This window comes from Stenotrophomonas sp. KH_036_B (assembly GCF_057839485.1).
Window position 1 is genome coordinate 397,664 of the sequence record NZ_CM174491.1, and the last position, 54,837, is coordinate 452,500.

Genomic DNA, 54,837 nt, shown 5'->3' on the forward strand with positions numbered 1-54,837 from the left:
GAGCGTGCGCTACCAGCACACTGATGCGCTGGGCAGCCCGGTGGCCGAGACCAATGAGCAGGCGGGGGTGGTGCAGCGGACGGCGTATACGCCGTATGGCGCGAGCATCGGAGCCCAGAAGGATGGTGTGGGCTACACCGGACACGTGATGGATGGCAGTACCTTGCTGGCGTATATGCAGCAGCGGTATATGGATCCGACGGTGGGGGTGTTCCTGTCGGTGGATCCGGTGACGGCCCTTACCAATCCAGTCGGAATGTTTCACCGATATATGTATGCAAACGGAAATCCATCTAGATTTATCGATCCAGATGGTCGCGCAGCCTGTGGAAAGGACTGGGACTGTCGCATGGAGCAAAGGGCAGGCGGGGGTGGCTTAACCGGCGGGCAACTGGCTGCGATCTGGAAGAACCCGCAGGCATACATAGATAGGGTAAATGGCACCCCAAACAGACAGCAATCTGAATCGAGTTCAGCGCGCTACTTCGCAGAGGTGGCTCGCCCCGTCACAATCGCAACCCGGCTCGAGGTGGGCGCAGACATCGCAAAACTTGGTATCAAGTCCTTTTCAGTAGTGAACTTTGAGTTAGGGGACCTCACGTCTGGGCAGGGTGCAGGGAGTCTGATGCAGGGTCAGAGCAACTACAATGACCCGGGCATAAGGGTCGCGATCGCACATACGCACCCCGTAAATACGGCATTTAGCTACTGGCGAGGGTCATGCTATTGCGGTGGGCGATGGGAGGGAAGTTTGTATCGTGGAGACCTTGAGCGGGCTCGGTCTGCTGGAGTGAATAGTTACGTTGCCGCGCCAAGTGGGGCAGTTATGGGCTTCGACTTCAGGAGCATGAGCCACGCAGTGGAATCCCAAAGATCAAATCCGAACGCATACATATCAGCCGAAGGCTACTTCTTTGAGGTCAAGTGATGAACGTACATCGTTACTCCTCTGCAATGGCACTCATTCTTCTCGCACTCGCAGGTTGCGCTAATTCGTCGAGCGACAGTCAAAAGAATTCGGTCCCCGCGGCGTGTAAGATTCGTGGAAATAGTGCCGATTCAGTCATCTGTATGACGTCTTTCACCAGCGTTCTCGCGGATCCTCGCCATTTTGACGGAATGACAATCTCCATGGGTGCGTGGGTCGAAAGTGTGAATGATGTGGTGATAGCATTTCCTTCCCAGGACTCACTGCAGTTGCGGGACTCATTTAGCTCTGTCGTTGTCTATCATGCGGACAACCCCAAGGTCGTAAAGTTCCTTGCCGGTCTGCCTTCATCCGATCCGAAGTTCGTTCGGATAACTGGTGTTTTCCACTGGATTGCAGATGATGCTAAGGATTCGCGTGCCAATCCAATTGATGCGAATCGCGTCGGTGTTATGGAGAGGGTTGACGTCTCCCTTTAGTCTCGGTGCAAATCGCCTTCCCGCACAGTCATCATGCGCCACGCCTCTTAGTGGTATGTGGGGTACCACGCCTGGCTCTGAAGAGCATTCGCTGGAGGTGGAGAATGACATCAGGAAGGAAAACGGAATTCAAGGCAGAGAGACCTACTATCGTGAATCCGTCGAACCGTAATCGTCACGCCTGGGGTGTGCTGACGCTCTCTGCCGCTCTGATCTCGCTTCCGGCGAGGTCCGACGAGCAGGAGGTCAAGTGGTCCTTGGATGATGATCATTCCTACTACGCACGTCTGGCAGAGGGTCGTGGTGGGAGTGAGTACTCGGTCTTGCCGGCCTACTTGGCATCGGCCATGCAGTCGGCTCGCTACCTCAAGGGTGCGCAGGGTGCGGCGACCCTAACCTGTCGCCGGTGGATTGCATTCCAGAGCATTGAGGCAAACTCCTCTCGTTACAGTCTTTCGTTCTTGTGCGATTCGAAGCGGGGATGGGTGGAGCTTGGGGCCGGATGGAGGTCGTCGGATGCACTTCAGCGCAAGGGACTTGCTAGCGCGGCGAAGCTAGATGAAATTATGGCTCGAGCTAAAGTCGCCGAAGGCGAGTTCGTTAAACCTAGCGTTTATGGCTTGCCAGCAAAATACTTGACTTCCTTCGACGGTGTGCGCGTACGACGGCTCGCTGTCTACTGGCTTACAGGTAGCGAGATCGAGGATGAGCAGTTATCTGCGGCAATGAGGGTTATTCGCGACCTGGAGGATGTGGTAGCTCACGACGATGCCGAATGAAGGCCGAAGGAGGCGGATCTTGCTCGGCGCGCCGCATATCACCGTTACAACATGCACCGCTTGCTTACCCGCGAAACCCTCAGCCCTGCGTGGCTCGATAGATCTGAGCCTAGGCCAGGGCTGCAGCAACAACGGCCACCTGGCCGCACAGACCTGCAGTGCCTGCAGGTCACCTACGCCCCCAATGCGTTGGGCCAGCCCACCCAGGTCGGCACCTTCGCCACGGGCGTGCAGTACTACCCCAACGGCGCGGTGCAGCAGTTCGTGCACGGCAACGGCATCGTCCACCAGATGCAGCAGAACGCCCGGCTGCTGCCGGCGCGGAGCACCGACTCCGGAACGCTGGACCTGCTCACCAGCTTTGATGTCAACGGCGCTGTGGCAGGGAGAGCTAATGCTCCAGGTCTTACAAACTCTAGAGAAAGGGATCATATCGATCCTGCCTCTCGAGGCGGAGACAATAGTCCAGAGAACGGAAGAGATGCGTGTCGCACGTGCAACCGAAGCAAGAGTGCAAAAACCCCAGATGAGTGGAGTCCGGACTAATGCCGACGTCTCTTGAAAAGATCAGGTTCGTTACTGAGAACAACGAAGTTGAGGTGATGCATGCTCAGCGGCGCGACGACGGACTCTTTGTGCTTGATAATTCTCCATTCCACGCATACGGCATCAGCCTTGGTGACGTCTTCGCAGTTGTGGACGCGGATGATGGCTTGAGATTCTCAAAAGTCGTTGAGCGAGGAGGGCACTCGACGTATAGAGTTCGCTTGCCTAGCGGGGATGGTCATGATCGCTTTCTAGAACTAGGGGAAGAGCTTGAGCAGCTCGGCTGCAGCTATGAGGGCTCTGGTCTGAGCAGTCAGCGACTCTACTCCCTAGACGTTCCTCCGGCGGCGCCTCTTGATTCGGTCTATGAAATCCTTGAGAGAGGAGAACAGAACGGCATATGGGAATTCGAAGAACCTCATTGCTCCAAAGGCTCTTAACAGCTCGATAGGGTGAAGCTCCGTCATACCAAGTAGAGTGGCCTGATAAAGCGCATTAGCGCGTTTCGCAGCGCCAAGTAGGGCTGATTACTGACGTGCGTGCACTGGTCGAGCCTGTTCGGGTCGATCAGCTCACCTTTCTCAAGTTGTTTCACTGTATGAAGCGATCAAAAGCACAGAAGAATTCAGCACCCGAGCTGCATCAGCAAGGAGCCTGCATGCTATACAGGGATTCCAATTCCAACTCCGTTGATTGAAGGGGGCTGAAATGCTTCATAAGATTATGCTTCTGCTGTCTCTTGCGGCGAGTGATGAGTCGAGCGGGTGCAAGGGTGGCGAGTGGGGACCGGTTGTCGCCGAGAGCGAGTCAATGATTCGGCACCGAGAGCCGTTTAACGTGCCAAGAGATCCTCTTGGGGCTGAGTACGATAGATCTTGCGTAAGAATCGCATTTCAGATAAACGAACGCGGTGACCCGATCAATGTAAAAATCGCAGAGAGCTCTGGGAGTAGGGCGATTGATATGGTGGCCAGGGAGACGATTAAGAAATTCAAGCTGATGGTTCCGGATGACCGCCGCAAAAACTTTGCGCTAGTCTTTGAATATCCCGCTGATGCGGGTGAGTCACCCTAGCCGTCTGGCATCAAGAACCCAGCCGGGAGAAAGCCAGCGCCGGTACGATTACCACGGCAGCAACCGCCTGACCCTGGTGCGCAATGCGGGCAGTGCGGCGATCGTCGGCCTGGGCTGCGACGTGTGGGGCAACCTGTCGATCAAGAACGGGCAGGCGTATCGGTTCGACTTGGAAACCGGCTGCGCCAAGCCACCACCCGCGAACGCTATCGATACGACGGCCATGGCCGATGCAGCTCGGTGATCGATGCGGGTAGTGGCAAGAACCGGCACTACCTGTCCAGCCAGAGTGGCGCGCATGCGTATCTGTGGGATCAGGGTGCCGGTGAGCGCACGCAGTACATCCCGTTGTCAACTTCGGCCGGGCGCGACACATATCTAGAGCCGCAGACGGACACGTCAATCCCGCAGCCTTGGCCTCTCATGTAAGATTTGTGCGTCTGTTTCAGTCTGTCGGATCGAACACATCAAACATTAGGCGGGACGCTGTCTCTGCTGGCCTAATAACGCAAGACGGAGCCGCATCGAGGGTTGGCGCGTATACTCAGACCATGCCAGGGGTCAAATAGGTGCGGGTAACAGTGAGGAATGCTCAGAATCAGAATGCAGATATAAATGCAGTGGGTCGTGCGATATGAGTACGTTTTCTCAAGAGCCCCGCGATGTTGAAGCGGCGTTAGCGTACTACGCCGGCGCTGGTCCCGAATGCACAAGTGAAAAGCTTGTCGCAGACTTTATGGTTTTTTGCTGGCAGTCGATCGATCCTGGGCGCTCGGCTGCATTGGGTTTGAGTTCAAGCCTTGTCTCTGAGCTAGCTGAAAAACTGTCAGCATTGATGGCGACATCAATGCGGGAATTCTCTAGGTCGAGCGCCCCGGTCTTCTGGTGTCGATATATCAAATGGGCAGACTATGGAGATGACTTGACGGTGCAGGATTGCATGAAGTTCATCATGGGCAATCCTGGATACCTGGAGCCCTGTTTCCACATCTATTCATCTACAAGTGGGGCGAAGATGAAGAGTGAGGCATTGCAACTTCTTGCTGAAGAATCGGACTCGAACAGTATGCGAGCCCGCTACGTAAGGTCAGTGATCGAAAGTACATTGAATGCCCATCGATGAATCTTCGTCATTTGTGGCTTTGTCATCTGAGCCTGGGCCTCGTCTACAGAAGCAATGGCCACCTCGCCGTACAGACCTGGCCCGAGGTCCTGCAGGTTGCCGGCGCACCGAACGCGCTAGGCCAGTCCATCCAGGCTTGAACCTTTGCCCCGGGCGTGCAGTACTACCTCAACCCGCGGTGAGGCAGTTCGTAGACGGCAGCAGCATCAAGGTTTGTGCTGAGAACATCATTAGGTATATTCAGGTGAGCGCGGCGGAGCAATTGCCGGTTGAGACATTGGGTCATGACGGTAGTGAGCGCGCATGGGCTCTCTATGGGTGGTCGAAGCTGATTGGTGAAGATGTATGTTCTGTCGACATCTCTCGTGTTGGTGTGCTCACCCTTACCTTAGGGGTCGTTGCGGTTGATATTTCATCAGATTCATTAGGTTCTGAAGAGATCTGGTCGATCACAAGTGATGCGCCAAATTCATTCGGCGAACGCCAGTGGAGTGTCTCCTTGGATGACGCTGATGTGGTGACATCGACGTATCCGGAGGGATACTGCCCCGCATGATTCGGAGTGCCATCCATGAGCAAAGAGTTCAAGCTGAAGGCGGACGAGATAAGGCCTATTGCGCACGGCTACGGGAGCTGCCTGGCTACTGATCGAATTACCGTACGAGCGAACCCAAGCGGGATTTGTCTTGGTGTCGGAGTAGGGAGCGGTGCATGCTCATGCTCAAGAGTGGAGCCGGAGGGCCTAAGAGTAGAAGCCACCGTTGCGAAGATGGACTCGAACCGCATAGCGCTTGAGATGCCCAGGCCGGTGACGAGAGAAACAGCAGGCAGAATGCAACAGGGCGTTCGGACTTGAGGAGAGATGCAGTGAACAGCAGGCTGCCGAAGGTGATCGCCCTTGGCTACTACGACGGTCCAACCGAGGGCATTGTGACGTGTCCCAATGGAGCTGAGTCGTACTTCTATCTTGTTGCATGGGATTCAGACCAGGATCAGCGCTTGTACGCCGTGCTGGACGCTCCGTCTTCAGAGTTGGGGTGCCTTGTCTCTGCACTGAAGCCGCCATCAGCAGCAGATGCCTGGCTGCCCGATTGGAAGGCAATCAGCGATACATCGAAGTGGGAGATCGAAGGCCTGATCGGGACATGGAGGCGGCGCGTTGTGGATGTCGGCTATCTGGTGCTTTCAAGGGATGTGAGTGGACCAGAACGGCGCCAGGTGGGCATATGCAGCGAGCACAGGGGTCGATTGGAGCTTTGCCTAAGAATGGACTCTCCCGGCGACCTGGCAGATTGGCAGGGACTACTTTAGGGCCATTCGAGTGTTGGATGGTTGCATGGTAGGCGCTTCCATCCGAGCTGACGATCGAGGCCGTCCAGCGTATATGCTGTGCCAGTTGCCGGGCGTCGCAATGAAGAGATGTGCGGGGTGAGGTGTCATTGGAGGAATGCCTGTGAGAACGGTGGCGCTGGCTGCCAGGGGGTATGAGCCGTGAATAGGGTGGCACTTGCTCTACTGTCCACATTGATCTCTGGCTGCTCGCAATCTCCAGTCGCAGGATCATTCTGTCAGGCGGTCGCCTCTAGTTCGCCGACTTATGAGTTGGCCGTGCGCGATGTATACATATATGGAACCATGGAGCACGGCTCAATCCTGATTTCACCGTCATGCTTGCAGCCTGCCTATACGTTCTACAGCTTTCAGGATTCTGTATCGTAGGAACATGGGGCGGCAGACAGGATTCATAAATTCAATCACGCGGTCTACCACTCACCAGCAAAAGCTGGTGGTCTGTTCAAGGTCAACGCGGTTCTAAACATCGATCCCGAATCGCGACTTGCTGAGCTTTATGACATCAACGATTTCCAAGAGGTTGATGATGCGGAGGCCAGGCAAATCATCGGGATGCTGCGAGAAAGCAGAAGATGACTCCCCTGTCCGATTGGGGGAGTGGCTGTCTCGTGCGCCGCACCTGCGCCGCCTTCTGTCGCGCCAGTGGGCGTGTGGGAGTAGTGCGGCTGACGGCGCACGAGCAATGGTCAACAGGTGGCGGAAGGAAGGTTCCCGCAACCACGACTCGGACACTCAGGAGTGTGATGCGATGGAAGAGGATCTAATGAATCTGCTCGGGGTCTTTGTTTCGGATGCTCGACCGCCCGACAGTCCTGTCATGGACGAGTACTGGGCCGCACTTGCCTTCGACAGGAACCTATACGAGGATCTTGCGCCCTCTGACGTCTGGGAGGCTTGGCTTGCGACACACCGAGAACTGACCGATCCTGATTGCCGGGTATGGATCATGTCCGTTGCGCAGCTCAGTAGTGGCGGTAGCCCATTGGGTGTTGTTCCCATCATGGATTCACTGAGGGAATATTGGTTGAAGGACGCGAACTTCCTCAGTGACCACTACGTGTTTTCGGTGTCCTCCAGGTCGCTGGTGCGCCTTGATCAGGACGTGACCCTCTTTGCAGCCACGAGCGCCTTCGTATCCAGGTGCGTAGAGGGTCTTGGGGGACTGGATCTGATGATGTCCAGGATGAATGATGACTTCGGTTCCGGGGATGACGATTCTGAGGGGCTGCGAGCCTTTCTACGTGAGAACACCAAGGCGCTGAATGCCCGCGATGCCGGAGGAGCTTCCTGCGTCCCATGATGCACTTCACTACCAGCGTTCCCATTGCCGACGGCAGGATTCTCCTTCCAATGCAGGTTGAGGGGATCAAGAGAGAGAGCCTTGCATCGGCATTGGCCGGAGATCGCCTGCTGTCGATCTCGGTTCCACGTTCGCAATCTCTTGAGAAGGCGTGGTATGCGCAGGCCAAGCTGTCGTCCGGTAGGGTCTTGGAGTTCTCTGGGTCCAGTACGGAGGTTGGAAACTGGGAGGAGTACGGCACGATCAATGTGGCGGTCTCGGACGCTCCCATTGAAGTTGGTGCAGCGTTGTCAGTTCTCTGTGTTGGAGGCTTCCTGATTGAGTCGGTTCAGCTGATGGTGATCGATGAGGGTCGATATCACATTGAGGCGGGAATGATCATCAAGGCAGCGGATGATCGCGTGCTGGTTGTTGTCGCCGGAGAGATTCCTGGTGCATTCTCACTTGTATTGCCAGACGGCCAGGGCAGGCTGGATCCGCAGTTCCCTTGGCAGCGCTATGGGGCCGAGCCAGTCGATTGACCCGGCGCATTCGCGAGTTCATTCAAGGCCGCTCGTGCTAGGCCTTGGTGCAGATCACTTTTGATCAGGTGAGGCGGTTCAAATGAGGAGGTCGATAGCTTTAGTGCTCGGCTGTATCATCGCTACCGGCCTTGTTCGGGTCGATTTTCCAACGTCGATTGGCGCAACTCTGCTCACCTTCGAGCCGCTGCCTCCGCCACACCGACCTTGGCGTCGCGCTGGTGTGTCGCTCAGCTCAGCGCTTTCAGTTCCGCGCTGGAGTCCATCAACCCTGCGATCGAATAGTGAAATCGGAGATGTCATACGATGAACCGAATCTTCGGGGTGCTGTTCGTCTCGGTCGTGGTCGCCGTTGGCGTTTGGATGCTCTTCTTTCTACCGGGGTGGGTAGGGTCGTGATCTGCGGTGGTCTCCTGCTCTGTGCGACAGCTGTCACCGTCCTTGCGAACTTGGGCGCTGTGGGTAGACGTAAGGTCGCCAGACTCTGGAAGAAGTTCTTCGATTCTTTGTACGGTGTGTGATATGGAGCAGGGTGGACGTACCACGCATCGACCAACTGGAACTCTAGTGGGGATTCACATTCATGCTTGCCAAGCTGCTCTTGCCGTCCAGCCTACTGTTGATCTCAAGCTTCTGCGCTTCTGCGGATGAGCGGGTATCCGTCGGACGCTGCTACGCGATTCCGGATACGGACGCTGGGCGCTCGCCGACCCTGGTCTGCAAGGCGATGTTTCCAGAGCTGTGGAGTGAGCCGAGCGCCGCTGAGCGAAATGTGGAGCTGACAGGCTATGTGGCTGTCGTCGACGATCGGCCCTACCTCTTCGCATCAAGGGACCTCTACTTCTATTCTGGCGGCGCAGGTGGCGTTGCGCTGGACCTGCCGGCGCCTGAGAGGGATAGGTTCACTCGTATGATCCAGAAGGACGGCATCGTTACCGTCGCCGGACGCTACTACGCAGGCAGTCGCTGGGGTGGAGCTGATTCGATTGGAACGCTTGAGGTGATTGGACGACACTACTGGATGCAGGAGCGGCCTGGCGGCCCACCTCTCTTGCCTGAGTAGTTACCTTTCCACACCCAGCACGAATGGAGGGCAATGATCAGTGTGCAAGGCAGAAGGAAAGCCCGTGGATGCAATTGCACGTGAGATATGCCTGCTTGCCCGCAGCGCGACATTGGTTGAGGCGCTGGAGGCTCAGTCCTTGTTGCGGAAGGTTGCGGGCATCCATGGAGCGGATTGGGTTGCCTATCGATGGTGGGAGTATTTATCGGTCAGCAGTAGCCTTGCCTACGGTCAGGACTTGGAGGTCTGGAAGCAAGGGATTACCGATCTTCTCGATGGCATGGGGCAGGGAGCGGTGTATGTCGCTGTAACCGACGATGAAGGTGCGCCTTGGCCGGTCGTCCGGATTGAGGAGCCAGCGTGCATAGTGGGGGTGCTGCAGGACATGCAGTTCTTTGAGTACTTCGTCTTCTCTGTGGATTGCTCGAGGATCTTCTTCGACACCCACCACAATGCCCTTGTAGCCTCCTTTCGATGAAGTGGCCAACTGATCCGGTCGTCCGTGAGACCGTCGTCGTGCGTAGCATTCGCGGCAAAACGCTCCGTTGTTGTTTGGACTGCATAACCTCTGGCTTGGTTGCGGTCGCGGTTGTAGATAGAAACGCAGGTGTCTTGTGGTAAAGCCAATGAATCCCCAAAAGTGGGGAGTCGGCAGCGTATTCGTCATTCCGCTGATGGACGGGTAGGGCTCCATCGCCAAGGTTGTTGTGCGGGAGCGCCAGATCCTCAACAGTGTCACTGTTGCGATCTTCGATGCCCGGCAGGATTGTTCGGTAGACGAGGTTCCGGCGTTGCGTGCCGAAGATATTTTTTTCGTTGCTTCTGGTGACAAAGGATTTGCTCGACTCCGGTCGATGGAAGGTGATTCCCGGGCCGGGTCGCAATCAAGTTGGTGAGGCGAATCCATATGAGAATTTGCGATCAAAAGGATTCATCGGTGCCAAGGTTCGTGGATAGGCGCTTGTTGAAGAGTTCATCAATGCTTTCTACGGCTTGGCCTATTGGGACGATAGGTATGTTGCTGACTATCTCGATGGATACTTGATTGGGCCAGAGAAAAAGCCATCCGCGCGCTTGAAGTTCTGCGGACGGTATGAGACTTCGTGATGAAGGAGCCCAACTAGGACAGAAGGATGAGCGGCTTTCGCTTGGTTCCGGCGGCCTGCAAGATGTCGACGTCACCCTCTAGGTCCGCGCCATCTGCCGCTGTCCGGTGATAATGCACCCGTCCCAGGAGAACCCCATGAGCTCAACCACCCCCCAACAGCAGCCCCGCCTGGGCTGTGGTGGCGTCATCCAGCGCGCCGACGGCGCCGTGCTGCTGGTCAAGCGCGGCCGTCAGCCCGAGCAGGGCCACTGGGGCCTGCCCGGCGGCAAGGTCGACTTCATGGAGAAGGTCGAAGACGCGGTGGTGCGGGAGGTGCTGGAAGAGACCGGGCTGCAGGTAAGCATTGAACGCCTGCTCTGCGTGGTGGATCACTTCGAGCCCGCCTTGCAGCAGCACTGGGTGGCGCCGGTCTATCTGGTGCACGCACCGGACGACGCACAGGCGACGCTGCTGGAGCCGGAAGCCATCCTCGCGCTGGACTGGTTCCTGCCAGACGCGCTGCCCGCACCGCTCACTGTCTCCGCCACCAAGGGACTGGCGCGGCTTTCAGCCCCGCGCTGATCCACACCCGTCAGCGGCGCGCCGCCGCGCCGTCGCCACGCGCCACCGCTTCCACTTCCTCGCGGCTGGTGCACGCCGCATCGCCGGGCGTGGACATGGCCAACGCGCCATGCGCCGCGCCCAGCTCCACGGCGGCCTGTTCGCCCAGGCCTTCCAGCAGCGCATGCACCACGCCGGCCACGAACGCATCGCCACCACCCACGCGGTCCAGCAGGTCCACTTCGCGCGCGGCGGAAACGAACAGCGCGTCGCGGTTGCGCAGCGCACCGGCCCAGCCGTTGCGTGCCGCGTTGCTGGCATCGCGCAGGGTGAAGGCCACCGCCTGCAGGTTCGGGAAGCGCTCCAACGCGCGAAGCGCGGCGGCATCGGCCGGGCCCACATCCATCGGCGTTTCGCGACGGCCCAGGTCGGCCAGGTCCATGCCCAGGCACGCGGCAAAGGAATACTCATCGCCAATGAGCAGGTCGCACTCGGCGGCGATCGCGCAGTTCGCGTGCCGCGCCGCGTCCGGGTCCGGGTGGCTGTTCCACAGGCTGGCGCGGTAATTGAGGTCGTAGGACACCGCCACGCCGTGGCGGCGGGCGGCCTGCACGGCAGCAATGGCGGTCTCCGCGCTGTGTTCGGACAACGCCGCGAAGATGCCGCCGGTGTGCAGCCAGCGCACCCCGTGCACCCCGAACAACGCCTCCCAGTCGTACTCATTGGCCCGTAGCTGCGACGCGGCCGAGTACGCCCGGTCGGACACCCCCAACGGCGCACGAACCCCGAAGCCACGCTCGGTGAAGTTCAACCCCATGCGCGTGTTGCGGCCGATGCCGTCGTAGTCGCGCCACACGATCTGGCCGGTATCCACGCCACCGGCCTGGATCAGCTGCTGGGCCAGCAGGCCCAGCTCGTTGCGCGGCAGCGCCGTCAGCACCGCCGTGGCATGGCCGAACGTGCTGCTCAGCCCGCGCGCCACGTTGTACTCGCCGCCGCCTTCCCAGACCTGGAACTGGCGCGCGTTGCGCACGCGGCCTTCGCCGGGGTCGAAGCGCAGCATCACTTCACCGAGCGCCATCGCCGCCCAGCGCGGGTTTGCGTGCGCGGCCAACTGGAAGTGCTGCGTGCTCATCGTGCGCTGCAGCCGAGCAGGGCGAGGTCCACGCCGTCGGCCATGCGCCGGTAACCTTCGTCGTTGGGGTGCAGGAAATCGCGGGTGATCACCTCGGGCAGGAACTCCGGCTTGGCCGGGTCACGCAGGATCTGGTCGAAGTCGATCAGCGCATCGAAGCCGCTGCGACCGCCGCGCATCCAGGTATTGAGGGTGGTGCGGGTCGCGGCGGACACCGGCTCGTAGCGGTCCGAGCCACCGAACGGGGTGATCGTCGCGGCAATCGCGCGGATGCCGTTGCTGTGCAGTCGCTCGGCCACCTGGCGGTAGCCCAGCACCATGTCGTCGGCGTTGCGGCCCGCCACCGGCGGCGTACCTCCGTCGTGGCGGATATCGTTGATGCCTTCAAACAGAATGACGCGGCTGACATTCGGCAATGCGATCACGTCGCGGTCCAGCCGCGCCAGCGCGCTGTGGCTGCGGCCATGATCCATTACCTTGTTGCCGCTGATGCCGGCGTTGACCAGCACCACCTGGTCCGGGCAGGCCTGCTGCAGGCGGGCCGACAACAGCGCAGGCCAGTCGCCATTGCTGCCGCGGGTGGCGGTGGCGCCTTCGGTGATCGAGTCGCCCAGGGCAACCACCACGACCGGCTTGCTGCTGCGCTCGGCCAGCACCGCCGACACCACGTTCTGCCGGTAGGCCAGCTTGACCTTGTCGCCCACCTCGGCCTGGCGGCCGTCGGCGATGCGCAGCGCGGTGCGCCGCACGGCCGGCTGGGTGGGTTCGGGGAAATATACGGTGAGCGAAACATCGGCCAGCGCCGGCACCGTCATCGGCACCGGGTCGCTGAGCAGCGCGGCGCCCACCGGCACCACGACCTCGCTGCGGCCATTGAAGGTCACCAGCTTGGCCGGTGTGGCCGTGCCGGTGCGCTGTGCGGTGGCGCCGCCGATATGCAGCGGCGCAACCCCGAGTTCATTGCTGATGCGGAAGCGCAGCGCCGTGGCCGAGCTGGCCAGGCGCATGTCCTGGCGCACCGTCTGGTGCGCGAACTGCACCGGGGCCTCGGGCGTGCCGTCCTGGCGGTCCGGCGCGGGTGACGCCGTCCAGGCCGGCACCCAGACCTGGGCCTGGGCGGGCAGCGCCGCGGCGCTGGTGGCAAGTGCAATCGAAAGTGCAGTGATCCAGCGCAGCATGGCAGCCCTCCCAGGCGGTCAGCGGGTCAATCAGGAGAAGTAGGTGCCGCCGTTGACGTCGACGTTGGCACCGGTGATGAAGCCGGCGGCGTCCGAGGCCAGGTACACCGCTGTATCGGCGGCTTCCTGCGGGCGGCCCTGGCGGCGCAGCGGCGTATTGCCAGCTACGGCGGTACGCACTTCGGGCTTGGTGAACTCGTCATGGAAGCGGGTGGCGATCATGCCGCAGCACAGCGCGTTGACGCGGATGCCGCGTGGGCCCAGTTCCTTGGCCATGGCACGGGTGAAGGTCATCACGGCCGCCTTGGCGGTGGCGTAGATCGATGCGCCCGGGCCACCGCCATCGCGGCCGGCCTGCGAGGCGAAGTTCACGATCGCGCCGCCTTCGGGCATGTGCGGCACCACCGCATGCGTGGTCAGGTAGACCGAGCTCATGTTGAGGTCCATGACCTGGTGGAAGAACGCCGGGTCGATATCGGCCAGCGGGCGGCGCTGCACCATGCCGCCGGCCACGTTCACCAGCACGTCGATCTGCGGGCCGAACGCGGCCTGGGTGGCGGCGACCATGCCGGCCACGGCCTGCGCATCGGTCACGTCGGCGCGGTGCACGATGGCGGTGCCGCCGGCGGCCTGCACCTGCTGCAGGGTGTCCTGCGCGCTGGCTTCGTCGTTGGCGTAGTTGATGCACACCTTGGCGCCGGCCGCGGCCAGCTTGAGCGAGATCTCACGGCCGATATCGCGGCCGCCACCGGTGACGATCGCCACCTTGTCCTTGAACTGATTCATTTGGTACTCCAGTGATGCGAGGGGGAAAAAGAAAACGTCAGCGGGAAGGCGGCGCGTCGACCTTCTCGACACGTCCGGTCACCAGCCACAGGGCGAGCAGGGAGGCGGGCACCAGCGCCGCCACCAGGATGAAAATGGGTGCGTAGGAGTCGCGGGTCATCACCGGCACCAGCCACGTGGTGATCAGCGTGCCGGCCACCGCGGCCATGCCGCCCAGGCCGGCCAGCGAACCGACGGACTTGCCGTTGAAGATGTCGCCGGGCAGGGTCTGGATGTTGCCGATGGCGATCTGGAAGCCGAACAGCACGAACGCAATCGTCACCACCGCCCACACCGGGTCGGTGGCCAGCACCGCGCCCAGCAGCGCCGGCGCCATGATCGCGCCGCCCAGGGTGATCACCCATTTGCGGGCGCGGTCCACGCTCCAGCCCGCGCCGATCAGCCGGCCGGACAACCAGCCGCCACCCAGGCTGCCGATCATCGCGCCTACATACGGCACCCAGGCGAAGATGCCGATCTGCTTGATGTCGAAACCGAAGGTGTCGGCCAGGTAGATCGGCAGCCACGACACGAACAGCCACCAGATCGGGTCGATGAAGAAGCGTGTCGCCAGGATGCCCCACGTCTGCCGGTGGCCCAGCAGTTGGCGCACGTTGGGTGCGTATTCGACCTTGGGCACCGCAGGCTGTTCGGTGGGCGCGTCGAGGATCAACGCGCGCTCGGCGGCGCTCACCCACGGGTGCTTGTCCGGTCCGGCGCGGTAGATGATCAGCCAGGGCAGCAGCCACACGAAGCCGATCGCACCAATCAGGATGAAGGTGCCACGCCAGCCCAGCCACAGGAACAGCACCGCGATCAGCGGCGCCGAGATGATCGCGCCGATGGAGGCGCCGGCATTGAACACGCCCTGCGCCAGCGCCCGCTCACGCGCGGGGAACCATTCGGCATTGGCCTTCACCGCGCCGGGCCACGCGCCCGCCTCGCTGATGCCCAGCATCGCGCGCACGATGCTGAAGGACAGGATCGAGTGGGTGACCGAATGCAGCGCGATGGAGATCGACCACACCGCAATGGAGAGCGCGAAGCCGAGCCGGGTGCCGATGATGTCGAACAGCCGGCCGAACACGAACTGGCCGGCGGCGTAGAACAGCATGAACACCGTCACCAGCAGTGCGTAGTCTTCCTTGGTGGCGCCCACGTCCTTGGAGATCTCCGGCCACATCACCGCCAGTGCGTTGCGGTCGATGTAGTTGATCACCGTGGCCACTGCGATCAGGGCCACGATCAGCCAGCGAACGTAGGAACGGGTACGGGTGGACACGTTCATTTGCCGCCCTTGCCGCTGGCGGTATCGAAGCGCTTCCAGCCGCCGGTCCAGTTCCAGCGCTGGCCGTCGGCGCTGACCTCATGGCTGCCGCCCCTGGACGGGTCATCGGCAATGCCCAGCGCCACGCGCTGGCCGCCGGCCAGGTTCAGCACCAGCACGCTGGCGTCCTTGCCGCGGTAGTGCGCGATGCGGTCGATGCGGCTGTTGGCCCCGCGCACGGTTTCAGCGGTGCCGTCGTACTGGCCATGCGGCTCCAGCACGCCGTAGAAGGTGGTGCTGGCCTGCCCGTCCACGCGCTGCAGCAGCATCGGCTCGCGGCGCAGGTTGAACGAGGGATCGTTCGCGCCGCTCTCACCGATCAGGGCCCGCGACGGTGCGGTACTGGCGAAGCGGTAGGTGTAGAAGCGCCCATCCAGCAACCAGGTCAGGCTGCGCGCTTCGGTGCCCGGTTCGCTCGATGCATCCACCCACACATGCTGGTAGCCGTTGGCCTTGCCCAGCACCGGGCGGGTGGTCACCGCGGACTGCGCCTTGAAGCCCACATCCATGATGTGGCCGCTGAAGTGTAGCGGCAGGTCGTAGCGCGCCGGCTTGCTGCCGTCCACGCGCAGCAGGTCCAGCACCACCGGCTGGCCCAGCGACGGGTGCGAGAGCAGCGCCTGGGTGCGGGTGAAGGTCACCCCGTCGTACGCACCGTCCATGCGCGCCGAGGCGATCTGGGTGTCGTCGGTGACCGCGAACAGCAGCGGGGCCGGCGCCAGCGGCTGGCCCTTCTTCCAGTCGCCGCCGAAGTGGCTCTGCTCGTTCACCACCAGCGTGTTGTGCGCCAGCGTCTGCCGCGCCCAGCTGTTGTTCTCGGGCAGGTAGATGCCGCCGGCCTTCGCCTCGATGTTGAGGAAGCGGGCCGCGCCGTAATCGGTCACCACGCGCTGGCCGTTGTCGTAGAACAGCCAGTTGAGCTTGTCGAAGTGGCCGTGGCCCATGCCCTGCTTGGTGTTCTTCATCACCAGTGCCTGGCCGTCCTCGCCGCCCATGCGCAGGATCGCCAGCGCCCCTTCAGTGCCGTCCGGACCGTCGCGCAGCACCGTGGGCACGAAGGCGAACGGCTTGGCCTTGCCGTCGGCCAGTGCCTTGGCCACCTGCAGGCCTTCGGGCGAGAGCAGCACGCGTTTCTGCTGCTTGGCGACCGAGAGCAGGCGCGCGTCGCCGGTGCTGGCGTAGGCGATATCGATGCCCGCCACCAGCTCTTCGGTATCCAGGCCCTTGTCCAGGATCGCGTCGTTGATGGGAATGAAGTAGCCGCCGTAGCTGCTCTGCACCAGTGCATCCACCGCCTTGAGCAGCACCCCGTCGCGGCGCTTGAAGATGCCGCGCTGCGGGTCGTTGCGCTCCACCGCGTTGGCGAACAGGATGAACGGCGCCAGCGCGTAGCGCTGGTAGTAGGGGCCCTCTTCGTAATAGCCGTCCGGCGAGAACAGCTGGTCCACCTGCTTGAGGAAGCCGGCGCTGCCATCGCGCTTGCTGCCCATCAACGCCTGTTCCACCAGTACCGGGTCGCGCAGCACGTACCCGGTCATGCCGGTGGCCGCGACCGCCCAGGTGGCGTGGTTGTGGATCTTGTCGAAGTTCTCCGGCGTGCCGCTCAGGAACTGCGCCATGGGCCGGAACACGTTGTCGTCGATGGTGCGGCGCTCGTCGGCAGTGAGACTGTCGCGGATCGCGTCGTAGCCCTGCACCGCATTGACCAGCCACACCGAATCATTGAGCGTCTGCCAGAACAGGCGGCCGGGAATCTGCCCGCGGCCCTGCGGGTGCGCGCCCAGCCCCGGGTAGAGTTTGGCGTAGCCGAGCAGCAGGTCGCGGGCGAAGGTGGCGTAGGCCTTGTCGCCGGTGAGGCGGTACAGCGCGCCGGCGGCCTGGATGGCCTGGTAATTGCGCTTGTGCTGTTCATGGGTGTAACCACCCCCCTTGTCCTTGGGCACCGGCACGTCGATGCCGGCCTTCATCATCGCGCGCACCATCTTTTCGGCGCGCGCCTGTTCCTTGGCAAACATCGGGTAGGTCGCGCCATCGCGGCGCATCTGTTCCCACTGCGCGGCGGTGACCAGCACCGGTGCGCTGCCCGCTTCGCTGCTGCGCGCTGCCGCGCTCGGTGCCTGGGCGTGGGCGGCGGGAAGCGCGGCGGCGCTGAAGGTGGCCGCCAGCAGCAGCATCAGGGGCGTGGAACGCGTCATGGCAGGGTCTCGGCTGGGGTATCGGACTGCAGTGCCGCAGTAGCGGTGAAGGTGTTGCCGCGCAGGTGCAGCTGCGGCTCGCCGGTTTCATGGCTGAAGCGCACGCGGCCACTGCGGTTCCAGTGGGTGCGCTCCAGGCTGGCCAGCTGCACGCCGTGCAGGCGCAGGCTGGCATCGCCCTTCGCGCCCACCTCGTCCAGGGTGCTGCCGCGCAGGTGCAGCGCGGGCCCGAACGTGCTCTCGTCGGTGCCACCCCGGTACAGGTCCACCACTGCGCCGCCAATGCGGCTGAAGCGCGAATCCAGGATGTCCACCACTTCCGCGTTGTAGGTGCCCAGGTCGTCGGTCTCGGCGGACGCGTTGATCACGCTGCCGCTGATGTCGCTCACCTGCACCTGTTGCAGGCGGATCGACCGCGCGAAGGTGCCCTTGCCGGTGTTGATCACATCGAAGGCCTTGTTGCTGGTCAACCCGTGAATGTGGCTGTGGGTGATGTCCAATGTGTAGTTGAATGCCTGACTGCCGGGCGGTACGCGCACCACGGCATTGCCCGCCATATCCGGCGCCAAGCTGCCATCGATGTCCAGCCGGGTAAGCCGCAGTGCACCGCCGGCGCGCAGCTCGAACAGCGACGGGCCGCTGAAGCGCACACGGGCGGTGCCGTGCATCGGGCCCTCCACGCTGAGCGGGTGGGCGAGGGCGAGCACCTGGTTGACGCGGTAGTCGCCTGCCTTGAGCTGCAGGATGTCCCCCGGCGCGGTGTCGGCCACGGCGCGGGTGAGGGTGTCTTCGCCCGCCGCGACGGTGTGGCGGGCGCCGCTGTCCACGGCCACCTGTGTGTGCTGCTTGGGATACCAGTCCACGCCCACCTGTTCGCGTGGGATCGGCGCCAGGTCACGCGGCGCGCCGACCTCGGTACCGGCCGGCGGATACAGCAGGCCGTTGGCCGCACGCTGCAGGGTGAGGGCACGGCTGCTGACCCCGCCCGGGAAGCCCGGCGATGCCGTGGGGCTCTGCACGTTGCCGCCGAAGGTGATGCCGGACAGGTCGCCCTGCACGCGCAGCGGGTCGTCGCTGCCATCGCCCACGAACAGGTTGCGGCTGATCCTGCTGCGCACCGGCATGGCATTGCGTTCGTCGTCCAGCCCGGCACCGAGGAACAGGTGGCCCACCTGCACGAAGCTGTTGCTGCGGATCTGTGCGTTGTCCACCTGCTCGTAGCGGTTCAACGGTGCGTCGCGGGTGCCGGCCATGACCGCCAGCGCCGAGGCGAAGCCATCGCCCACCACGCCCTCGAAATAATTGTCTCGCACGATCTGGTCGCGGTTGATCACGCGTACGCCGCCGGTATGCGCCTTGCCGTCACCCAGGAACACGTTGCGCTCCACTATGTTGCCGTGGCCGTGGCGCAGCACCAGCGAGCCGCGCGACTGCTTGAACACGTTGCCGCGGTAAAGGTTGCCGCCGGACTTGTTGGAAACGATCTCCACTTCGCCGTCGCAGTGTTCGAACCAGTTGTTCTCCACCACCGTGTTGGACGCCGACTGCGAGTCGTGGCTGGTGCCGACGCGGATCGTCTCGCCGCCATTGCTGCCCAGGTTGGGGCGCGGCCCGAACCAGTTGTGGTCGATGCGGTGGCGGTTGTCCAGCCCGCTGGTGGCGTTGCGCACCACCACCAGGGTGGTGCCGGCGTTGGTCTTGCCCACCAGCTGGTTGTGGTCGAAGCGGTTGTACGCGCCGTACATCCCTACCCAGTTGTCGGACTGGGCGCGGTCGGGCTTGTTGTAGCCGTCGATGACAATGCCGGTCACCCGGCTGTGCTCGGCCCACTCGCTGGAGGAGCGGCGGAAGCTCACCACCTCCCCGCCCGGCGCCCAGCCGTCCCGGAACACCAGGTTGGACACCTCGAGGTAGGCCCCGGCCAGCCGCAGCTGCGACTGCCCGCTCAGGATCACCTTGCCCGGGGTCTGGGCCGTCAGTCGAATTGGTTGACCAATTTTGCCGGTCCCCGTCAGCAGCAGATCCACATCGCGCCAGGTCCCGTCGGCCAGGATGACCGTGTCACCCGGTTTCAGCGCGTTGGCAGCCGCAGCGTACCCGGCCGCGTCATGCACCAGGTACTCGGCCGACCACGCAACCCCCGGCGCGGGCAGCAGTGCGAGAATGGCAGCGACGGTTCCGAAGCGTCCGCCCGTACGGCCCATCGGCGCCTCAACGCATGGACCCCACCAACGCCGCCGGTTCACCGCCCCACAAACACCAACATCTTGTTGCTGTGCCACAGGCTAACCCTCCCAGATCACCGTAGACCTCAACGCGAGCCCGGATGGTAACAGCCCCAACCGCAACGACGTCAACCACAATCGCATACCACTTTCGGTGTAGGTGGTCTGCCGTTTGCGCATATATCTGCTGCATCCGCACATAAAAGTGGTCCTGAGTGGGCTGGGTGGATCACCGGGGTAGACTTTAGTACCAATTCATTGACATTGGTCTTTGAACCGTGAATCTTCCGGATCGAATCCGTGTAGTCGGACGATCCATCCTGGGAGGGAGATCACGATGTTGCATGACCGCCGTACGGCCTCGCCACGAGGCTTTCGCCACACCGCGCTGCACAGCGCGCTGTTCTACGCCCTGTGTGCCACTGCCGCCGTTCCGCTGGCCCACGCACAGGACGCCGATGTTCCGGCCAGCGCACCCGCGCAGGCCACCACGCTCGACCAGGTCCAGGTGACCGGGACGCGCGGCACCATCCAGACCTCGATCGACAAGAAGCGCGAGGAGACCGTGGTCTCCGATGTGTTGTCGGCCGAAGACATCGGCGACCTGCCGGCGCTGTCGATCGGCGAAGCCATCGAAACCATCACCGGCGCGTCCACCCATCGCGAGAAGGGCGGTGCGTCGGAAATCTCGATCCGCGGCCTGGGCCCGTTCCTGGGCTCGTCCACCTTCAACGGGCGCGAGGCCACCAACGGCAGCGGCGACCGCTCGGTCAACTTCAACCAGTTCCCGTCGGAACTGATCAACACCGTGGCGATCTACAAGACCCAGCGCGCCGACTTCGTCGAAGGCGGCGTGGCCGGTACGGTCAACATGGAAACCGTCAAACCGCTGGAGTACGGCAAGCGCACCATCCAGCTGGACGGGCGTGGCACCTGGCAGGAATACGACGATCGCCTGAAGGATGGCGACGGCGTGGGCTGGCGCGGTACCGCCAGCTACATCGACCAGTTCGAGTTCAGCAACGGCGGCAAGCTCGGCGTTTCCGTCGGCCTGCAGGCGCTCGAGGGCAGCAACCCGGAAGAGATGTTCTCCAGCAGTACCACCTGGGCGGCCTGCGACGGTCGCGAAGTGGTCGGCGCCACCCGCAACTGCACCCCGGTCAACGGCAACGACGTGGCCAACGGCGTGCCGTACTACCTGGCACCGGGCAGCCGGCTGTACCGCCAGTTCATTGAACACGACAAGCGCGATTCGCAGTTCGGCGCGCTGCAGTGGCGGCCCAACGACGCGGTGGAAGTGAACCTGGACTACCAGCACTCCAAGCGTGATTACACCGAAGACCGCTCGGACCTGACGTTGTCGTCGATGATGCGCAACCTCAACAACCGCGTGGTCACCGACGACGGCGCGCTGATCAGCCACACCGGCAGCAGCACCATCGATTCCACCGGCAACTTCCTGGAGCGCAACGAGGAATACACCGGCGGCGGGTTGAACCTGATCGTGCGGCCCAGCCCGGCGTGGATGCTCTCCACGGACCTGTCCTACTCCAACACCCAGCGTTCGCAGATCGAACGCTCCACCCGCCTGCGCGCCGGCCGTACCGACGTCAACGGCAGGCCGGTGGCGGGCATCAAGAACACCCGCTATGTCGACTACACCTACGACTACAGCGGTGATGTGCCCAGCATCTACCTGGATCCGGCGTTCGATGTGAACAACCCGGACAACTTCACCGACTCGGCGCTGATCCGCCGACGCCAGCAGGACCGCGAGCACACCATCCGTGCCGGTCGCTTCGACGCGGCATTCACCCCGGAAAGTGGCTTCTTCACCGCACTGAAGGGCGGCCTGCGCCGTTCCGAGGCAACCTACACCGACTTCACCGACACCGTGGACGTCACCACCACGAACGTTGCCGCGATCCGCGCCGCCAACCAGGCCTGCCGCCAGGCGTTCCCGCAGGACGATTTCCTGGCCAATGCCAGCGGCAACACCATCGACCAGTGGGCCACCTTCGACAGCCGTTGCCTGTTCAAGGCCTTCACCGGCGCGGACGACACCGGCCTGAGCGCGGACCTGCGCGACCCGGCCAACAACGATGTGACCGAGAAAACCAGCGCCATCTACCTGATGGGTGACTACAGCAGCGAATGGTTCGGCGTGCCGGTCACCGGCAACATCGGCGTGCGCTGGGTGCACACCGACGTGCGCTCGATGGGCCTGCGCAGCGGGCTGGATGTGGTCAACAACCCCGACGGCACCGTCACCTTGCGGCCCAATGGAGATTTCACCCAGCAGGTGCTCAAGTCCAGCAACAACGAATGGCTGCCCAGCTTCAATGCCGCCTTCGAACTGCGCCCGGACCTGCTCCTGCGCGTGGCCGCTTACCGCGCCATGTCGCGCCCGGACCTGGCCGCGCTCGGCTACGGCCGCAGCTTCAACCTGGATGAAGTGGACACCGAGTTCGACAGCGTTGCCGACGCGCTGGGCAACATCACCGCCACCGGCAACCCGCGCGCCACCCCGCTGATGTCCTGGAACGCCGACGTGTCGCTGGAGTGGTACGCCAACGCCGATTCCATGCTCTCCACCGCGGTGTACTACAAACAGTTCAACGGCGGCTCGGTGCCGGTGGTGGTAGGTGAAAACTTCGACATCGACGGTGAGAGCGTCACCGTACCGGTGGAGCAGCTGGCCACCAGCGACCAGAAAAGCGACCTGATCGGTTTCGAGCTGACCGGCTCGCACAGCTTCTCCTACCTGCCCGGCATCTTCTCCGGGCTGGGCGTGAAGGCCAGCTACAACTACGCCCATTCCAACTTCAAGACCGAAGATCTGCGCCTGGGCGAGTCCACCGACCCGGCCACCGGCATCGTCACCCCCGGCATCGTGGAGCCGGCCAACATCTTCGGCCTGTCCAAACACGTGGCCTCGGCGCAGGTGTACTGGGGCCTGGGCAAGCTGGACCTGCAGGCCATCTACAAGTACCGCTCCGACTACTACCAGCAGTTTGTCGGCGACCCGGCGCAGAACCGCTATGTCCGCGACAATGGCTCGCTGGACTTCCGCGCCACCTACAAGGTGAACAACCACCTGTCGGTGTCGCTGTCGGCCAGCAACCTCACCGACGAGCCGCGGGTGTCGGATATGCCCATCCTGGGCAGCTTCCGCGAGTACACCACCTACGGGCGGCGCTATTATCTGGGGGTGCGCTACCGCTTCTGAGGCAGGCGGCGCGGCTTCCGGGCCGCGCCGCGCCGTACTCCCCCGGCGCGGGTCGCGTGTCGGTTCCCAGCCACCGTACAGCCAGGCCTTGATGATGTCCGAACCCCGCCTCTACCAGTCCATTGCCGCTGAAATCGTCGCGCTGATCGAGAAGGGCGAATTCCCGCCCGGCTCGCGCCTGCCCGGCGAACGCGACCTGGCCGAACGGCTGGGGGTGAGCCGGGTCACCGTGCGCGAAGCGGAAATCGCCCTGGAGGCGCAGGGCCTGATCACCATCAAGACCGGCTCAGGCGTCTACGTGAAGGCGCGGCCCGCGGCGGCACCCGGCGCATTGCCGGATGTCTCGGCGTTCGACCTCACTGCCGCGCGCGCGGTGATCGAGGCCGAAGCGGCGGCCATGGCGGCCAGCCGCATCACCGACGCCGAAGTGAAGACGCTGGAAGGCCTGATCGCGGCGATGACCGACCCGGCATCGCCCGAGGCAGCCGCCAGCGAGGCCGACCGCCAGTTCCACCTGGCCATTGCGCGCATTGCCGGCAACCCGGTGGTGGAGCACTGCGTGCAATTGATCTGGCGCATGCGCAACGAGCTGCCACGGGTGCGCCAGGTGTACGCCAACGTGTGCCACAACGACAACGACACCCGCAACGACGAACACACCGCGATCCTGGACGCCCTGCGCCAGCGCGACCCGGGCGCGGCCCGCGCGGCCATGCGCAATCATTTCCAGCGGCTGTTCGAATCGATGCTGGAAGCCACCGAGAACGAGGCGCTGGCGGAGATCCGCCGGCGCACCCAGCAGGACCGCGAACGGTTCCTGGCCGCTACCGCGCGCTGACCTCATTCCCCCTGGTACTGCTTCTCTTCCACCAGCTGCGACCCGGCGATCCGGTTGATCTCGTTTTTCACCTTCACCCGCTCGCCATTGGTGCCGTAGACACCGCGCGCGAGCTGGATGAACTGATCATCGAACACCTGCGCCGCTTCCTTGTCACGCAGCTGGTCCTGGATCTCCCACATGCGCTCGTTGATTGCCTTGAGCTGGGTCTTCAACGCATCCAGCCCTGGATGTGCGGCCAGCTGTTCCTGCCACAGCGGCAGCAGCCCATCCAGTTCGGTGCGCACGTTGGCGACCTTGCCCGCATCGGTGATGCGCTCGGCCTTGATTTCCAGGATGGTGATCTTGTCGATCAGCTCGCCAATCGATACCGGGGTCAGGATCGCGTCCACGCCATTCTCGCTGCAGGTCAGTCAGGGTGCTCATGATAGCGCGGCGCGCCTGAAGGCCTGGTGGGCAGGTTTTACGCTGAATTTGCGCCCGCCTTGGCGGTGCCGCATGGCGCCTTTACGGCTGCCCTCACCACACTGTGCGCTTCAACGGCGAGGCCGTTTTCTGGAGTGGTACACGTGGTGGCAAAACAGCAGGTAGGGCGCACGGTGCGCCGCGCAGGTGGGCTGGTGATCGGCCTGGCACTCAGTGGCACAGCATGTGCCGGTGTGGACGGCAATGCCGCGCTGACCTCGGACTATGTCTGGCGCGGCAGCTCGCAGACCGTGGAAGATCCTGCCGTGCAGGCGGGCGCGAAGCTGAGCAGCGCGTCCGGCTGGTACGGCTCGGTGTGGGGCTCGGGCGTGTCGTTCGAGCCGGATGCCGGCGCACGCAGTGAATTCGACATCGTCGCCGGCTGGGGCGGTGCGCTGGCGCCGGACTGGGCGTTGGACGTCAACCTCACGCACTACCTGTACCCGTCCACCCAGGTCGACCTGGACTGGACCGAGCTCAACAGCACGCTGACCTGGAAGGAGCGCTACTGGCTCAGCGTGGGCGTGTCCGACGACGCGCTGGCCAGCGGCACCACCGGCACCTATGCGCAGCTGGGCGCCCGGGTACCGCTGGGCGAGCAGTGGCGCATGGAGGCGGCGGTCGGTCACTACTGGCTCGACAGCGCGTACGCCGACGATTACCTGCACGGGCAGCTCAGCGCCATCTGGACCGTGCACGGACCGTGGGAACTGCGCGTGACCGCGCACGACACCGACCGCGCCGCCAAACGGCTGTTCGGCAGCAACGCCGGTTCCCGTGTGGAATTCGCGATCCAGACCACCTTCTGATCAATCCGGTGCCCGGCCCTCGCCGCCCGGGCACCGCGCGCAGCCACGCAGGGCGTGGCTCTACGCCGGAGACATCACCCACCAGACCTGACGGTAGAGCCACGCCCTGCGTGGCTGCACCTCACGCCGCGCGAACGCGCAGCGTCAAACCCTTCAGGAAATTACGCAGCAGCTGATCCCCGCAGGCGCGGAAATTCTTGTGGTCCGGCTGGCGGAACAGCGCCGACAGCTCCGGCTTCGACACCGGGAACCCTGCAGCGTTGAAGATCTCATGCATGTCCACGTCCTTCAGCTCGAAGGCAACACGCAGCTTCTTCAACACCAGGTTGTTGGTGATCCGCTTCTCCACCGGGCGCAGCGGCTGGCTCTCATCGCGGCCACGGAAATGCACGATCAACCCGTCCAGGAAGTGCGCCAGCGTGCGGTCGTCGCAGGCCACGAAGCCTTCCTCGTCTTCCTTGCGCAGCCAACCGGCCACATCGGCCTTGTCCACCACGAAGGCCGGGTCGGCCAGGGCACAGGTGTCGGCAATCATGCCGTCGCTGAGGTCGAGCATGTAGCGGATGCTGCGCAGTACATCGTTGTTGATCATGGGACGTCCAATACCGCCGACGCGGCTGCGTGGCTGGCCACCATTTTACCCCCAGCCGGCGGCCACGCCCGCCAAGGCCGCCGCTGCTGTCATCTGGCTGCCATGAAAGTGAAGCACAGTGCGGGCCTCAGCATCGACAGGCAGTGGAGCAGGCAATGCGCAGGTGGCAGGTTCTGGCGGGTGTGGGGATGGTCTGGCTGGCCGCGGCGGCCTCGGCCCAGGCCCCGTATGTGGCGATTGAACAGCGCGTGGACCCGCAGCAACTGGCGGACGTAGGCCTTACCCCCGCCCAGCTGCAGACCCTGAACCGGCTGCTGCGCGAGGCCGACGCCCGTGCCCCGGCAGCCGCCACCCCGGCCGCCCCGGCGCCGCTGCCCGGTGCGCCGACCCCGGCACCGATGTTCCCCGGCCTGGATGACGGCCCCATCCACGCCAGCGTGACCGGCGAGGTCAGCGGCTGGCAGCCCGGCACCGTCTTCACCCTGGACAACGGCCAGCAATGGCAGGTGCTCAAGGGCGAAATGAAGCTCAAGGCCACCCGCGCCAACCCCGCCATCGTGGTGGTGCCGGGCATTGCCGGGCGCTGGTTCCTGCAGGTGGACGAGGACCTGCCCAAGGCCCGCGTCTTCCGCATCCGCTGAAGCCGCCCGTCGGGGGCAACACGCGCCGGCGGACGGTGCGAAAATAGTCGGGATTCCCACGGAGTACCCCGATGACCCGTACCGCTCTGATTACCGGCGCCACTTCCGGCTTTGGCGCTGCCGCCGTCCATCGTTTCGCCCAGGCCGGCTGGCGGGTGATCGCCACGGGCCGCCGCGCCGAACGGCTGCAGCCGCTGGTGGACCAGTACGGCCCCGAGCGCGTGCACGCGGCGGTATTCGATGTGCGCGACAGCGCCGCCATGGAAGCGGCCCTGGCCGCACTGCCGGCCGGGTTCGCCGACATCGACCTGCTGGTCAACAACGCCGGCCTCGCCCAGGGCACCGCCCCGGCGCAGAGCGCCTCGCTGGACGACTGGCGCACCATGATCGACACCAACGTCACCGCGCTGGTCACGCTTACCCACCGCCTGCTGCCGCAGCTGGTGGCGCGCAAGGGCGCCATCATCAACATCAGCTCGGTGGCCGGCGTGTACCCGTACCCGGGCGGCAACGCCTATGGCGGCACCAAGGCCTTCGTCAGCCAGTTCTCGCTGGGCCTGCGCTCGGACCTGCACGGCACCGGCGTGCGCGTGACCACCATTGAGCCGGGCATGGCCGAGACCGAATTCACCCTGGTCCGCACCCACGGCAACCAGGCCGCCTCGGACACGCTCTACACCGGCGCCAACCCGATGACCGCCGACGACATCGCCGAGCAGATCTTCTGGGTCGCCACCCTGCCGGCGCACCTGAACATCAACCGCCTCGAACTGATGCCGGTCAGCCAGTCCTACGCCGGCTTCCAGGTGGCCCGCGACTGATCACACCGCCGACCACACCGCCAATTCATACCCATCCGGGTCGCGGAAATGGAATCGGCGCCCACCCGGGAAATCGAACGCCGGCGTGGAGATCTCCGCGCCGGCACGCTCGACCCGCGCCTGCGTGGCCACCAGGTCGTCGGCGTACAGGATCGCCAGCGGCCCACCGCTTCGCACCGGCCCATCGGTGGTGAAGCCACCGCGCAACCGCCCGTCGTTGAATTCGGTATAGCCCGGACCGTAATCCGTGAACGTCCAGCCGAACACCTCGCCGTAAAACGCCTTGCTGCGGGCAATGTCGGAAACGTTGAATTCGATGTTGTCGATGCGGTGGTTGTTGCCGTCTGAACTGCCCATACGTGCTCCGTGCTGAAGGAATAGGACGCATAACGTAGCGCACCGGGCGCACCGGGCGCACCGGGCGCACCGGGCGCACCCGGCGCACCTGACGGTCCGACGGATCGACAGGCCGACGGATCGACAGATCGACAGATCGACGGATCGACGGATCGACGGATCGACGCACGGGTGGACCGACAGACCGACGCATCGACGGGCCGACGGGGTAGAGCGGACTGTTAGTCCGCTGCTCCAGGAGGCATGCAACGCGGGTCCAAACAAAAAGCCCCGCGATGCGGGGCTTTTTGTTTGTTGGCTGCAGCCGACTAACAGTCGGCTCTACTGCGCCTTGATCGCCATCGCCTGCAAGCCGGTGCCATCCAGCTTCTGCTTGGCTTCGGCCAGCTCGCCCGCACTGCCATACGGCCCCATGCGCACGCGGTACACCGTCTTGCCGTTGATCTGCGCCGATTCCACCCGCGCCGCCAACCCGATCATCGCCAGCTTGGCCTTGGTCGCTTCAGCATCGCCGGACGCACCAAACGCACCTGCCTGCAGGATGTAACGCACATTGCTGGCCGCCGGCTCAGCCGCTGCCGTGGCGGCGACCGGTGCAGCAGCGACGGGTGCCGGCTTCGGCGTTGCCGCCGCCGGTGCCGGGGTGGCCGCCGCCGTCGCGGCCGGACGCTCACTCACCGGGGCCGGCAGTGGCGCTGCCACCGGTGCGGTGGACGCCACGCTGGTCGAGGTGGCCGCTGCGGCCGGCACCGGGCGACCTTCCAGCGCCGCCTGCGCGCGCTGTGCTTCCACCTTGGCGCGGCGCTGGTCTTCCGCGCGCGCGCTGGCAGCCAGCTCCGCATCGGACATTTCCACTTCCTTGCCGGGCAGCAGGGTGTAGAAGTCGTACTGCGTGGCCGCCGGCTTCGCCGGCTCGGCAGGCTTGGCCGCACCCGGCTTGGGCAGTTCCGCGCCCATGTCGGTCTCCGCGTCGCTGACCGGGGCCGGCTGCGCGTTCGGGTTGGGCTGCGGGCCCACCCGCAGGAAGCCATCGCCGTCGTTCTTGAACAGGTTCGGTGCCGCCAGGAACACCACGGCGGCAATCGCCACGCCGGCCACCAGCCACACCCATCCGGGCGTGCCTTGGCTGGTGTTGCGTCGAGCCTGGGTTTTGCCGCGTCGTGCTGCCATTTACTGCTTCTCCACTACTTACATTTTTTCCGGGGCGGAAACGCCCAGGATGTTCAGACCATTGGCCAGCACCTGACGTGCCGCGCAGGCCAGCGTCAGTTTGGCATTACGCTCGGCATCGTCAGCCACCAGCACCTGCGTGCCGTGATACCACGTGTGGAACGCGTGCGCCAATTCACGCAGGTACTGCGCGATCAGGTGCGGTTCCAGTGCGATACCGGCGGCTTCCACCACTTCCGGGAAGCGCGACATTTCCACCATCAGCCACAGCGACGCCTCGTCGTTCAGCGACGCCAGCCCGGTCAGGCCTTCAGCCGGCGTGTACGCCAGCCCCTTCTCCTGGCCCTGGCGCAGCAAGCTGCACACCCGCGCGTGCGCATACTGCACGTAGAACACCGGGTTGTCGTTGCTCTGCTGGCGCGCCAGGTCGATATCGAAGGTCAGCTGCGAATCGGGCTTGCGCGCGATCAGGAACCAGCGGGTCGCATCGCGGCCGGCTTCTTCGGTCAGGTCGCGCAGGGTCAGGTAGCTGCCGGCACGCTTGGACAGCTTCACTTCCTCGCCGCCGCGCATCACCGTCACCATCTGGTGCAGCACGTATTCCGGCCAGCCCTTGGGAATGCCCACGTCCAGCGCCTGCAGGCCGGCGCGCACGCGTGCCAGCGAACCGTGGTGGTCCGCGCCCAGCTCGGTGATCGCGCGCTCATAGCCGCGCTGCCACTTGGAGAGGTGATAGGCCACGTCCGGCAGGAAGTAGGTGTAGGTGCCGTCGGACTTGCGCATCACGCGGTCCTTGTCGTCACCGAAGTCGGTCGAGCGCAGCCACAGCGCGCCGCCTTCCTCATAGGTGTGGCCGGCCGTCTTCAGCTGGGCCACGGTCTCTTCGACCTTGCCGTCCTTGTACAGCGAGCTTTCCAGGAAGTAGATATCGAAATCCACCCCGAACGCGGCCAGGTCCTGGTTCTGCTCGTTGCGCAGGTAGGCCACCGCAAAGCGGCGGATCGCATCCAGGTTGTCCGGGTCGCGCTCGCCCACCACCGAATGGCCTTCCAGCTCCACCGTGGCGCCGGCCAGGTAGGCCTTGGCCACGTCTTCGATGTAGTCGCCGCGGTAACCCGCTTCCGGCCAGCCAGCGTCATCGGGCTTCAGGCCCTTGGCGCGCGCCTGGGTGGACAGGGCCAGGTTCTCGATCTGCACGCCGGCGTCGTTGTAATAGAACTCGCGCTTGGCGTTCCAGCCGTTCACTTCGAGCAGGCGGGCCAGGCAGTCGCCGATGGCCGCGGCGCGGCCGTGGCCGACGTGCAGCGGGCCGGTCGGGTTGGCCGACACGTATTCCACGCCCACGGTGCGGCCATTGCCGCTCAGGTTGTGGCCGTAATCGGCGCCTTCCTTGAGCACGCTGGCCGCTTCACGCTGGTAGGCGCTGGGGGCGAGGTGGAAATTGATGAAGCCCGGGCCGGCGATCTCAACGCGCAGCACGTCGTCGCTCTTGGGCAGCGCGTCCAGCAGTGCCTGGGCCAGGGCGCGCGGGTTGCTGCGCGCCGGCTTGGCCAGCAGCATGGCGGCATTGGTGGCGAAATCACCGTGTTCACGGGTCTTCGGGCGTTCCACCACGAATTCCGGGGTCAGGGTATCGGCCGGCAGAGTGCCGTTGGCGCGCAAGGCTTCGATGCCTTGGCTGATCAGGGCGCGGAGGAGATTTTTCACAAGGCCTGCTTGAAGACTGGAGCGGCGGAATCGGCAATTTTAGCCCAGAAGCCGTCCCGATCCATTGAACCGGGGCCAAGCGGGGGTGGGAAGCCGGGACGGAGTGGGGTGGGAGGCCTTGAGGGGCGGGGGGCGGCGGCCTGACCTGGCCGTTCAGGTGCGGGCGAACGGGTCATGCCTGAGCCAGCCGCGCTCGGCCATGGAGACCGGGGCGCCGTCGCCCACCACGATGTGATCCACCAGCCGCACCCCGACCAGCGCCAGCGCCTGGTGCAGCTGGTGGGTGATGTCCCGGTCGGCCATCGAGGGCTCGGCCCGGCCGGACGGATGATTGTGGCTGACGATGACCGCCGCCGCGTTGTGCAGCAGGGCACGGCGCACCACTTCCCGGGGGTACACGGTGGCCGCGTCGATGGTGCCGGTGAACAGCTCTTCATAGGCCAGCGTGCGGTTGCGGGTATCCATGAACAATGCGGCGAAGACCTCCTGCGGCCGCGCGCGCAGACGCAGCTTGAAGTAGCGTCCCGCCGCCCCGGGGTCGCAGACGCTGTCGCCGCGCTCAAGATCGGCCAGGAGATGGCGGCTGGCCAGCTCCAACGCGGCCACCAGCTTGCAGGCGCTGGCCGGGCCGAGGGCCGGCAGCTTCTTCAGCTGCGTGGCATCCATGTCCATGAGTCTGCGCAGCGGCCCGTGGTCGTCCAGCAGGCGGCGGGCACTCTGCACCGCATCCAGCCCGTTGCACCCGCTGCCGATGAACAGCGCCAGCAGTTCCGAGTCAGACAGCGCCTCGGGTCCCAGCTTCAGCAGCTTCTCGCGGGGACGGTCGTGCTTGGGCCAATGTTTGATTGCCATCCGGACAGTGTCCGCGCTCGCGCACGCCGGGGGCATAGGAAACCGCCGCGCGGTCTGGTGGGGAAGAGCGCCTGCTATAAACGGCATTTCAACAGCTTCAGCGGACATCGGATGGAATACTGGAAGCGATTCGCCCTGGCGTGGTTCGGGACGTTCCTGATCCTCGTGCCCTACACCATCGCGGCGTGACGGACCACCGTACTCTGCACGCGGCCCGCGCGCTACTTCCCAACACACTGCGCCATTGAGGTGGCCAGTACGTTGGGGAAGTCATCGGGGGCACGCCCATTGTTGAACTCCTCCATCCGCCTGTCGCCGTAGTGCTTGTGTACCGCATCGTAGGTGCACTCGCATCGCGCCTTGTTCGATCCGCTCGCCGTGCAGCTGCCAATGAACGAGGACTCGAGCGCATTCGGCTTGCGTGCACAGGCGGCAACAAGCAGTGCGGATACCATCACCAGGATGAGTGTGTGCCAGCGATTCATGCGCATTTTGCAGTCCTTTGTGATTCGCAATTCGGGGTATCACGTATCCGGTGGCTCATGCGGCCAGCCGCCGCTACGTAAGTGAATGCTCGTACGCTTCACGCAGGAACGGCAGCATCGCGTCGAGTTCATCCAACCGGCGCAGTTTGGCCACCACGGTGACCTGACTTCCGTCCTCCACCACCTTGATGAAGGCGCTGTGCTGCACCCTCCGTCCCAGGTGAATCGCCAGGCGCAGTGCGTCGGTCATGATCACGGCGTCGGCGAACACCCGTCGGCTGCGGAACAGGATGTAACGCTCGCGGGTCACGCATTCCACTGGCCCCAGTGACGTGGCGAACGCCTCGACGTGCTCATACAGCGCCACGAGGTGTGCCGGCCTGTCCCGTAACACCGCGCTCCGTTCACCGGTTCCGCATGCGTGCCGCTGATTGGCACGGGTGAACGTTCGGTCACATTCCGGGCAAGTCCACATACGCCATGGAGTCCTGTGCCAACGCGGGGTTTGGGCCTGCTGCCGATCGGCAGATTGCCCGGCTGAGAGTGTCAGGCCAAATGCAGCGGTTGCCAAGTGGCCCCGACTGGCCGCCGGGACTATTTCCGTGGATCAGTCTTCAGATGTGGGTGATTTGCGCCGCTGGTCCTCTTTATGCGTCTGCACCATCATCCAGGCTGCAAACCCCAAGGCTACGATGGCAATCACCACGGTTGCGGCGACGAGAATTACTGTCATGGAGAAAGCTCTGTATGAGTCAGGCGGATCTTTGAGATCCGAGTGAACAGCGAGTAGCTGAGACCTAGCGACGCGAGGGCGATGATTGCTACGCAGTACATGATTGCTTGCCGATCGATGACGTCGCCTCCGATCAACGTCAAGCAGAAAAGAACACCATGAATGGCTATCAAGCAGGCAGATATGCCGTTTTGCGCCGTCTTCCATGACCTGTCGGCGCCGACCAGATGTTCGATTTCGTTGATGTTGGAGATATGGAGAACCAGTCCGAACGCGATGAAGTCCTGTGGCGAAAACGGCTCGATGCTGCCTTCCTTGGTCACCAGCCAGACAAGAAATCGAGAGAAGATCGGAAGCAAGCCGACCAGGACCGTGTACGCGAGCCATTTCGTCCTGGCTGTCTGCATATTTTGCTCCCGGCGACGACGTTGCGATGACCCTGTAGGGAGCGAAGACTACGGCCAAGTCCGGGGTGATTGTGGACAGTCTGTCTCAGTCCAGCAAAATTCCATTGCTCTCGATCACCATCTGTCGCAACTCACCTCGTTTCGCGCGTACTCCACGACAGCAAGCGGCAATGTTCCCTGGCAGGGCAATCAGGTGCGCGGGCGGCCTTTCGATCAACGGCATACCGCTACGACATGGCTGCGGGAGTCGATCATCACCACCGCGTCCTGCAGTGCATGCGCTCCTACCAGCAGCTCGGGATACTTCGGTGACACGCGCACCTCCATGTCGGCATGCCTCACCTGCCCCACCCGGATCGGACCTTTGACTACGGCGCGCCAGCTTTCCAGCTGTCCATTGGTCAGCTGCGAGCGGACCGATTCGCCGAGGGGCTGGTCGGAGACCTGCTCGAACACAGTCTGCGGCAATACGAAGCCGACGTTGGCGCCTGTGTCCAGCTGCGCAACGAACGGGTGCCCATCAATCGATACCGGTATGCGGAAGGCGCGCGTATAGGGCAGCGCATTGGCTGAGGAGGCGGCCAGCTGCTCCGTACGCGAGAACGAGAGCAATCGTTTCGGATAGTCGATCCGCAGCAGGCCGTCGGCAAAGAAGTCGCGCGCGAGAATCCCGTCGAACGCAGCGTCTGGCGCATTGCGTGCGTTGTAATCGCGGGCGATCACGTCCACGTCGCGATGCACCAGCTCACCCAGTTGCAGTGCTTCGATTCGCGCCGTATCTACCCGGGCCCGGGAGACCCCGTCCGACGTGGTGGTCTCCCCGTGCAGGGGCAGGCCGAGTGCCGACAGCAGGCGCATGTCGGCGCGCCCGATGCCGCTGGCGCCGGTATCCACGGCGAACCGATAATGCTCTCCACCGTTGACGCGCGCCTGCACATAGATGCGTCCGTCCACACTCTCGAAAGGTATCTGAACCAGCGTGCCGGTCAGCGGCCGGTGAGCAAGCCCGCAAGCGTCGCTCAGCGCAGGCGGCGCGGCCACGGCCGACGTCATCAGCAGAAGCGAGGCGGAAAGCAGTAAGGGGAGTGCATGAGTCATGGCGCGGTCCCTGCGTGTGGATGGGTCTGGTCCGCGCCATGCTGGCCTGATCCCCTTTCGCCTGCATCCACCCTGCGACGAATCACTCCTGCGGCCGATGGAACCCAGGCAGGGCGGGGTGAAACGATGGCGCGGTTCCTGCATGCGCGCCTTTCCCGCGCTCGGCCTGCCAGCCCGGCTTCATGACCAAAAACCTACTCCTTATGCCCCTGGGGCATCAGCCCCGCACACCCCATCGGGTAAGCTAATCCCCTCGGTTCGACAGGAAAATCGCAGGTGGCTGACTCCCCCCAGGCTTCCCCGGCGCAGGCGCGCCCGCTGGAAGGCCAGAAGCTGTTGTTGTGCGTGGGTGGCGGCATCGCGGCCTACAAGTCGCTGGAACTGGTGCGCCGGCTGCGCGACGCCGGGGCCCAGGTGCAGGTCGCCATGACCGCCGGGGCCCAGCAGTTCGTCACCCCGCTCAGCTTCCAGGCGCTGTCCGGCCAGCCCACCCGCACCACCCTGTGGGACAGCGCCGCCGAACAGGCCATGGGCCATATCGAGCTGGCCCGCTGGGCCGACCGCGTCATCGTGGCCCCGGCCACGGCCGACCTGCTGGCGCGGCTGGCCAATGGCCATGCCGACGATCTGGTCACCACCCTGTGCCTGGCCACCACCGCGCCGCTTACCGTGTGCCCGGCCATGAACCACCGCATGTGGCTGCACCCGGCCACCCAGGCCAACATCGGCCTGCTGCGCGCGCGCGGCGCCCAGGTGATCGGCCCGGAAGACGGCCCGCTGGCCGAAGGCGAGTCCGGCCCGGGCCGGCTCACCGAGCCGCACGCCATCGTCGCCGCGCTGGCGGCGCTGCAGTCGCCGTCCACCGTGCCCGCCGCCGAGCAGGTACTGAAGGGGCTGCGCGTGGTCATCAGCGCCGGCCCCACCTATGAAGACCTGGACCCGGTGCGCTACGTGGGCAACCGCAGCAGCGGCAAGATGGGCTACGCACTGGCCGCCGCGGCCGTGCGCCAGGGCGCGCAGGTGGTGCTGGTCAGTGGCCCGGTGCATCTGGCCACGCCGGCCGGGGTGCAGCGGGTGGACGTGCGCTCGGCCGCGCAGATGCGCAGCGCCGTGCTCGATGCGCTGCCGGCCGACATTTATATAGGCGCTGCGGCGGTCTCGGATTACACCCCGCGCCAAGTGGCCCCGCAGAAGCTGAAGAAGACCGCCGGCACCCAGACCCTCACGCTGGAACTGGTGCGTACCCCGGACATCCTGGCCGAAGTGGCCGCGCAGACCCAGTCGCTGAAGCTGGTGGTCGGCTTTGCCGCCGAAACCCACGACGTAGAGAAGTACGCGCGCGGCAAGCTGGTCGACAAGCGATTGGATCTGGTGATCGCCAATCAGGTGGGCATCACAAACGGCGGCTTCGAAAGCGATGAGAATGCAGCGACCGCCTACTGGCCGGGTGGGGAACAGGTGTTCCCCGGCACCACCAAGGCGCTGCTGGCCGAACAACTGTTGTCCCTGATTGCCCAGAGGTTGCACGCATGACCCACGCTCCGTCCCTGCAGCCGCTGCAGGTGAAGCTGCTCGACCCCCGCTTCGGCGACAGCTGGCCGCTGCCGGCCTACGCCACCGAAGCCAGCGCCGGGCTGGACCTGCGCGCGGCGCTGGAGACCGAACTGACCCTGCAACCGGGCGACACGGCCCTCATTCCCAGCGGTATCGCCATCCACATTGCCGATCCGAACCTGTGCGCGGTGGTGTTGCCGCGCTCCGGGCTGGGCCACCGGCATGGCATCGTGCTGGGCAACGGCACCGGCCTGATTGACGCCGACTACCAGGGCCCGCTGCTGATCAGCGCCTGGAACCGCGGCCGCGAGCCCTTCACGCTGCAGCCCGGTGACCGTATTGCACAGCTGGTCGTGCTGCCGATTGCACGCGTGGGCCTGCAGGTAGTGGATACTTTCACCGACAGCGCCAGGGGAACGGGTGGATTCGGCCATACCGGGGTGCGCTGACAGGGGGAACATCAATGAGCAAGGCAACGGCGGACGGACAACCGCGATTGACAAGCAAGCGTAACGGGCTGTTGCTGGTGGGGGCGTTGACTCTGCTGGCGGCGTGGTTTGCCTGGAGCGGGGTGCGGCAATGGCGGCAGGCCTCGGTGGGGCAGTCGCTGGAAGCTTCGCGCGACCAGATCGTGGAAGGCGTGCAGGCCGCGCTGACCAGCCAGAGCACGCAGTTGCGCACGCTGGTGAAGAGCGAGCGGGTGAGCGCCGCACTGGCCGCAGGCGATGCCGACGCCACCGCGTTGGCCGTGCGCGAAGGCTGGCCGGGCACCGAAGAGGTGGAAGTACTCGCCACCGGCCTGGAGCAGGCCTATGCCGACCCGAAGGCCTTCGGCTATTCGCGCCTGGCCCTGCTGGAAGCCGCCATCGCAGGCGATACCGTGGCCACGCGCGTGGTCCGCGATGCCGGCGGCCAGCGCCTCGGCCTGGCGGTACCGGTGCAGCTGGGCACGCAGGGACCGGCCGTGATCTATGTGCGCCAGCCGTTGCTGCGCCTGACCGGCACCTTCGACCAGGTGCGCGTGCCATCCGATGGCTATCTGGCGCTGCGCCAGGGCGGCCACAACATCATCGAACAGGGCGACGCCGCGCTGTCCGAAGGGGCAGAGGGCCTGGCCCGTCCCATCGGCAAGAGCGGGCTGCGCCTGGCGGCCGCTGTGCCGGACATCGACCCGGGCCCGCTGGGCCTGGGCGCCATTTCCTGCCTGGTCGTCGCCGTACTGCTGCTGGCCATTGCCGGCATGCTGCAGTTCGGCAAGGGCCGCGTGAAGCTGCCGCGCCGCCGTGCCGCCGCCAGCGAAGGCGAAGAAGGCCCCACGCTGCGTGAAAGCCTGGTGCTGGAACCGGTGCTGGAGGCCGCGCCCGCTGGCGGTGCCGCACCGCCGCCGCTGCCGCCCGGCGAAGGCAACGAGGTGCCCGAAGGGATCTTCCGCGCCTACGACATCCGTGGCGTGATCGGTCGCGAACTCACCCCGCAGGTGGCGGTGCTGATTGGCCAGGCCATCGGCTCGGTGCTGCAGGTCCAGGGCCTGCGCGACATCGTGGTGGGCCGTGATGGCCGCCTGTCCGGCCCGGAACTGAGCGCCAGCCTGATCGAAGGCCTGCGCCGTGCCGGCTGCGATGTCACCGACATCGGCCTGGCGCCCACCCCGGTGGTGTATTTCGCCGCCTATCACCTGCGCGCCGGCAGCTGCGTGGCGGTGACCGGCAGCCACAACCCGCCGGACTACAACGGCTTCAAGATCGTGGTCGGCGGCGAGACGCTCTCCGGCGACGCCATCACCGAGCTGTACCAGCGCATCCGCGACGGCCAGCTGCACGTGGCCGCCGAACCCGGCAACCTGCAGCAGCGCGACATCAACGCGGACTACATCCAGCGCATTGCCGACGACGTGCAGCTGGACCGCCCGCTCAAGGTGGTGGCCGATGCCGGCAACGGGGTGGCCGGCGAACTGGCCCAGCCGCTGCTGGAGGCCATTGGCGCCGAGGTCATTCCGCTGTACTGCGATGTCGATGGCACCTTCCCCAACCACCACCCGGACCCGAGCGATCCGCACAATCTGGAAGATCTCATCCAGACGGTAAAGCGCTTCGATGCCGATATCGGCCTGGCGTTCGACGGCGATGGCGACCGCCTGGGCGTGGTCACCCGCGAAGGCAAGATCATCTACGCCGACCGCCTGCTGATGTTGTTCGCGGCCGACGTGCTGATGCGCAACCCGGGCGCGCTGGTGATCTACGACGTGAAGTGCAGCGGCAAGCTGTCCGACTACGTGCTGCGCAATGGTGGCAGCCCGATGATGTGGAAGACCGGGCATTCGCTGATCAAGGCCAAGATGCGCGAGACCGATGCAGAGCTGGCCGGTGAGATGAGCGGCCACTTCTTCTTCAAGGAGCGCTGGTTCGGATTCGACGATGGCCTGTATGCGGCCTCGCGCCTGCTGGAAATCCTGGCCCAGCGCGAAGAGACGCCGTCGGAGGTGTTCGAGGAACTGCCCGACAGCATTTCCACGCCGGAGCTGAAGGTGCCGGTGGAATCGGGCACCCCGCACGCGCTGGTGTCGCTGTTCGTGTCGGCGGCGCAGGTGGAGGATTCGCCATTCGCCGGCGCGCGCCTGTCCACCATTGACGGCCTGCGTGCGGACTTCCCGGACGGCTGGGGCCTGCTGCGCGCGTCCAACACTACTCCGGTGCTGGTGCTGCGGTTCGAGGGCAACGACGAGGCTGCGCTGGCACGGATCAAGGCGCTGTTTCGCGAACAGCTGCAGCCCCTGCTGCCGGGTGTCGAACTGGGGTTCTGATCGGGTTGCCGACTAACAGTCGGCACTACCGGCTGAACATCGACCGCCGGTCGATGTTCAGCCTTTGAACCGCAACCCCACACCCGGTTCGGTGAACAGGTAGCGCGAATCCAGCGCCGAATCGCCCAGCTTGTGGCGGAGCTTGCCCACCAGGATGGGCAGGTAGTGCGTGTCGTGCTGGTGGGTCGGTCCCCAGATCTCCGCCAGGATCTGCGGCTGGGTCACCACCCGGCCGGCGTTGCGCAGCAGCAGCGACAGCAACGCATATTCCTTGCGCGTGAGTGCCACCGGCACGCCGTCCAGCTGCACCTCGCGGCGTACCAGGTCGATGTGCAGATGGCCGTCGTCGAAATGCGGCAACACCCCATCGGCCGACACCGTGCGCGAGCGCAGCAGCGCCCGTACCCGCGCCATCAACTCCTGCGTGCCGAAGGGCTTGGTCACGTAGTCATTGGCGCCGTTGTCCAGCGCCCGCACCTTCTCGGTCTCGCTGGCGCGCACGGTGAGCATGATCACCGGCACCTGGCTCCACTGGCGCAGCTCGGCCAGCACCTGGTGGCCTTCCATGTCGGGCAGCCCGATATCCAGGATGACCAGGTCGGCCCCCTCGCTGACCAGCTGCTCCAACCCGGCCTGGCCGCTGGCCGCCTGCAGCACGCGGTAGCCCTGCGCGCGCAGGCTGATCTCGAGGAAGCGGCGGATCTGCGCTTCATCGTCAATCACCAGCACGCGCGCCGGGGGCACGCCTTGGGAGGGGTCAGGTGTCGTCGTGATCATCGGCAGGGTGGGGTTGCAGCAGGGGGAGCGTGATGCGGATGAGGGTACCGCGTCCGTCGCGTCCGGGCAGGGCCTGCACGCTGCCGCCGTGCGCGCCGATCATGCCCTGGCAGATGGTCAGGCCGAGCCCGGTGCCATGACGGCCCCGGTCGCCGCGCTCCACGCTGTAGAACATGTCGAAAATGCGCGCCCGCTCGTCGTCGGGAATACCGGGACCGGCATCCAGCACGTCGATGCGCAGCTCGCCCTCGACCAGGCGCGCCTGTACCTCCACCGGCGCGCCGGGGGGGAGAACTTCGCCGCGTTCTCCATCACGTTGAACACCGCCTGTTCCACCAGCGCCGGGTGCACCCAGATGGGGGCGAGCGTGCTGGGAATATCCAGCTGCAGCTTCACCTCGGGCTGGTACCGCTGCAGCCGGCGCGCGGCCGACCCCACCAGCTCGTCCACCCCGATCCAGTCGCGGTTGATCTGCAGCCCCTCATGCCCGAGCCGGGTCATGTCCAGCAGGTTCTGGATGTAGCGGTCCAGCCGCTCGCCTTCCACCAGGATGGTGTCGAGCAGCGCGCGGCGGTCGACGGCATCCATCGCATCGGCATAGCTGGAGAGGCTGTCGGCCGAACCGATCATGGCCGCCAACGGCGAACGCAGGTCGTGCGACACCGACGACAGCAGTGCCGAACGCAGGCGCTCGGTCTCGTTGCTGACGTGGGCCTTCTCCAGGTCCGCCACCAGCCGCGTGCGCAGGGCGGCCTGCGCGATGTCGTCCACCATCGCCTCGGCCAGCTGGCGCTGCTCCGGGGTCAGCCGCGCCACGCCGCGTGCGAAACGCATGCCGGCCACGCCGATGGCGCGGTTGTCACCATCCAGCAGCGGCAGGAACCACCACTCCGCGCCGGCCAGGGTGTCGGTGAAGCGGCCGCTGGGCTGGCCGTGGCGGTGCGCCCAGTCGGCGGCGGCCAGGTCGGTGTCGCCCGGCGCGGCGCTGCCGCTGGTGCTGGTGTCCGCGCCGATGCGCAGCCATGCCGGTGCATCCAACGCCTGCTCCAGCGCCTGGCGGCCTGCCTGCGCCACCTGCTCGTTGCTGGCCGCGCGGGTGAGCTGCCCGCCCAGCACCTGGCGGGCGTTGGCGTGCCGGTTGGCCGCGCGCAGCGCCAGCACCTGCATGCGCAGGCGCGAGGCCAGCCGGCCGGCCACCAGCGCGGCGGCCAGGAACAGGAAGACGGTGATCACCCCCTGGCGCGCGCTGATCGCAAACGTGAAGCGCGGCGCGATGAAGAAGAAGTTGTAGGCGAGGAAACACAGCGCCGCGGCGATCACCGCCGCACTGGTGCGGCTGCGCGCGGCCACCATCACTACCGCCACAATGAACACCATCGACAGGTCGTACAGCCCCACCCAGCGCTCGGCCACCAGCGCCACCAGACAGGCCAGGGCGGTGGCGCCCAGCGCCAGCACGGTGTCCCTGCCGGTACTCAGCGTGGGCATCGACAACCCATGCCGGCGTGCGCGGGCGCGCGCCTGCGGGGTGCCGATGATGGTGATCTCCAGGTGCGCACCGCGCTGGATCAGCTGCTGGGTCAGGGTGCGGTTGAGCATGCGTGCGAACGGTCGCTCGCGGGTGCGGCCCAGCACCACGGTGGAAACGCTGTTGTGCGCGGCGTGGTCGAGCAGGGCATCGGCGATGCTGGGGCCATGCAGCAGCTCGGCCTCGCCACCCAGCCGCCGTGCCAGGGCGAACGCCGCATCGATCTCGCGGCGGGTGTTGTCGTCCTCGCGCCGGCGCTGCACGGTCACCACCGTCCACGGCGCATCGCGGCGCTCGGCGATGCGCCGGCCCACACGCACCAGGTATTCGCTCTGGCCGCCGCCATCGATCGCCACCAGCACGCGCCGCCGCAGTGGCAGGTTGCCTTCGCCGCGCGCGGCGCGGGTTTCGCGCAGGCTGGTGTCCACGCGGTCGGCCGCCTCCTGCATAGCCAGTTCGCGCAGCGCGGTCAGGTTGGCCGGCGAAAAGAACGCCTGCAGGGCCTGCGCCGCCTGTTCGGGCACGTACACCTTGCCCTGCTGCAGGCGCTCGATCAGCTCGCGCGGCGGCAGGTCCACCAGCACGATGTCGTGCAGGCGGTCGAGTACCGCATCGGGCACGGTCTCGCTGACCCGCACCCCGGTGATGCGCATCACCACGTCATTGAGGCTTTCCAGATGCTGGATGTTGAGGGTGGTCCAGACATCGATGCCGGCATCCAGCAGCTCCATCACGTCCTGCCAGCGCCGTTCATGGCGGCTGCCCGGCACGTTGCGGTGGGCCAGCTCGTCCACCAGCACCAGTGCCGGGCGGCGTGCCAGCACCGCATCCAGGTCCATTTCCTGCAGCGCATGCTGCTGGTAGTCGCGCTGCAGCAGCGGCACCTGCGTCAGGCCCTCCAGCAGTGCCGATGTCCCGGCGCGGCCGTGGGTCTCCACCAGCCCCACCACCACGTCCACGCCACGGCGCAGCTGCTCGTGCGCGCGGCCGAGCATGCTGTAGGTCTTGCCCACGCCGGGCGCGGCGCCCAGGAACACGGTGAGCTTGCCGCCGGCCTCGCGCTGCAGGCGTTCCACCAATGCGTCGGCCTGTCGGGTTCTGGAGTCGGTCATAGGGAGCGATTGTGCGCCCGGCAGCGCCATTGCCGCATCACGGCGTCGACGCATCCAGTGCCATGTTGAGTTCCATCACGTTGACCCGCGGCTGCCCGAACACGCCCCATTGCGGTCCCTGCGTATGCGCCTTCACCAGCGCCTGCACCTGTTCGCTGCCCAGTCCACGGCTGCGCGCCACGCGCGCCACCTGCACGGCCGCCGCCGCCGGCGAAATCTCCGGGTCCATGCCGGCGCCGGACTGGGTTACCAGGTCACCGGGCACCTGCGCCACCGCAATGCCCTCGCGCACCGCCGTTGCATGGGTAGCCTCGCGCACGCGTTCCTGCAGGGCAGGGTTGCTGCGCGCCAGGTTGCTGCCGGCGGCTGCCATCGGATCGTAGCCGGCCGCGGACGGCCGCGACTGGAAGTAGCCATCGCCCACGAAGGGCTGGGCGATCAGGCGCGAGCCGCGCACCTGGCCGTCGCGGACCAGCAGGCTGCCATCGGCCTGCGCCGGGAACAACGCGCCACTGAGGCCGGTGGTGGCCACCGCGTAGGCCAGGCCCAGTACCAGCAGGCTGGCCACGCCCAGCCCGATGGCCGGGCGCAGCGCAGCACGGTGCTGCAGCGTGATGGCGAGGGCGGCGCGTGCACGCGCCGGGCGGGACAGCGGAGCAGCAGCGGAGCGGTTCATGCGCCAAATACCGAGTAGAGGAGGAGGTCGATCAACTTGATGGCCGCGAACGGCAGCAGCACGCCGCCCAGGCCGTACACCAGCATGTTCCGGCGCAGCAGCGCGGTGGCCGTGGCCGGGCGGAAACGCACCCCGCGCAGCGCCAGCGGAATCAGCGCCGGAATCACCAGGGCGTTGAAGATCAACGCAGCCAGCACCGCGTTGCGGGGGCTGGAGAGGTGCATCACGTTCAACGTGGCCATCGCCGGCAACGTCGCGGCGAACAGCGCCGGCAGGATCGCGAAGTACTTGGACACGTCGTTGGCCAGCGAGAAAGTGGTCAGCGCGCCGCGTGTGATCAACTGCTGCTTGCCCACTTCCACCACGGCCAGCAGCTTGGTTGGATCCGAATCCAGGTCCACCATGTTGCCGGCTTCCTTGGCCGCCTGCGTGCCCGAATTCATGGCCAGCCCGATGTCGGCCTGCGCCAGCGCCGGTGCGTCGTTGGTACCGTCGCCCACCATCGCCACCAACCGGCCGCCGGCCTGTTCGGCGCGGATGCGGGCCAGCTTGTCTTCCGGGCGGGCTTCGGCGATGTAGTCGTCCACCCCGGCCTCGGCCGCGATGGCGGCGGCGGTGAGCGGGTTGTCGCCGGTGATCATCACCGTGCGGATACCCATCGCACGCAGCTGCGCGAACTTCTCGCGCATGCCGTGCTTGACCACATCCGACAGCTCGATCACGCCCAGCACGTAGCGGCCCTCGCACACCACCAGCGGCGTGGCGCCATTGCGCGCCACCTGCTCCACGCGCCCGGCCAGCTCGGCCGGCACCGTGCCGCCCAGCTCACGTACGTAAGCCGTGATCGCATCGGCCGCGCCCTTGCGGATGCGCCGGCCGCCGTCCAGATCGACACCGGACATGCGGGTCTGTGCGCTGAAGGCGAAATACTCCGCGCGGTCCGGCTCGACCGTGGTGCAGCCCTGTTCGCGCGCCAGGCGCACGACCGACTTGCCCTCCGGGGTCGGGTCGGCCAGCGACGACAGCAGTGCCGCTTCACGCAGCTGGGCCGCGTCGATCCCGGCCAGCGCATGGAAGTGGCTGGCCTGGCGGTCGCCGTAGGTGATGGTGCCGGTCTTGTCCAGCAGCAGCACGTCCACGTCGCCGGCCACTTCCACCGCCTTGCCGGACTTGGCCAGGATGTTGGCGGCCAGTGCGCGGTTCATGCCGGCAATGCCGATCGCCGGCAGCAGGCCGCCGATGGTGGTCGGAATCAGGCACACCAGCAGCGCGATCAACAGCAGCGGATCCACCTTCACCCCGACGAACGCGCCGATCGCCGGCAGCGTGGCCACCACCACCAGGAAGGTCAGCGTCATCGCCGCCAGCAGCAGCGTGAGCGCCACTTCGTTGGGCGTCTTCTGCCGGTTGGCGCCTTCCACCAGCGCGATCATGCGGTCCAGGAAGCTGTGCCCCGGCTCGGCCGTGACCTTGACGATGATCTGGTCGGACAGCACCTTGGTACCGCCGATCACACCACTGCGGTCGGTGCCGGCCTCGCGCAGCACCGGGGCCGATTCACCGGTCACCGCCGCTTCGTTGATGGTGGCCAGGCCCTGCACGATTTCGCCATCGGCCGGAATCAGCTCGCCGGCGCTGATGATGACGTGGTCGCCCGGGCGCAGCTCCGCCGCCGGCACCTGGGTTTCGCTGGCCCCGGCATGCGCCGCGGACAACCGGCGTGCACTGAGGTCCTGGCGGGCGCGCCGCAGCGACGCCGCCTGGCCGCGGCCACGTGCTTCGGCCACCGCTTCGGCGAAGTTGCCGAACAGCACGGTGAGCAGCAGGATCGCGCTCACCGCCAGGCCGAAGCCCAGCGGCGCGTTGCCGGTCAGGGTCACCAGCAGGCTGACCACGGTGCCGGCCATCACCACGGCCATCACCGGGCTGTGCAGCAGGTGGCGCGGCGAGAGCTTGATCACCGCATCGCGCAGCGCGCGGCGCCAGCCGGCGCCGTCGAGCAGGCGCTGGCGGCGGTGGGGAGTCGCATTCAAAGGATAGGTACTCATGGGAGTGGTACTCATGACATCGGGTCTCAGTGCGAGGCCAGCGACAGGTGGTCGGCAACCGGGCCCAGCACCAGCGCCGGCATGAACTGCAACACGGTCAGGATGGCGATCAGCGCAATCAGCGTCAGCGCGAACGTCGGGGTCTCGATCTGCAACGTGCCGGCCGATTCCGGCGCGCGCCGCTTGGCGGCCAGCTGGGCGCAGACGATCAGGGGAATCACCAGCACCGGGTAGCGACCCAGCAGCAGCACCATGGTGCAGCTCAGGTTCCACCACACCGTGGCATCGCCCAGGCCTTCAAAGCCCGAGCCGTTGTTGGCGAAGGCCGACACGTACTCGTAGAACACCTGGCTCACGCCGTGGAAGCCCGGGTTGGAGGTGCCGGTGATCGACGGAATGGCCAGCGTGAACGCCGTGAACGCCAGGATCGTGATCGGCTGCAGCAGCACCAGCAGCGCGAGCAGGCGCACCTGCGGCGTTTCCAGCTTGCGGCCCAGCAGTTCCGGCGTGCGTCCGGTCATCAACCCGGCCAGGAACACGCCCAGCAGCAGGTACACGATGAACTGCTGCAGGCCGCAGCCGATGCCGCCCCAGATCGCGTTGACCAGCATGTTGATCATCGGCACCGCACCGGCCAGCGGGCTCAGCGAGTCATGCATGCCGTTCACCGAGCCGTTCGACACCTGCGTGGTCACCGCGGCCCACAGCCCGGTGCCATCGGCGCCGAAGCGCACTTCCTTGCCTTCCATCAGCAGCGGGCTGGCGGCCGTGGCCGAATGGCCTTCCAGCCATACCGTCGCCGCGATCGACAGGCTCGACATGGCCAACATGCAGCCGAACACCAGCGCGGCCAGGCGCTTGCGCCCGGTGAAGGCGCCCAGCATGAACACCACTGCGATGGGGATCAGCAGGATGCCGATCAGCTCCAGTGCGTTGGACAGCGGGGTGGGGTTCTCCAACGGCATGGCGCTGTTGGGGCCATACCAGCCACCGCCGTTGGTGCCCAGCTGCTTGGCCGCCACCATCGCCGCCACCGGGCCGAGCGGAAGCTTCTGCGCGTCCATGCCGGCGGCCGCATCGATCGGCGTCGCGGTGGGGCCACCGGCCAGCGTGGACGGCACGCCCTGGCTGGTCAGCAGCACCGCCCACAGCAGGCACAGCGGCAGCATGAAGCGCACACACGAACGCACCACGTCGGCGTAGTAGTTGCCCACGTCGATGCGGCGGTCGGCGGGCAGGTCGGCCTCGGCGGCATCGCCCTCGGGCGCCTTGCCGAACAGTGCACGCAAGGTGGCCACCACCAGCGCCAGCCCCATCATCGGCGTCACCACCTGCAGGCCGGTAATGGCGGTCATCTGCGCGAAGTAGGACAGCTGCGCCTGGCCGGAGTAATGCTGCTGGTTGGTGTTGGTGAGGAACGACACCATCGTGTGCAGTGCCGTATCCCACCGCATGTTGGGAATCTGGTCGGGATTGAACGGCAGCCAGGCCTGGGTCATGAACACCGTCTGCACCAGCACGGCAATGACCACGTTGCTGAGCAGGAAGGCGGCCACGTAGCCGCGCCAGCTCATGCCGCGCGCGGGATTCACCCCCAGCAGGGCGTACAGCGGCTTTTCCAGCAGCGCGAACAACGCGTCGCCGCGCATCGGGCCACCGCGCACTACCCGGGCCAGGTACAGCCCAAGCGGAAAGGCCAGCACGATGCTGGCCAGCAGAATCAACAGGATCTCGGTCATGGTCGGCTCCGGTCAGAAGGTTTCGGGCCGAAGCACGACGTACAGCAGGTAGGCCGCAGCGACGAGCACCAGCACGCCGCACACCAGGGAAAGCCAGGCAGGCATCGTCGTGATCTCAGCAGCGGGAAAGGGAAGGCGTCGCGCGCAGGGCGGCGGCGATACGGACAGCGAACAGGGTCAGGCTCATGGGACGTCCAGGTGGAACCACTCCACGTCAGGGCGCCATGGTGGTCCTCACCGGCGTAAACGCTCCACGCCCGTCAGCGGCGTGCGGCGTAAAAAGAGCATAAAAAACGCTCGTCTTAGAAAGCGCTCGCGTTGAAGCAGACGCGGCTGCCGGCGGATCAAGCGCGGGGCCGCCATGCCCTTGCCGGTGAAGGTCGCTCAACAGCGGCTGCCGGTGGGGCGAGCGCGGGGCCGCCATACCCTTGCCGGTGAAGGTCGCTCAATAGCGGCTGCCGGTGGGGCGAGCGCGGGGCCGCCATACCCTTGCCTGCGAATGTCCCCCGGCGTCGGCCTGCGGCCGCCCCCTCCTCCTTTACTTCGCCGCAAGGGCATGCCGGCCCCGCACTCGCCCCACCGGCGTTGGCACCGTGACATCCGCTTTTCCATCGCGAACCGCAAGCCGAGCCCGTCGCGGCCGGTAGGTCCTAAAAAGGGGACGGAGGAGGTTAAGCCTCACCGTCACCGATTAACGTCCTCCGTCCCGGATTTTGTCTTTTCCTGCGAACCGCAAGCCGAGCCCCGTCGCGGCCGGTAGGTCCCTGGCAAAGTAAAGGAGGAGGCGGCGGCGCATGCCGACGCCGGGGGACATTTGCATAGGGGCCTGCCGGCCGCGGCGGGGCCCTCAACGCTCGCTGCAGATCCAATCGAAGACCGTACGCCAAGCTTCTACGCCCGCCTGACGGCCCCAATAACCGTCAGCCGCGCGGGTCGGTCGTAATTCCCTTCAACAACCGATACCGCTGCAGGGTTTCCTCGATTTCCACATCCAGGGCCTGGCGCTGCTGCAGGTACGAGGCGTGCATGCGCTGCTGGGCCAGCAGTTCGGTGTGGCGCTGCTGGATGCTCTCGGCCTGCTTGGGCGCCACCGGCTGGCCGGCCAGTTCGCGGTCGCCCGCGCTGCCCAGCAGCGTCACCAGCGCGCCACGCAGGCTGGCCACGTTGTAGCTGGCCGTCTGCACGTTGTTGTCCAGGATCCCGGTGCGCTCCACGAACACCCGGCGCAGGTCGTTCTCGTCCTCGTAGGTCGAGAGCATCGCCTGCTCCGTCCGCTGCCGGGTTTCCTCGGCGGCCTTGTCGAGCTGGAGCTGGGCAGCGGCCACCGCCGCATCGGCGCGCTCGTCCTCGGTCAGCGTGCGCTCCACGCCACCGCGGCGCAGGCCGCTGTTGACGCTGAACTCCTCACGCGCGCTGTTCACCGCCTCCTGGGGCAATGCGTCGCTGCAGATGCGCTCCTTGCCCTCGTTCCAGCAGAACAGCTTCTTCGGTTTCGGGTCGCTGCTGCTGCGCCTGCTCTGGGCCTCGGCCGTGAGCATGGGCGCGGCCAGCAACAGGCCGATGATGGTGAACGTGACGATCCTGGACATGGGAGCCCCCTGCTCTCAACGCGTAGGACGGCTGCCGTAACGGGAACGATAGTCCTCCAGCGGCTGCCGGTACCCGACAAGTTCCGGATTTCCGGAGGCAAAATCAAGCAGGTCGCCCAACGTGGCCACCGCCACCACCGGAATTCCGGCTTCCTCGGCCACGGCCTGGGCCGCCGAACGGCGGTCGGTTTCCGACGCAATCTCCTGCCGATCCAGTGCCACCACGATGCCGGCCGGCGTGCCACCGGCCTCGGCGATGATGGCCAGGGCCTCGCGGATCGCGGTACCGGCGGTGATCACGTCGTCCACGATCAGCACCCGCTTGCCGTTCATGTCCGCGCCGATCAGGTTGCCGCCTTCGCCGTGTGCCTTGGCTTCCTTGCGGTTGAACGACAGCGGCAGGTCGCGGCCACGCTGGGCGAATTCACAGGCAGTGGCGGTGGCCAGCGGGATGCCCTTGTAGGCCGGCCCGAACACCACGTCGAACTTCAGCCCGGTGGCCTCCACCGCGTCGGCGTAGCAGGCGGCCAGCTGGACCATGCGGGCGCCGGAGTCGAAACGACCGGCGTTGAAGAAGTAGGGGCTCAGGCGGCCCGACTTGAGGGTGAACTGGCCGAAACGCAGGGCATCGGCGGTCAGGGCCAGTTGCAGGAAACGGTGACGGTGGTCGCTCATCTAACGCTCTATTCAATTCATCTGGAGCGCAGATCCTAATGCATGGCCCGCAATTCAGGCTCGCCAGCGCCGGCCGCAGGCCCCTGCAATGGCCGTATCCGGCCAGCCGATGGGCCGGGCAACCCGGTATGCTTTGCCGGTTACCGTTCCAGACCCGGGTCAGCATGCGCATCATCAGTTTCAATGCCAATGGCATCCGTTCCGCCGCCACCAAGGGCTTCCTCGACTGGTTCCGTGCCCAGGATGCCGACGTGCTGTGCATCCAGGAGACCAAGGCCCAGGAAGACCAGCTGACCGACCCGATGTTCCGTCCGGACGGCCACCACTGCTTCTACCGCGACGCCATCACCAAGAAGGGCTACAGCGGCGTGGCCATCTACAGCAAGCGTGAGCCCGACCAGGTCATCACCTCGCTGGGCTGGGCCCCGTTCGACGATGAAGGCCGCTACATCGAGGCCCGCTACGGCAACCTCAGCGTGGTCTCCTTCTATATTCCGTCGGGCAGCTCGGGCGACCTGCGCCAGGGCTTCAAGTACGAAGTGATGGAGTGGCTGCGCCCGATCCTGGCGGAGTGGCTGGCCAGCGGCCGCGACTACGTGCTGTGTGGCGACTGGAACATCGTGCGCTCCGCGCTGGATATCAAGAACTGGAAGTCCAACCAGAAGAACTCCGGCTGCCTGCCGCCCGAGCGCGACTGGCTCAACGGCCAGTGCGCCGACGCCGGCCAGGCGCTGGACATCGCCGGCGGCCAGGGCTGGAGCGACGCCTACCGCCTGCTGCACCCCACCGGCGAGGACTACACCTGGTGGAGCAACCGTGGCGCGGCCCGCGCCAACAACGTGGGCTGGCGCATCGACTACCAGTTCGTCAGCCCGGGCCTGCGTGACCGCCTGCGCGGCTGCTCGATCTACCGCGATGAGCGGTTTTCCGACCATGCCCCGTTCACGGTGGACTACGCCCCATGAGTGAAGCGGTCGCCAAGCCCCGCCGCCCGTGGCAGCGGGTGCTGGCCAACCTGCGCCAGCGCAAGGTGCTGGCCATGCTGCTGCTCGGCTTCAGCTCGGGCCTGCCGATCTACCTGGTGGGCAACACGCTCGGTTTCTGGATGCGCAAGGAAGGCATCGAGCTGGACACCATCGGCTTCCTGTCGTGGGTGGGCTTGGCCTACTCGATGAAGTTCCTGTGGGCGCCGATCGTCGACAAGGTCAACGCCCCGCTGCTGGGTCGCTTCGGTCGCCGCCGCGGCTGGATGCTGCTGTCCCAGGCGGTGGTCGCCGTGGCCCTGGTCGGCATGGCGATCGTGCAGCCCAAGGGCGGCAACGTGCTGTTCCTGGGCGTGGCGTGGGAGCACATGCTTGTGTTCGGCGTGATGGCCACCATCGTGGCGTTCGCCTCGGCCACCCAGGACATCGTCATCGATGCCTGGCGCATCGAAAGTGCCGACAACAGCGAACAGCTGGGCCTGCTCACCTCCACCGCCGCGCTGGGCTACCGCACCGCGCTGCTGGTCACCGACGCGCTGATCCTGCTCATTGCCGCCCGCGTGGGCTGGCAGATGTCCTACGAAATCATGGCCGGGCTGATGGCGCTGGGCGTGGTGGCGGTGGTGATGGCGCGCGAACCGGTGCAGGCCAAGGTGGCCGTGCAGATCCAGGCCGCCCCGCTGTGGACGCCGCGCGGGTTGTTCGATGCGCTGGTCGGGCCGTTCATCGCCTTCGTGCGCGAACACCGCAGCGGCGCCATCCTGATCCTGCTGGCCATCAGCATCTATCGCATGGCCGATTTCATCATGGGTCCGATGGCCAACCCGTTCTACGTCGACCTCGGTCTGTCCGAAGAGACCGTGGGCGCGGTGCGCAGCTCGGTTGGCCTGGTGGCCACCTTCATCGGCATCGCCGCCGCCGGCCTGGTGTCGGTGCGCTGGGGCGTGCTGGCGACCCTGCTGGTTGGCGCGGTGCTCGGCCCTGCGTCCAATCTCGCCTTCGCCTGGTTGGCCTATGTGGGGCCGGACCCGACAAGCTTCGCCATCGCGATGGCGATCGACAACATCTCGGGTGGTTTCGCCGGCACGGCGCTGATCGCCTACATGTCCAGCCTGACCAGCATCGGCTATACGGCCACCCAGTACGCCCTGCTCAGCTCGTTCTACGCCATGCCGGGCAAGGCGCTGAAGGGCCTGTCCGGCTGGGCGGTGCAGTCGCTGGCGCAGGGCCGCACCCTGCTGGAGGGCTATGCGCTGTTCTTCGTGGGCACCGCGCTGATCGCCATTCCGGTGGTGATCCTGTGCGCGCTGCTGATCGTGCAGCAATCGCGCCGGCAGCGGGCCGCCACCTGACCGGCGCTTGCCCGCGCCCGGCCACTGGGCGATGATCGATCCGTTGTGCCGTGGGGGCGGTGCGTTGCCAACAGGGGAAAACACATGGCTGATTTAGTGCTGCGCGACCTGGATCCGCTGCTGAACGAACGCATCCGTCGGGTCGCGGTCGCGCGCGGCTGGACCCGCGAGCACACCTGCGTGGTCCTGCTCGAGCAGGGCCTGTTCGCCAGCGAACTGGAAGTGCGCAGCGGCTTCCACGACCCCGAAGTAAACGCCTTGGCCGAAGCCATCGCCGCCCTCCAGGCCCTCCCGGACGTCAAAGCTTTCTGACGGTGCAGGACCGATGGGCCGACCCGACTGGGTAGAGCCGACTGTTAGTCGGCTGCTCTCCAGGGCGACCGCGCCAACTGCAGCCGACTAACAGTCAGCTCTACCCAGCCGGCTCTACCCAGCCGGCTCTACCCCGTCGCGCGGTCGGCCCCGTCATATCGCATCACGCCAGGTGAATCGCCCCTAGAATCCGCGGCCCCCGCGCCCCGGTCACGCTCGGCAGATTTCCCGGCAGCCCGTCCAGCGTCCGCTGCGCCAGCCACGCAAACCCCATCGCCTCCAGGTAATCCGGGTCCAAGCCGTGCACCGCACTGGACTCGATCACCACGCCCGGCAACCGCGCCCCCAGCCGCCGCAGCAGCTGCGCATTACGCACCCCGCCGCCGCAGACCAGCACCCGCGTCGCCCCCGGCAGGTTCGCCAGCAGCGCATCGGCCACCGTGGCAGCAGTCAATTCCAGCAGCGTGGCCTGCACATCGGCCGCCGACCGCTGCCGCTCGCCCAGCGCCGCCTCGGCCCACTCCAGATGGAACTGCTCGCGCCCCGTGCTCTTCGGCGGCGGCAGCGCAAACCACGGCTCCGCGCGCCAGCCCGCCAGCAGCGCCTCGTCGCACTCGCCACTGGCCGCGAACGCCCCGTCGGCGTCGTACGGTACCCCGACGTGACGCTCGCACCAGGCATCCATCAGCGCATTGGCCGGCCCGGTATCGAAGCCACGCGGCGTGCCCGCCCGCGGAATCAGGGTCAGGTTGGCAATGCCCCCCAGGTTCAAGACCGCCCGATCCTCGTCGGCGGTGCCCAGCATCGCCAGGTGGAAGGCCGGCATCAGCGGCGCACCATGTCCGCCAGCCGCCACGTCACGGCGGCGGAAGTCTGCCACCGTCGTAATGCCGGTGAGCTCGGCAATGCGGTTGGCATCGCCGAGCTGGCAGGTGAAGGCCGGATCGGCCAGCGGCCGGTGGCGCACCGTCTGCCCGTGCGAACCGATCGCCCGCACCTGTGCCGGGTCGACCCCGGCCTGTGCCAGAAGACGATTGGCGGCCGCCGCGAAGGCGATGCCGATCTGCGCGTCGATCCGCCCCAGCGTATCCAGCGAGCCCAGCTCGCCCCCTTCGCCCAGCGCCACCAGCTCGGCGCGGAAGGCGGGGTCCCAGCCGTGGGTCAGGCCCGCGACGAAGCGGCAACCGCCCTCGGCCGGAAACTGCACCAGCGCGGCATCGATGCCATCGGCGCTGGTGCCGGACATCAGGCCCAGGTAGAGCGGGGTAGTCGGATCAGGTGCAGTCATGGCCAGGCGGTTCAACAGGATGCGTGCAGCTTCCGCGCAACCTGTTGCCGCCGTCAATGCGCGCGCAGGTGCGCGCGCTGCAACGCCATCGGATCAGCCGCGGTTCGGCTTGGCCGGCTTGGCCGCGCTGGCCGTGGTGGTAGCCGCCTTGGCTGCCTGCGGTGCCGGGCTGGCATCGGCGTAGATCAGCTTCTCCATGCCCTGGATGCGCGCCAGGGCCGGCGCGGTCTGCGCACGGAAGGCCACCAGCTCGCCGCCCTGCAGCGGCTCCGGCGGCGGCATGGTCACCGACAGCGGGTTGCGGTGCACGCCGTTGACGCGGAATTCGTAGTGCAGGTGGGGGCCGGTCGCCAGACCGGTCGAGCCGACGTAGCCGATCACCGTGCCCTGCGCCACGCGCTGGCCGGTCTTGATCGCACCAAAGCGCGACATGTGCCCGTACAGCGTGGTGTGGCCGCGGCCATGGTCCAGGATCACCACGTTGCCGTAGCCGCGCTGCGTCCCGGCAAACTGCACGCGCGCATCGCCGGCCGCCATGATCGGCGTACCGGTGCGGGCCGCATAGTCCACGCCCTTGTGCATGCGCATCTTGCCCAGCACCGGGTGCTTGCGCGCGCCGAAGCTGGAGCTCAGCCGCGCGAACGGGATCGGCATGCGGATGAAGCTCTTCTTCAGCGGCCGACCGCTGACGTCGAAGTATTCGGACTTGCCGTTGCGGTCGAAGCGGAAGCCGCTGTAGGTCTTGCCGCCCGACGTGAAGGTCGCGGCCAGGATCTTGCTGGTGTCCACCTTCTCGCCTTCGCGCCAGGTCTCGTCCAGCACCACGCTGAAGCGGTCGCCCGGCTGCAGGTCCTTGGAGAAGTCGATGTCGTACTTGAAGATTTCATCGGTCATCGTCGCGATCGCCGACGGCGACAGCCCGGCTTTGCGTGCCGCGGCGTACAGCGAGCTGGTGATCTCGCCACTGGCGACCACGCGGCGCACCGACGATTCGCGCTTGATCACCTTCTCGTTGATCTGGTCGCCCTTGAGCGACAGCTCCACCCGGTTGTCGCCATCGCGGTCGAAGCGGATCGTGCGCAGCTCGCCGGACAGCGGCAGGTCGAAGCCGATCTCCGCGCCAGGGCGCAGCTTGGTCAGCGCCGCGCGCGCGCCGGGGTGGTCGAGCACCTGGTGCATCACGGTCGGCGAAATGCCGGCCTCGTCGAACAGGTTGCTCAGCGTCTGCCCGCGCTGCACGCGCAGCACCTGCCAGCTGTCACCGGGCACCTGCTGGCGGCGCTCCTGCGACAGCGGCGGCAGCGGCAGGGACAGCGTGGCGTGGCTGGCGGAGTAGGGTGCATCGATGGTGTGGGAGAAGCCCGGCACGATCGTGGCCACCAGCGCCCCGATGGTGGCGAACAGGCTGGCGTGCATCCAGTGGCGCCGGGTCCAGCGCTCGTTGAACGCGGCGGGAAGATGCTGCCTGAGCTTCCGATGCAGGGCGGTGTCGTGGAGAACGTGAAGGCGTTCCTTGAAGCGCTGCTTGCGCGCGCGGCCTTGATCGGTATTCAGCATCGTCGGTGTGTTCCTGGCTGACCCGGGATCGCGGGCCCAAACGTCGGTAACATAGACAGGTATAAATATCGCGTCAAACCCTTGTGCGTATTGGCTTTTGTGAAGCGCATGCGGTTAACTTGTACTTAACGTCATTCATGTAAATAAGGCATTGCCGGGAGTTGTACGTGTCCTCGATTGAACAAGCGCTTGCCCAGATCGGCCGCGGTGCTGACGAAGTCCTCAAGATCGAGGAGCTGCGCCAGCGCCTGGAAAGCGGCCGCCCGCTGCGGGTCAAGGCCGGGTTCGACCCCACCGCGCCGGACCTGCACCTGGGCCACACCGTGCTGCTGAACAAGCTGCGCCAGTTCCAGGACCTTGGCCACCAGGTCATCTTCCTGATCGGCGACTTCACCGGCATGATCGGCGACCCTTCGGGCAAGAACGTCACCCGCAAGCCGCTCAGCAAGGACGACGTGCTGGCCAATGCGCGCACCTATGAAGAGCAGGTCTTCAAGGTGCTGGACCGTGAAAAGACCGAAGTGCGCTTCAACTCGGAGTGGTTTGGCAAGATGGGCGCGGCCGACATGATCCGCCTCGCCGGCCAGCACACCGTGGCGCGCATGCTCGAGCGCGATGACTTCGCCAAGCGTTACGCCGCCCAGCAGTCCATCGCCCTGCACGAGTTCCTGTACCCGCTGGTCCAGGGCTATGACTCGGTCGCCCTCGAGGCAGACGTCGAGCTGGGTGGTACCGACCAGAAGTTCAACCTGCTCATGGGCCGTGGCCTGCAGGAGCACTACGGCCAGAAGCCGCAGATCGTGCTGACCATGCCCCTGCTGGAAGGCCTGGACGGCGTGGCGAAGATGTCCAAGTCGCTCAACAACTACATTGGCATCAGCGAGCCGGCGATCGACATGGTGACCAAGACCATGAAGATCGGCGACGACCTGATGTGGCGCTGG

Annotated in this window: 53 protein-coding genes and 1 pseudogene (2 of these 54 only partly in view); 27 read left to right on the forward strand and 27 right to left on the reverse strand. The window is 65.6% G+C overall.

Annotation, left to right across the window (positions count from 1 at the left end; translation table 11 throughout):
• From AC3ITN_RS01705 to AC3ITN_RS01775, 15 genes are all read left to right on the forward strand, one after another.
• Positions 1-928 carry the 3' portion of an RHS repeat domain-containing protein gene (locus AC3ITN_RS01705; RefSeq protein ID WP_489391857.1) on the forward strand. The gene continues 908 nt to the left of window position 1, outside the view, so the window shows 928 of its 1,836 coding nt (coding positions 909-1,836); the start codon falls outside the window, past its left edge; its stop codon occupies positions 926-928.
• Positions 929-1,071: 143 nt separating this feature from the next.
• Entirely contained in the window at positions 1,072-1,407 is a 336-nt protein-coding gene (locus AC3ITN_RS01710) for a hypothetical protein (protein WP_489391858.1), read from the forward strand.
• Positions 1,408-1,511: 104 nt separating this feature from the next.
• Positions 1,512-2,186 (forward strand): hypothetical protein, encoded by a 675-nt coding sequence (locus tag AC3ITN_RS01715; RefSeq protein WP_489391859.1) that lies wholly within the window; start codon positions 1,512-1,514, stop codon positions 2,184-2,186.
• A 291-nt stretch (positions 2,187-2,477) separates the two neighbouring features.
• Complete coding sequence (locus tag AC3ITN_RS01720) at positions 2,478-2,732, forward strand: HNH endonuclease (RefSeq protein ID WP_489392860.1); 255 nt, start codon at positions 2,478-2,480, stop codon at positions 2,730-2,732.
• On the forward strand, positions 2,732-3,172 hold the full coding sequence (locus AC3ITN_RS01725) for a DUF4265 domain-containing protein (RefSeq protein WP_489391860.1): 441 nt from the start codon (positions 2,732-2,734) through the stop codon (positions 3,170-3,172). The genes AC3ITN_RS01720 and AC3ITN_RS01725 overlap by 1 nt, the downstream gene beginning before the upstream one ends.
• 370 nt (positions 3,173-3,542) lie before the next feature.
• Positions 3,543-3,806 (forward strand): energy transducer TonB family protein, encoded by a 264-nt coding sequence (locus AC3ITN_RS01730; protein ID WP_489392861.1) that lies wholly within the window; start codon positions 3,543-3,545, stop codon positions 3,804-3,806.
• Complete coding sequence (locus AC3ITN_RS01735; protein ID WP_489391861.1) at positions 3,772-4,050, forward strand: hypothetical protein; 279 nt, start codon at positions 3,772-3,774, stop codon at positions 4,048-4,050. The genes AC3ITN_RS01730 and AC3ITN_RS01735 overlap by 35 nt, the downstream gene beginning before the upstream one ends.
• Positions 4,051-4,440: 390 nt before the next feature.
• On the forward strand, positions 4,441-4,929 hold the full coding sequence (locus AC3ITN_RS01740; RefSeq protein WP_489391862.1) for a hypothetical protein: 489 nt from the start codon (positions 4,441-4,443) through the stop codon (positions 4,927-4,929).
• Positions 4,930-5,107: 178 nt separating this feature from the next.
• The gene (locus AC3ITN_RS01745) at positions 5,108-5,485 is read left to right on the forward strand and encodes a hypothetical protein (protein WP_489391863.1); all 378 of its coding nucleotides are present in this window, start codon (positions 5,108-5,110) and stop codon (positions 5,483-5,485) included.
• 311 nt (positions 5,486-5,796) lie between these two features.
• The gene (locus AC3ITN_RS01750; RefSeq protein WP_489391864.1) at positions 5,797-6,240 is read left to right on the forward strand and encodes a hypothetical protein; all 444 of its coding nucleotides are present in this window, start codon (positions 5,797-5,799) and stop codon (positions 6,238-6,240) included.
• 790 nt (positions 6,241-7,030) lie between these two features.
• On the forward strand, positions 7,031-7,582 hold the full coding sequence (locus tag AC3ITN_RS01755) for a hypothetical protein (protein ID WP_489391865.1): 552 nt from the start codon (positions 7,031-7,033) through the stop codon (positions 7,580-7,582).
• Positions 7,579-8,103, forward strand: coding sequence for a hypothetical protein (locus tag AC3ITN_RS01760; RefSeq protein ID WP_489391866.1), 525 nt, complete (start codon positions 7,579-7,581; stop codon positions 8,101-8,103). Before AC3ITN_RS01755 ends, AC3ITN_RS01760 begins: the two co-directional genes overlap by 4 nt.
• A gap of 583 nt (positions 8,104-8,686) precedes the next feature.
• The gene (locus AC3ITN_RS01765) at positions 8,687-9,166 is read left to right on the forward strand and encodes a hypothetical protein (RefSeq protein ID WP_489391867.1); all 480 of its coding nucleotides are present in this window, start codon (positions 8,687-8,689) and stop codon (positions 9,164-9,166) included.
• A 64-nt stretch (positions 9,167-9,230) separates the two neighbouring features.
• The gene (locus AC3ITN_RS01770; RefSeq protein WP_313347362.1) at positions 9,231-9,644 is read left to right on the forward strand and encodes a hypothetical protein; all 414 of its coding nucleotides are present in this window, start codon (positions 9,231-9,233) and stop codon (positions 9,642-9,644) included.
• A 741-nt stretch (positions 9,645-10,385) separates the two neighbouring features.
• Positions 10,386-10,835, forward strand: coding sequence for an NUDIX domain-containing protein (locus AC3ITN_RS01775; RefSeq protein WP_489391868.1), 450 nt, complete (start codon positions 10,386-10,388; stop codon positions 10,833-10,835).
• Positions 10,836-10,845: 10 nt separating this feature from the next.
• Here AC3ITN_RS01775 and AC3ITN_RS01780 read toward each other — a convergent pair whose 3' ends face one another.
• Genes AC3ITN_RS01780 through AC3ITN_RS01805 form a run of 6 tightly spaced genes read right to left on the reverse strand, consistent with a single transcriptional unit; the run spans position 10,846 to position 19,678 of the window.
• Positions 10,846-11,949 carry a sugar kinase gene (locus tag AC3ITN_RS01780; protein ID WP_489391869.1) on the reverse strand — a complete coding sequence of 368 codons (1,104 nt, stop codon included), beginning with the start codon at positions 11,947-11,949 and terminating at the stop codon, positions 10,846-10,848.
• Entirely contained in the window at positions 11,946-13,127 is a 1,182-nt protein-coding gene (locus tag AC3ITN_RS01785; RefSeq protein ID WP_489391870.1) for a GDSL-type esterase/lipase family protein, read from the reverse strand. The genes AC3ITN_RS01780 and AC3ITN_RS01785 overlap by 4 nt, the downstream gene beginning before the upstream one ends.
• A 30-nt stretch (positions 13,128-13,157) precedes the next feature.
• A complete protein-coding gene (locus AC3ITN_RS01790) occupies positions 13,158-13,913 on the reverse strand; it encodes an SDR family NAD(P)-dependent oxidoreductase (RefSeq protein ID WP_489391871.1) in 756 nt (251 codons plus the stop codon).
• Between the two features lie 37 nt (positions 13,914-13,950).
• Positions 13,951-15,240 (reverse strand): MFS transporter, encoded by a 1,290-nt coding sequence (locus AC3ITN_RS01795; protein ID WP_489391872.1) that lies wholly within the window; start codon positions 15,238-15,240, stop codon positions 13,951-13,953.
• Positions 15,237-17,474 carry an oligoalginate lyase gene (locus tag AC3ITN_RS01800; protein WP_489391873.1) on the reverse strand — a complete coding sequence of 746 codons (2,238 nt, stop codon included), beginning with the start codon at positions 17,472-17,474 and terminating at the stop codon, positions 15,237-15,239. The genes AC3ITN_RS01795 and AC3ITN_RS01800 overlap by 4 nt, the downstream gene beginning before the upstream one ends.
• Entirely contained in the window at positions 17,471-19,678 is a 2,208-nt protein-coding gene (locus AC3ITN_RS01805) for a polysaccharide lyase 6 family protein (RefSeq protein ID WP_489391874.1), read from the reverse strand. The genes AC3ITN_RS01800 and AC3ITN_RS01805 overlap by 4 nt, the downstream gene beginning before the upstream one ends.
• Before the next feature lie 358 nt (positions 19,679-20,036).
• Here AC3ITN_RS01805 and AC3ITN_RS01810 point away from each other — a divergent pair, with 358 nt between their 5' ends.
• Together AC3ITN_RS01810 and AC3ITN_RS01815 are read left to right on the forward strand one after the other, a co-directional pair.
• On the forward strand, positions 20,037-22,928 hold the full coding sequence (locus AC3ITN_RS01810; protein ID WP_489391875.1) for a TonB-dependent receptor: 2,892 nt from the start codon (positions 20,037-20,039) through the stop codon (positions 22,926-22,928).
• 94 nt (positions 22,929-23,022) lie between these two features.
• Positions 23,023-23,766, forward strand: a complete 744-nt coding sequence (locus tag AC3ITN_RS01815; protein ID WP_489391876.1) for a FadR/GntR family transcriptional regulator — start codon at positions 23,023-23,025, stop codon at positions 23,764-23,766.
• Between the two features lie 2 nt (positions 23,767-23,768).
• Here the strand turns inward: AC3ITN_RS01815 and AC3ITN_RS01820 are convergent, their stop codons facing one another.
• Positions 23,769-24,158: a DUF6165 family protein gene (locus tag AC3ITN_RS01820; protein WP_489391877.1), complete on the reverse strand. Its 390-nt coding sequence runs from the start codon at positions 24,156-24,158 to the stop codon at positions 23,769-23,771.
• A gap of 177 nt (positions 24,159-24,335) precedes the next feature.
• On the opposite strand from AC3ITN_RS01820, the gene AC3ITN_RS01825 reads away from it, so the two are divergent.
• Positions 24,336-25,040: a TorF family putative porin gene (locus tag AC3ITN_RS01825; protein ID WP_489391878.1), complete on the forward strand. Its 705-nt coding sequence runs from the start codon at positions 24,336-24,338 to the stop codon at positions 25,038-25,040.
• A gap of 121 nt (positions 25,041-25,161) precedes the next feature.
• Here the strand turns inward: AC3ITN_RS01825 and AC3ITN_RS01830 are convergent, their stop codons facing one another.
• Complete coding sequence (locus tag AC3ITN_RS01830; protein WP_313347385.1) at positions 25,162-25,632, reverse strand: YehS family protein; 471 nt, start codon at positions 25,630-25,632, stop codon at positions 25,162-25,164.
• Positions 25,633-25,787: 155 nt separating this feature from the next.
• Here AC3ITN_RS01830 and AC3ITN_RS01835 point away from each other — a divergent pair, with 155 nt between their 5' ends.
• Positions 25,788-26,273, forward strand: a complete 486-nt coding sequence (locus AC3ITN_RS01835; RefSeq protein ID WP_313347387.1) for a hypothetical protein — start codon at positions 25,788-25,790, stop codon at positions 26,271-26,273.
• A 71-nt stretch (positions 26,274-26,344) separates the two neighbouring features.
• Positions 26,345-27,094 (forward strand): SDR family NAD(P)-dependent oxidoreductase, encoded by a 750-nt coding sequence (locus AC3ITN_RS01840; protein WP_489391879.1) that lies wholly within the window; start codon positions 26,345-26,347, stop codon positions 27,092-27,094.
• On the opposite strand, the gene AC3ITN_RS01845 is transcribed toward AC3ITN_RS01840, so the two are convergent.
• The 9 genes from AC3ITN_RS01845 to AC3ITN_RS01885 form a co-directional block, all read right to left on the reverse strand.
• Positions 27,095-27,451 carry a VOC family protein gene (locus tag AC3ITN_RS01845; protein WP_489391880.1) on the reverse strand — a complete coding sequence of 119 codons (357 nt, stop codon included), beginning with the start codon at positions 27,449-27,451 and terminating at the stop codon, positions 27,095-27,097.
• 321 nt (positions 27,452-27,772) lie between these two features.
• Positions 27,773-28,621: an SPOR domain-containing protein gene (locus tag AC3ITN_RS01850; protein WP_313347393.1), complete on the reverse strand. Its 849-nt coding sequence runs from the start codon at positions 28,619-28,621 to the stop codon at positions 27,773-27,775.
• A gap of 18 nt (positions 28,622-28,639) precedes the next feature.
• Positions 28,640-30,328 carry an arginine--tRNA ligase gene (argS, locus tag AC3ITN_RS01855; RefSeq protein ID WP_313347394.1) on the reverse strand — a complete coding sequence of 563 codons (1,689 nt, stop codon included), beginning with the start codon at positions 30,326-30,328 and terminating at the stop codon, positions 28,640-28,642.
• A gap of 153 nt (positions 30,329-30,481) precedes the next feature.
• Positions 30,482-31,180, reverse strand: a complete 699-nt coding sequence (gene radC, locus AC3ITN_RS01860) for a RadC family protein (protein ID WP_313347395.1) — start codon at positions 31,178-31,180, stop codon at positions 30,482-30,484.
• A 221-nt stretch (positions 31,181-31,401) separates the two neighbouring features.
• Positions 31,402-31,671 carry a hypothetical protein gene (locus AC3ITN_RS01865; protein ID WP_489391881.1) on the reverse strand — a complete coding sequence of 90 codons (270 nt, stop codon included), beginning with the start codon at positions 31,669-31,671 and terminating at the stop codon, positions 31,402-31,404.
• A gap of 67 nt (positions 31,672-31,738) precedes the next feature.
• Entirely contained in the window at positions 31,739-32,140 is a 402-nt protein-coding gene (locus AC3ITN_RS01870) for a DUF5655 domain-containing protein (protein WP_489391882.1), read from the reverse strand.
• Positions 32,141-32,272: 132 nt separating this feature from the next.
• Positions 32,273-32,398 (reverse strand): hypothetical protein, encoded by a 126-nt coding sequence (locus AC3ITN_RS01875; protein WP_489391883.1) that lies wholly within the window; start codon positions 32,396-32,398, stop codon positions 32,273-32,275.
• Positions 32,395-32,805 carry a hypothetical protein gene (locus AC3ITN_RS01880; protein ID WP_489391884.1) on the reverse strand — a complete coding sequence of 137 codons (411 nt, stop codon included), beginning with the start codon at positions 32,803-32,805 and terminating at the stop codon, positions 32,395-32,397. The genes AC3ITN_RS01875 and AC3ITN_RS01880 overlap by 4 nt, the downstream gene beginning before the upstream one ends.
• 213 nt (positions 32,806-33,018) lie before the next feature.
• Entirely contained in the window at positions 33,019-33,903 is an 885-nt protein-coding gene (locus AC3ITN_RS01885) for an aspartyl protease family protein (protein ID WP_489391885.1), read from the reverse strand.
• Between the two features lie 276 nt (positions 33,904-34,179).
• Between AC3ITN_RS01885 and coaBC the strand changes: the two genes are divergently transcribed.
• The 3 genes from coaBC to AC3ITN_RS01900 are packed head-to-tail and all read left to right on the forward strand — an operon-like array spanning position 34,180 to position 38,257.
• On the forward strand, positions 34,180-35,436 hold the full coding sequence (coaBC, locus tag AC3ITN_RS01890; RefSeq protein ID WP_489391886.1) for a bifunctional phosphopantothenoylcysteine decarboxylase/phosphopantothenate--cysteine ligase CoaBC: 1,257 nt from the start codon (positions 34,180-34,182) through the stop codon (positions 35,434-35,436).
• Positions 35,433-35,906, forward strand: a complete 474-nt coding sequence (gene dut, locus AC3ITN_RS01895) for a dUTP diphosphatase (RefSeq protein WP_313347408.1) — start codon at positions 35,433-35,435, stop codon at positions 35,904-35,906. Before coaBC ends, dut begins: the two co-directional genes overlap by 4 nt.
• A gap of 14 nt (positions 35,907-35,920) precedes the next feature.
• Entirely contained in the window at positions 35,921-38,257 is a 2,337-nt protein-coding gene (locus AC3ITN_RS01900) for a phosphomannomutase/phosphoglucomutase (RefSeq protein ID WP_489391887.1), read from the forward strand.
• Positions 38,258-38,314: 57 nt separating this feature from the next.
• Here AC3ITN_RS01900 and AC3ITN_RS01905 read toward each other — a convergent pair whose 3' ends face one another.
• From AC3ITN_RS01905 to pyrE, 8 genes and pseudogenes are all read right to left on the reverse strand, one after another.
• Positions 38,315-39,034 (reverse strand): response regulator transcription factor, encoded by a 720-nt coding sequence (locus AC3ITN_RS01905; RefSeq protein WP_489391888.1) that lies wholly within the window; start codon positions 39,032-39,034, stop codon positions 38,315-38,317.
• Positions 39,015-41,674: pseudogene (locus tag AC3ITN_RS01910) on the reverse strand (ATP-binding protein). The gene AC3ITN_RS01905 and the pseudogene AC3ITN_RS01910 overlap by 20 nt, the downstream one beginning before the upstream one ends.
• 37 nt (positions 41,675-41,711) lie before the next feature.
• On the reverse strand, positions 41,712-42,350 hold the full coding sequence (gene kdpC, locus AC3ITN_RS01915) for a potassium-transporting ATPase subunit KdpC (protein WP_489391889.1): 639 nt from the start codon (positions 42,348-42,350) through the stop codon (positions 41,712-41,714).
• Positions 42,347-44,398 (reverse strand): potassium-transporting ATPase subunit KdpB, encoded by a 2,052-nt coding sequence (kdpB, locus tag AC3ITN_RS01920; protein ID WP_489391890.1) that lies wholly within the window; start codon positions 44,396-44,398, stop codon positions 42,347-42,349. Before kdpB ends, kdpC begins: the two co-directional genes overlap by 4 nt.
• 26 nt (positions 44,399-44,424) lie before the next feature.
• Entirely contained in the window at positions 44,425-46,137 is a 1,713-nt protein-coding gene (kdpA, locus tag AC3ITN_RS01925; RefSeq protein WP_489391891.1) for a potassium-transporting ATPase subunit KdpA, read from the reverse strand.
• Between the two features lie 12 nt (positions 46,138-46,149).
• The gene (locus AC3ITN_RS01930) at positions 46,150-46,242 is read right to left on the reverse strand and encodes a potassium-transporting ATPase subunit F (protein WP_313347417.1); all 93 of its coding nucleotides are present in this window, start codon (positions 46,240-46,242) and stop codon (positions 46,150-46,152) included.
• An 815-nt stretch (positions 46,243-47,057) separates the two neighbouring features.
• A complete protein-coding gene (locus AC3ITN_RS01935) occupies positions 47,058-47,726 on the reverse strand; it encodes a hypothetical protein (RefSeq protein ID WP_313349059.1) in 669 nt (222 codons plus the stop codon).
• Positions 47,727-47,741: 15 nt separating this feature from the next.
• Positions 47,742-48,401, reverse strand: coding sequence for an orotate phosphoribosyltransferase (pyrE, locus tag AC3ITN_RS01940; protein ID WP_313349058.1), 660 nt, complete (start codon positions 48,399-48,401; stop codon positions 47,742-47,744).
• Between the two features lie 164 nt (positions 48,402-48,565).
• Between pyrE and AC3ITN_RS01945 the strand changes: the two genes are divergently transcribed.
• From AC3ITN_RS01945 to AC3ITN_RS01955, 3 genes are all read left to right on the forward strand, one after another.
• Positions 48,566-49,366: an exodeoxyribonuclease III gene (locus AC3ITN_RS01945; RefSeq protein ID WP_313349055.1), complete on the forward strand. Its 801-nt coding sequence runs from the start codon at positions 48,566-48,568 to the stop codon at positions 49,364-49,366.
• Positions 49,363-50,736 carry an AmpG family muropeptide MFS transporter gene (locus AC3ITN_RS01950; protein ID WP_313349053.1) on the forward strand — a complete coding sequence of 458 codons (1,374 nt, stop codon included), beginning with the start codon at positions 49,363-49,365 and terminating at the stop codon, positions 50,734-50,736. Before AC3ITN_RS01945 ends, AC3ITN_RS01950 begins: the two co-directional genes overlap by 4 nt.
• A gap of 84 nt (positions 50,737-50,820) precedes the next feature.
• Entirely contained in the window at positions 50,821-51,048 is a 228-nt protein-coding gene (locus tag AC3ITN_RS01955) for a hypothetical protein (RefSeq protein WP_093532961.1), read from the forward strand.
• 163 nt (positions 51,049-51,211) lie between these two features.
• Here the strand turns inward: AC3ITN_RS01955 and AC3ITN_RS01960 are convergent, their stop codons facing one another.
• Complete coding sequence (locus tag AC3ITN_RS01960) at positions 51,212-52,336, reverse strand: anhydro-N-acetylmuramic acid kinase (protein ID WP_489391892.1); 1,125 nt, start codon at positions 52,334-52,336, stop codon at positions 51,212-51,214.
• Between the two features lie 93 nt (positions 52,337-52,429).
• Positions 52,430-53,893 (reverse strand): M23 family metallopeptidase, encoded by a 1,464-nt coding sequence (locus AC3ITN_RS01965; RefSeq protein WP_489391893.1) that lies wholly within the window; start codon positions 53,891-53,893, stop codon positions 52,430-52,432.
• A gap of 167 nt (positions 53,894-54,060) precedes the next feature.
• Here AC3ITN_RS01965 and tyrS point away from each other — a divergent pair, with 167 nt between their 5' ends.
• A protein-coding gene (gene tyrS / locus AC3ITN_RS01970) for a tyrosine--tRNA ligase (protein WP_489391894.1) crosses the window boundary here: on the forward strand, positions 54,061-54,837 show its 5' portion. Its footprint extends 435 nt past the window's final position; the window shows 777 of its 1,212 coding nt (coding positions 1-777); the start codon lies at positions 54,061-54,063; its stop codon lies beyond the right edge, outside the window.

Bases quoted from the DNA above. Each gene is read 5' to 3' on its own strand.
- AC3ITN_RS01955 (WP_093532961.1), top strand. From the start codon at position 50,821: ATGGCTGATTTAGTGCTGCGCGACCTGGATCCGCTGCTGAACGAACGC.
- AC3ITN_RS01865 (WP_489391881.1), bottom strand. From the start codon at position 31,671: ATGCGCATGAATCGCTGGCACACACTCATCCTGGTGATGGTATCCGCA.
- AC3ITN_RS01840 (WP_489391879.1), top strand. From the start codon at position 26,345: ATGACCCGTACCGCTCTGATTACCGGCGCCACTTCCGGCTTTGGCGCT.
- AC3ITN_RS01815 (WP_489391876.1), top strand. From the start codon at position 23,023: ATGTCCGAACCCCGCCTCTACCAGTCCATTGCCGCTGAAATCGTCGCG.
- AC3ITN_RS01800 (WP_489391873.1), bottom strand. From the start codon at position 17,474: ATGACGCGTTCCACGCCCCTGATGCTGCTGCTGGCGGCCACCTTCAGC.
- AC3ITN_RS01790 (WP_489391871.1), bottom strand. From the start codon at position 13,913: ATGAATCAGTTCAAGGACAAGGTGGCGATCGTCACCGGTGGCGGCCGC.
- AC3ITN_RS01830 (WP_313347385.1), bottom strand. From the start codon at position 25,632: ATGATCAACAACGATGTACTGCGCAGCATCCGCTACATGCTCGACCTC.
- radC (WP_313347395.1), bottom strand. From the start codon at position 31,180: ATGGCAATCAAACATTGGCCCAAGCACGACCGTCCCCGCGAGAAGCTG.
- kdpC (WP_489391889.1), bottom strand. From the start codon at position 42,350: ATGAACCGCTCCGCTGCTGCTCCGCTGTCCCGCCCGGCGCGTGCACGC.
- AC3ITN_RS01785 (WP_489391870.1), bottom strand. From the start codon at position 13,127: ATGCTGCGCTGGATCACTGCACTTTCGATTGCACTTGCCACCAGCGCC.
- AC3ITN_RS01960 (WP_489391892.1), bottom strand. From the start codon at position 52,336: ATGACTGCACCTGATCCGACTACCCCGCTCTACCTGGGCCTGATGTCC.
- kdpB (WP_489391890.1), bottom strand. From the start codon at position 44,398: ATGAGTACCTATCCTTTGAATGCGACTCCCCACCGCCGCCAGCGCCTG.
- AC3ITN_RS01715 (WP_489391859.1), top strand. From the start codon at position 1,512: ATGACATCAGGAAGGAAAACGGAATTCAAGGCAGAGAGACCTACTATC.
- AC3ITN_RS01900 (WP_489391887.1), top strand. From the start codon at position 35,921: ATGAGCAAGGCAACGGCGGACGGACAACCGCGATTGACAAGCAAGCGT.
- AC3ITN_RS01850 (WP_313347393.1), bottom strand. From the start codon at position 28,621: ATGGCAGCACGACGCGGCAAAACCCAGGCTCGACGCAACACCAGCCAA.
- AC3ITN_RS01930 (WP_313347417.1), bottom strand. From the start codon at position 46,242: ATGCCTGCCTGGCTTTCCCTGGTGTGCGGCGTGCTGGTGCTCGTCGCT.
- dut (WP_313347408.1), top strand. From the start codon at position 35,433: ATGACCCACGCTCCGTCCCTGCAGCCGCTGCAGGTGAAGCTGCTCGAC.
- AC3ITN_RS01795 (WP_489391872.1), bottom strand. From the start codon at position 15,240: ATGAACGTGTCCACCCGTACCCGTTCCTACGTTCGCTGGCTGATCGTG.
- AC3ITN_RS01805 (WP_489391874.1), bottom strand. From the start codon at position 19,678: ATGGGCCGTACGGGCGGACGCTTCGGAACCGTCGCTGCCATTCTCGCA.
- AC3ITN_RS01950 (WP_313349053.1), top strand. From the start codon at position 49,363: ATGAGTGAAGCGGTCGCCAAGCCCCGCCGCCCGTGGCAGCGGGTGCTG.
- AC3ITN_RS01870 (WP_489391882.1), bottom strand. From the start codon at position 32,140: ATGTGGACTTGCCCGGAATGTGACCGAACGTTCACCCGTGCCAATCAG.
- AC3ITN_RS01935 (WP_313349059.1), bottom strand. From the start codon at position 47,726: ATGTCCAGGATCGTCACGTTCACCATCATCGGCCTGTTGCTGGCCGCG.
- AC3ITN_RS01725 (WP_489391860.1), top strand. From the start codon at position 2,732: ATGCCGACGTCTCTTGAAAAGATCAGGTTCGTTACTGAGAACAACGAA.
- AC3ITN_RS01965 (WP_489391893.1), bottom strand. From the start codon at position 53,893: ATGCTGAATACCGATCAAGGCCGCGCGCGCAAGCAGCGCTTCAAGGAA.
- kdpA (WP_489391891.1), bottom strand. From the start codon at position 46,137: ATGACCGAGATCCTGTTGATTCTGCTGGCCAGCATCGTGCTGGCCTTT.
- AC3ITN_RS01810 (WP_489391875.1), top strand. From the start codon at position 20,037: ATGTTGCATGACCGCCGTACGGCCTCGCCACGAGGCTTTCGCCACACC.
- AC3ITN_RS01765 (WP_489391867.1), top strand. From the start codon at position 8,687: ATGCTTGCCAAGCTGCTCTTGCCGTCCAGCCTACTGTTGATCTCAAGC.
- AC3ITN_RS01835 (WP_313347387.1), top strand. From the start codon at position 25,788: ATGCGCAGGTGGCAGGTTCTGGCGGGTGTGGGGATGGTCTGGCTGGCC.
- AC3ITN_RS01730 (WP_489392861.1), top strand. From the start codon at position 3,543: ATGATTCGGCACCGAGAGCCGTTTAACGTGCCAAGAGATCCTCTTGGG.
- AC3ITN_RS01780 (WP_489391869.1), bottom strand. From the start codon at position 11,949: ATGAGCACGCAGCACTTCCAGTTGGCCGCGCACGCAAACCCGCGCTGG.
- AC3ITN_RS01775 (WP_489391868.1), top strand. From the start codon at position 10,386: ATGCACCCGTCCCAGGAGAACCCCATGAGCTCAACCACCCCCCAACAG.
- pyrE (WP_313349058.1), bottom strand. From the start codon at position 48,401: ATGAGCGACCACCGTCACCGTTTCCTGCAACTGGCCCTGACCGCCGAT.
- AC3ITN_RS01760 (WP_489391866.1), top strand. From the start codon at position 7,579: ATGATGCACTTCACTACCAGCGTTCCCATTGCCGACGGCAGGATTCTC.
- AC3ITN_RS01945 (WP_313349055.1), top strand. From the start codon at position 48,566: ATGCGCATCATCAGTTTCAATGCCAATGGCATCCGTTCCGCCGCCACC.
- AC3ITN_RS01875 (WP_489391883.1), bottom strand. From the start codon at position 32,398: ATGACAGTAATTCTCGTCGCCGCAACCGTGGTGATTGCCATCGTAGCC.
- AC3ITN_RS01880 (WP_489391884.1), bottom strand. From the start codon at position 32,805: ATGCAGACAGCCAGGACGAAATGGCTCGCGTACACGGTCCTGGTCGGC.
- AC3ITN_RS01740 (WP_489391862.1), top strand. From the start codon at position 4,441: ATGAGTACGTTTTCTCAAGAGCCCCGCGATGTTGAAGCGGCGTTAGCG.
- AC3ITN_RS01905 (WP_489391888.1), bottom strand. From the start codon at position 39,034: ATGATCACGACGACACCTGACCCCTCCCAAGGCGTGCCCCCGGCGCGC.
- AC3ITN_RS01885 (WP_489391885.1), bottom strand. From the start codon at position 33,903: ATGACTCATGCACTCCCCTTACTGCTTTCCGCCTCGCTTCTGCTGATG.
- AC3ITN_RS01845 (WP_489391880.1), bottom strand. From the start codon at position 27,451: ATGGGCAGTTCAGACGGCAACAACCACCGCATCGACAACATCGAATTC.
- AC3ITN_RS01720 (WP_489392860.1), top strand. From the start codon at position 2,478: ATGCAGCAGAACGCCCGGCTGCTGCCGGCGCGGAGCACCGACTCCGGA.
- AC3ITN_RS01755 (WP_489391865.1), top strand. From the start codon at position 7,031: ATGGAAGAGGATCTAATGAATCTGCTCGGGGTCTTTGTTTCGGATGCT.
- AC3ITN_RS01710 (WP_489391858.1), top strand. From the start codon at position 1,072: ATGACGTCTTTCACCAGCGTTCTCGCGGATCCTCGCCATTTTGACGGA.